The 55,845-nt window shown below is 66.0% G+C and carries 55 protein-coding genes and 1 pseudogene (1 of these 56 only partly in view); 35 read left to right on the forward strand and 21 right to left on the reverse strand.

Features of this window, described 5'->3' with window-relative positions:
- Positions 1 to 770 (forward strand): annotated as a pseudogene (locus FG95_RS00005) (mannitol dehydrogenase family protein); the annotation flags it as partial.
- A gap of 115 nt (positions 771 to 885) precedes the next feature.
- On the opposite strand, the gene FG95_RS00010 reads toward FG95_RS00005, so the two are convergent.
- On the reverse strand, positions 886 to 1,773 hold the full coding sequence (locus tag FG95_RS00010) for a LysR family transcriptional regulator (RefSeq protein WP_052181937.1): 888 nt from the start codon (positions 1,771 to 1,773) through the stop codon (positions 886 to 888).
- A gap of 224 nt (positions 1,774 to 1,997) precedes the next feature.
- Here FG95_RS00010 and FG95_RS00015 point away from each other — a divergent pair, with 224 nt between their 5' ends.
- From FG95_RS00015 to mmsB, 8 genes are all read left to right on the forward strand, one after another.
- Positions 1,998 to 3,503, forward strand: coding sequence for a CoA-acylating methylmalonate-semialdehyde dehydrogenase (locus FG95_RS00015; protein WP_037553094.1), 1,506 nt, complete (start codon positions 1,998 to 2,000; stop codon positions 3,501 to 3,503).
- Between the two features lie 70 nt (positions 3,504 to 3,573).
- A complete protein-coding gene (locus FG95_RS00020; RefSeq protein WP_037553368.1) occupies positions 3,574 to 4,092 on the forward strand; it encodes a hypothetical protein in 519 nt (172 codons plus the stop codon).
- A 25-nt stretch (positions 4,093 to 4,117) separates the two neighbouring features.
- Entirely contained in the window at positions 4,118 to 4,423 is a 306-nt protein-coding gene (locus FG95_RS00025) for an I78 family peptidase inhibitor (protein WP_037553095.1), read from the forward strand.
- A complete protein-coding gene (locus tag FG95_RS00030; protein WP_037553096.1) occupies positions 4,416 to 4,811 on the forward strand; it encodes a RidA family protein in 396 nt (131 codons plus the stop codon). The genes FG95_RS00025 and FG95_RS00030 overlap by 8 nt, the downstream gene beginning before the upstream one ends.
- A gap of 2 nt (positions 4,812 to 4,813) precedes the next feature.
- The gene (locus tag FG95_RS00035) at positions 4,814 to 5,959 is read left to right on the forward strand and encodes an acyl-CoA dehydrogenase family protein (RefSeq protein ID WP_037553097.1); all 1,146 of its coding nucleotides are present in this window, start codon (positions 4,814 to 4,816) and stop codon (positions 5,957 to 5,959) included.
- A complete protein-coding gene (locus FG95_RS00040; protein WP_037553099.1) occupies positions 5,956 to 7,002 on the forward strand; it encodes an enoyl-CoA hydratase/isomerase family protein in 1,047 nt (348 codons plus the stop codon). Before FG95_RS00035 ends, FG95_RS00040 begins: the two co-directional genes overlap by 4 nt.
- A gap of 80 nt (positions 7,003 to 7,082) precedes the next feature.
- Positions 7,083 to 7,865, forward strand: a complete 783-nt coding sequence (locus FG95_RS00045) for an enoyl-CoA hydratase-related protein (protein WP_037553100.1) — start codon at positions 7,083 to 7,085, stop codon at positions 7,863 to 7,865.
- A gap of 118 nt (positions 7,866 to 7,983) precedes the next feature.
- A complete protein-coding gene (gene mmsB, locus FG95_RS00050; protein WP_200880123.1) occupies positions 7,984 to 8,859 on the forward strand; it encodes a 3-hydroxyisobutyrate dehydrogenase in 876 nt (291 codons plus the stop codon).
- An 83-nt stretch (positions 8,860 to 8,942) separates the two neighbouring features.
- On the opposite strand, the gene FG95_RS00055 is transcribed toward mmsB, so the two are convergent.
- The 10 genes from FG95_RS00055 to FG95_RS00100 form a co-directional block, all read right to left on the reverse strand.
- Positions 8,943 to 9,170 carry a hypothetical protein gene (locus FG95_RS00055; RefSeq protein ID WP_235211406.1) on the reverse strand — a complete coding sequence of 76 codons (228 nt, stop codon included), beginning with the start codon at positions 9,168 to 9,170 and terminating at the stop codon, positions 8,943 to 8,945.
- Between the two features lie 153 nt (positions 9,171 to 9,323).
- The gene (locus FG95_RS00060; protein ID WP_037553105.1) at positions 9,324 to 11,357 is read right to left on the reverse strand and encodes a 3-hydroxyacyl-CoA dehydrogenase NAD-binding domain-containing protein; all 2,034 of its coding nucleotides are present in this window, start codon (positions 11,355 to 11,357) and stop codon (positions 9,324 to 9,326) included.
- Between the two features lie 121 nt (positions 11,358 to 11,478).
- Positions 11,479 to 12,681 carry a serine hydrolase domain-containing protein gene (locus FG95_RS00065; RefSeq protein ID WP_037553106.1) on the reverse strand — a complete coding sequence of 401 codons (1,203 nt, stop codon included), beginning with the start codon at positions 12,679 to 12,681 and terminating at the stop codon, positions 11,479 to 11,481.
- A gap of 13 nt (positions 12,682 to 12,694) precedes the next feature.
- Positions 12,695 to 13,498: an SDR family NAD(P)-dependent oxidoreductase gene (locus FG95_RS00070; protein WP_037553108.1), complete on the reverse strand. Its 804-nt coding sequence runs from the start codon at positions 13,496 to 13,498 to the stop codon at positions 12,695 to 12,697.
- On the reverse strand, positions 13,498 to 14,274 hold the full coding sequence (locus FG95_RS00075; RefSeq protein WP_037553111.1) for an SDR family NAD(P)-dependent oxidoreductase: 777 nt from the start codon (positions 14,272 to 14,274) through the stop codon (positions 13,498 to 13,500). The genes FG95_RS00070 and FG95_RS00075 overlap by 1 nt, the downstream gene beginning before the upstream one ends.
- A complete protein-coding gene (locus tag FG95_RS00080; RefSeq protein ID WP_037553114.1) occupies positions 14,271 to 15,338 on the reverse strand; it encodes a phosphotransferase family protein in 1,068 nt (355 codons plus the stop codon). The genes FG95_RS00075 and FG95_RS00080 overlap by 4 nt, the downstream gene beginning before the upstream one ends.
- 157 nt (positions 15,339 to 15,495) lie before the next feature.
- The gene (locus FG95_RS00085) at positions 15,496 to 16,587 is read right to left on the reverse strand and encodes a Zn-dependent alcohol dehydrogenase (RefSeq protein WP_037553118.1); all 1,092 of its coding nucleotides are present in this window, start codon (positions 16,585 to 16,587) and stop codon (positions 15,496 to 15,498) included.
- A gap of 110 nt (positions 16,588 to 16,697) precedes the next feature.
- Complete coding sequence (locus tag FG95_RS00090) at positions 16,698 to 17,987, reverse strand: acyl-CoA dehydrogenase family protein (protein WP_037553119.1); 1,290 nt, start codon at positions 17,985 to 17,987, stop codon at positions 16,698 to 16,700.
- Positions 17,988 to 18,097: 110 nt separating this feature from the next.
- Entirely contained in the window at positions 18,098 to 19,558 is a 1,461-nt protein-coding gene (locus tag FG95_RS00095) for an MFS transporter (RefSeq protein ID WP_052181939.1), read from the reverse strand.
- Positions 19,555 to 20,412, reverse strand: coding sequence for an SDR family NAD(P)-dependent oxidoreductase (locus tag FG95_RS00100; protein WP_037553121.1), 858 nt, complete (start codon positions 20,410 to 20,412; stop codon positions 19,555 to 19,557). Before FG95_RS00100 ends, FG95_RS00095 begins: the two co-directional genes overlap by 4 nt.
- Positions 20,413 to 20,585: 173 nt before the next feature.
- Here FG95_RS00100 and FG95_RS00105 point away from each other — a divergent pair, with 173 nt between their 5' ends.
- The 4 genes from FG95_RS00105 to FG95_RS00120 all read left to right on the forward strand — a co-directional run bounded on the left by FG95_RS00105 (position 20,586) and on the right by FG95_RS00120 (position 24,697).
- Positions 20,586 to 21,767: an acyl-CoA dehydrogenase family protein gene (locus FG95_RS00105; RefSeq protein ID WP_037553123.1), complete on the forward strand. Its 1,182-nt coding sequence runs from the start codon at positions 20,586 to 20,588 to the stop codon at positions 21,765 to 21,767.
- A gap of 148 nt (positions 21,768 to 21,915) precedes the next feature.
- Positions 21,916 to 23,034 carry an acyl-CoA dehydrogenase family protein gene (locus tag FG95_RS00110; protein ID WP_037553125.1) on the forward strand — a complete coding sequence of 373 codons (1,119 nt, stop codon included), beginning with the start codon at positions 21,916 to 21,918 and terminating at the stop codon, positions 23,032 to 23,034.
- Positions 23,035 to 23,197: 163 nt separating this feature from the next.
- Complete coding sequence (locus FG95_RS00115; RefSeq protein WP_037553127.1) at positions 23,198 to 24,001, forward strand: SDR family oxidoreductase; 804 nt, start codon at positions 23,198 to 23,200, stop codon at positions 23,999 to 24,001.
- A gap of 177 nt (positions 24,002 to 24,178) precedes the next feature.
- Positions 24,179 to 24,697, forward strand: a complete 519-nt coding sequence (locus FG95_RS00120) for a hypothetical protein (RefSeq protein WP_037553134.1) — start codon at positions 24,179 to 24,181, stop codon at positions 24,695 to 24,697.
- A 118-nt stretch (positions 24,698 to 24,815) separates the two neighbouring features.
- Here the strand turns inward: FG95_RS00120 and ppc are convergent, their stop codons facing one another.
- The 3 genes from ppc to FG95_RS00135 all read right to left on the reverse strand — a co-directional run bounded on the left by ppc (position 24,816) and on the right by FG95_RS00135 (position 28,632).
- Positions 24,816 to 27,494 (reverse strand): phosphoenolpyruvate carboxylase, encoded by a 2,679-nt coding sequence (gene ppc / locus FG95_RS00125; protein ID WP_037553136.1) that lies wholly within the window; start codon positions 27,492 to 27,494, stop codon positions 24,816 to 24,818.
- A gap of 63 nt (positions 27,495 to 27,557) precedes the next feature.
- Positions 27,558 to 27,983: a YbaY family lipoprotein gene (locus tag FG95_RS00130; protein ID WP_037553137.1), complete on the reverse strand. Its 426-nt coding sequence runs from the start codon at positions 27,981 to 27,983 to the stop codon at positions 27,558 to 27,560.
- A gap of 82 nt (positions 27,984 to 28,065) precedes the next feature.
- Positions 28,066 to 28,632, reverse strand: coding sequence for an HNH endonuclease (locus FG95_RS00135; RefSeq protein ID WP_037553138.1), 567 nt, complete (start codon positions 28,630 to 28,632; stop codon positions 28,066 to 28,068).
- A gap of 170 nt (positions 28,633 to 28,802) precedes the next feature.
- On the opposite strand from FG95_RS00135, the gene gluQRS reads away from it, so the two are divergent.
- The 8 genes from gluQRS to FG95_RS00175 all read left to right on the forward strand — a co-directional run bounded on the left by gluQRS (position 28,803) and on the right by FG95_RS00175 (position 35,333).
- Positions 28,803 to 29,666: a tRNA glutamyl-Q(34) synthetase GluQRS gene (gene gluQRS, locus FG95_RS00140; protein WP_037553139.1), complete on the forward strand. Its 864-nt coding sequence runs from the start codon at positions 28,803 to 28,805 to the stop codon at positions 29,664 to 29,666.
- Between the two features lie 9 nt (positions 29,667 to 29,675).
- Positions 29,676 to 29,900 carry an HIG1 domain-containing protein gene (locus FG95_RS00145; RefSeq protein ID WP_037553140.1) on the forward strand — a complete coding sequence of 75 codons (225 nt, stop codon included), beginning with the start codon at positions 29,676 to 29,678 and terminating at the stop codon, positions 29,898 to 29,900.
- 9 nt (positions 29,901 to 29,909) lie between these two features.
- The gene (locus FG95_RS00150; protein ID WP_037553141.1) at positions 29,910 to 30,491 is read left to right on the forward strand and encodes a cob(I)yrinic acid a,c-diamide adenosyltransferase; all 582 of its coding nucleotides are present in this window, start codon (positions 29,910 to 29,912) and stop codon (positions 30,489 to 30,491) included.
- A 232-nt stretch (positions 30,492 to 30,723) separates the two neighbouring features.
- Positions 30,724 to 31,989 carry an ergothioneine biosynthesis protein EgtB gene (gene egtB / locus FG95_RS00155; RefSeq protein WP_052181940.1) on the forward strand — a complete coding sequence of 422 codons (1,266 nt, stop codon included), beginning with the start codon at positions 30,724 to 30,726 and terminating at the stop codon, positions 31,987 to 31,989.
- A gap of 268 nt (positions 31,990 to 32,257) precedes the next feature.
- On the forward strand, positions 32,258 to 33,244 hold the full coding sequence (egtD, locus tag FG95_RS00160) for an L-histidine N(alpha)-methyltransferase (protein WP_037553142.1): 987 nt from the start codon (positions 32,258 to 32,260) through the stop codon (positions 33,242 to 33,244).
- 69 nt (positions 33,245 to 33,313) lie between these two features.
- Positions 33,314 to 34,180, forward strand: coding sequence for a 3-hydroxyacyl-CoA dehydrogenase NAD-binding domain-containing protein (locus FG95_RS00165; protein ID WP_037553143.1), 867 nt, complete (start codon positions 33,314 to 33,316; stop codon positions 34,178 to 34,180).
- On the forward strand, positions 34,177 to 34,779 hold the full coding sequence (locus FG95_RS00170) for a class I SAM-dependent methyltransferase (RefSeq protein ID WP_037553144.1): 603 nt from the start codon (positions 34,177 to 34,179) through the stop codon (positions 34,777 to 34,779). Before FG95_RS00165 ends, FG95_RS00170 begins: the two co-directional genes overlap by 4 nt.
- 101 nt (positions 34,780 to 34,880) lie before the next feature.
- The gene (locus tag FG95_RS00175) at positions 34,881 to 35,333 is read left to right on the forward strand and encodes a hypothetical protein (protein WP_235211407.1); all 453 of its coding nucleotides are present in this window, start codon (positions 34,881 to 34,883) and stop codon (positions 35,331 to 35,333) included.
- A gap of 9 nt (positions 35,334 to 35,342) precedes the next feature.
- On the opposite strand, the gene FG95_RS00180 is transcribed toward FG95_RS00175, so the two are convergent.
- From FG95_RS00180 to FG95_RS00190, 3 genes are all read right to left on the reverse strand, one after another.
- Positions 35,343 to 35,660, reverse strand: a complete 318-nt coding sequence (locus tag FG95_RS00180) for an MliC family protein (RefSeq protein WP_081932939.1) — start codon at positions 35,658 to 35,660, stop codon at positions 35,343 to 35,345.
- 13 nt (positions 35,661 to 35,673) lie between these two features.
- On the reverse strand, positions 35,674 to 36,288 hold the full coding sequence (locus FG95_RS00185) for a beta/gamma crystallin-related protein (protein ID WP_037553147.1): 615 nt from the start codon (positions 36,286 to 36,288) through the stop codon (positions 35,674 to 35,676).
- Between the two features lie 122 nt (positions 36,289 to 36,410).
- Positions 36,411 to 37,748: a NupC/NupG family nucleoside CNT transporter gene (locus FG95_RS00190; protein WP_052181941.1), complete on the reverse strand. Its 1,338-nt coding sequence runs from the start codon at positions 37,746 to 37,748 to the stop codon at positions 36,411 to 36,413.
- A gap of 125 nt (positions 37,749 to 37,873) precedes the next feature.
- Here FG95_RS00190 and FG95_RS00195 point away from each other — a divergent pair, with 125 nt between their 5' ends.
- Genes FG95_RS00195 through FG95_RS00220 form a run of 6 tightly spaced genes read left to right on the forward strand, consistent with a single transcriptional unit; the run spans position 37,874 to position 42,007 of the window.
- A complete protein-coding gene (locus FG95_RS00195) occupies positions 37,874 to 38,551 on the forward strand; it encodes a queuosine precursor transporter (RefSeq protein ID WP_037553148.1) in 678 nt (225 codons plus the stop codon).
- On the forward strand, positions 38,548 to 39,456 hold the full coding sequence (argB, locus tag FG95_RS00200; protein WP_409581469.1) for an acetylglutamate kinase: 909 nt from the start codon (positions 38,548 to 38,550) through the stop codon (positions 39,454 to 39,456). Before FG95_RS00195 ends, argB begins: the two co-directional genes overlap by 4 nt.
- Before the next feature lie 36 nt (positions 39,457 to 39,492).
- Positions 39,493 to 39,801, forward strand: coding sequence for a YggT family protein (locus FG95_RS00205; protein ID WP_081932940.1), 309 nt, complete (start codon positions 39,493 to 39,495; stop codon positions 39,799 to 39,801).
- A gap of 3 nt (positions 39,802 to 39,804) precedes the next feature.
- The gene (folD, locus tag FG95_RS00210) at positions 39,805 to 40,713 is read left to right on the forward strand and encodes a bifunctional methylenetetrahydrofolate dehydrogenase/methenyltetrahydrofolate cyclohydrolase FolD (RefSeq protein WP_037553150.1); all 909 of its coding nucleotides are present in this window, start codon (positions 39,805 to 39,807) and stop codon (positions 40,711 to 40,713) included.
- Entirely contained in the window at positions 40,713 to 41,381 is a 669-nt protein-coding gene (locus tag FG95_RS00215) for a hypothetical protein (protein ID WP_037553152.1), read from the forward strand. Before folD ends, FG95_RS00215 begins: the two co-directional genes overlap by 1 nt.
- Positions 41,378 to 42,007 (forward strand): MarC family protein, encoded by a 630-nt coding sequence (locus FG95_RS00220; protein ID WP_037553153.1) that lies wholly within the window; start codon positions 41,378 to 41,380, stop codon positions 42,005 to 42,007. The genes FG95_RS00215 and FG95_RS00220 overlap by 4 nt, the downstream gene beginning before the upstream one ends.
- Positions 42,008 to 42,059: 52 nt before the next feature.
- Here the strand turns inward: FG95_RS00220 and FG95_RS00225 are convergent, their stop codons facing one another.
- Positions 42,060 to 42,749 (reverse strand): OmpA family protein, encoded by a 690-nt coding sequence (locus FG95_RS00225; protein WP_037553154.1) that lies wholly within the window; start codon positions 42,747 to 42,749, stop codon positions 42,060 to 42,062.
- A gap of 219 nt (positions 42,750 to 42,968) precedes the next feature.
- Here FG95_RS00225 and FG95_RS00230 point away from each other — a divergent pair, with 219 nt between their 5' ends.
- Complete coding sequence (locus FG95_RS00230; protein ID WP_037553155.1) at positions 42,969 to 44,291, forward strand: hemolysin family protein; 1,323 nt, start codon at positions 42,969 to 42,971, stop codon at positions 44,289 to 44,291.
- Positions 44,292 to 44,329: 38 nt separating this feature from the next.
- Here FG95_RS00230 and FG95_RS20670 read toward each other — a convergent pair whose 3' ends face one another.
- Positions 44,330 to 44,758, reverse strand: a complete 429-nt coding sequence (locus tag FG95_RS20670) for a hypothetical protein (RefSeq protein ID WP_052181942.1) — start codon at positions 44,756 to 44,758, stop codon at positions 44,330 to 44,332.
- 182 nt (positions 44,759 to 44,940) lie between these two features.
- Here FG95_RS20670 and FG95_RS20675 point away from each other — a divergent pair, with 182 nt between their 5' ends.
- Positions 44,941 to 45,606: a hypothetical protein gene (locus FG95_RS20675; protein ID WP_052181943.1), complete on the forward strand. Its 666-nt coding sequence runs from the start codon at positions 44,941 to 44,943 to the stop codon at positions 45,604 to 45,606.
- A gap of 73 nt (positions 45,607 to 45,679) precedes the next feature.
- Here the strand turns inward: FG95_RS20675 and purD are convergent, their stop codons facing one another.
- A complete protein-coding gene (gene purD, locus FG95_RS00245; protein ID WP_037553156.1) occupies positions 45,680 to 46,957 on the reverse strand; it encodes a phosphoribosylamine--glycine ligase in 1,278 nt (425 codons plus the stop codon).
- On the opposite strand from purD, the gene xseA reads away from it, so the two are divergent.
- The 4 genes from xseA to FG95_RS00265 all read left to right on the forward strand — a co-directional run bounded on the left by xseA (position 46,956) and on the right by FG95_RS00265 (position 52,970).
- Positions 46,956 to 48,380, forward strand: coding sequence for an exodeoxyribonuclease VII large subunit (gene xseA / locus FG95_RS00250; RefSeq protein ID WP_037553158.1), 1,425 nt, complete (start codon positions 46,956 to 46,958; stop codon positions 48,378 to 48,380). The two genes, purD and xseA, sit on opposite strands and share 2 nt — an antisense overlap.
- A 92-nt stretch (positions 48,381 to 48,472) precedes the next feature.
- Positions 48,473 to 48,685: a DUF2093 domain-containing protein gene (locus FG95_RS00255; RefSeq protein WP_037553160.1), complete on the forward strand. Its 213-nt coding sequence runs from the start codon at positions 48,473 to 48,475 to the stop codon at positions 48,683 to 48,685.
- Positions 48,682 to 49,608 carry a M23 family metallopeptidase gene (locus tag FG95_RS00260; protein WP_200880124.1) on the forward strand — a complete coding sequence of 309 codons (927 nt, stop codon included), beginning with the start codon at positions 48,682 to 48,684 and terminating at the stop codon, positions 49,606 to 49,608. The genes FG95_RS00255 and FG95_RS00260 overlap by 4 nt, the downstream gene beginning before the upstream one ends.
- Before the next feature lie 266 nt (positions 49,609 to 49,874).
- Complete coding sequence (locus FG95_RS00265; RefSeq protein ID WP_037553162.1) at positions 49,875 to 52,970, forward strand: TonB-dependent receptor domain-containing protein; 3,096 nt, start codon at positions 49,875 to 49,877, stop codon at positions 52,968 to 52,970.
- Positions 52,971 to 53,261: 291 nt separating this feature from the next.
- Here FG95_RS00265 and FG95_RS00270 read toward each other — a convergent pair whose 3' ends face one another.
- Positions 53,262 to 54,287, reverse strand: a complete 1,026-nt coding sequence (locus FG95_RS00270) for a hypothetical protein (RefSeq protein WP_037553163.1) — start codon at positions 54,285 to 54,287, stop codon at positions 53,262 to 53,264.
- 43 nt (positions 54,288 to 54,330) lie between these two features.
- Between FG95_RS00270 and FG95_RS00275 the strand changes: the two genes are divergently transcribed.
- Positions 54,331 to 55,515: an aspartyl/asparaginyl beta-hydroxylase domain-containing protein gene (locus FG95_RS00275; RefSeq protein ID WP_235211408.1), complete on the forward strand. Its 1,185-nt coding sequence runs from the start codon at positions 54,331 to 54,333 to the stop codon at positions 55,513 to 55,515.
- 107 nt (positions 55,516 to 55,622) lie between these two features.
- Positions 55,623 to 55,845: the 5' portion of a hypothetical protein gene (locus tag FG95_RS00280; RefSeq protein ID WP_037553165.1), read on the forward strand. Its footprint extends 107 nt past the window's final position; only the first 223 of its 330 coding nucleotides appear in the window; it begins with the start codon at positions 55,623 to 55,625; its stop codon lies off the right edge, out of view.

Genomic DNA, 55,845 nt, shown 5'->3' on the forward strand with positions numbered 1-55,845 from the left:
TGCGCCGTTTGATGCGCGAATATCTCGCCGCCTATCACCCCGACCTGTCGGCGTGGTTCGATGGCGAATGCACCTGTCCCGCGACGATGATCGACCGCATCGTCCCCGCCACGACCGACGCCGACCGCGCCGCGGTCGAAGCCGCGCTCGGCGCACGCGACGAGGGGGCGGTGGTCACCGAAGCTTTCAGCCAGTGGGTGATCGAGGATGATTTCGCCGGCCCGCGCCCGCACTGGGAAGCTGGGCGCGCGGAATTGGTGGCCGACGTCGCGCCCTATGAGACCGCGAAGCTGCGCATGCTCAACGGCGCGCATTCGGCGCTCGCCTATATCGGACTGGGGCGCGGACACGAATTTGTCCATCAGGCGATCGCCGATCCTGAAATCCGCCCGGTCATCGAACGGCTGATGCTGGGCGAAGCCGCGCCGACGATTGCCGCCGCGCCGGGGCAGGACCTCGCTGCCTATGCCGATGCGCTGCTGGGCCGCTTCGCCAACGCCGCGCTCGACCACCGGCTGATCCAGATCGCGATGGACGGCAGCCAGAAGATCCCGCAGCGCTGGCTCGAAACCATGGCCTGGCATCAGGCGCGCGGGGCACGCTGCCCGTCGCTCAAGGCCGCGATCGCGGCATGGATTGCCTTTCTGCGGAGCGATCGTCCGATCGACGACCCGCTTGCAGACAAGTTGCGCGAAGCGGCGGCAGGCCCTTACGCGATCGAACGGATATTCGGCGACGGCGGGCTGGTCGCTTCGGACTGGCGGCCATAAATCCCATATGATCCGTTCGCCCTGAGCTTGTCGAAGGGCCGTTCTTTCTTGCGACGCCGGAAGAAAGAAGGACGGTGCTTCGACAAGCTCAGCACGAACGGATTCGAGGTAGGCGCTAATCCGGCACCAACAACCCCCGGCTCTCCCTTACCTCCGCATCGAGCCAGTCGATAAAGGCGCGGATGCGCGGCTGCGGCGCAACGTCGCGGTGGAGCGCGAGCCAGAAGGCGCGCGCGATGACTTGATCGCCCCGCACGCGCACCAGCGCCGGGTCACCCGCCGCGAGGAAGCAGGGGAGCACACCGACCCCCGCGCCGCCCGCGATCATCCGTCGCTGCGCGAGGATCGACGAGGAGCGCACATTGGCGCGTAGTCCGGGCTCGATCTCGCCGAGATAATCGAGTTCGGGCGCATAAAGGATGTCGGGCATATATCCGATCACCGGAATCCCCGCGCGCGACAGAGGCGCCGCGGCGACCGCGTCCTGCCAGTCGGGCCGGTCGGCGGGGGCATAGAGGCCGAGACTGTAGTCGGAGAGCTTGCGCGTGATCAGCGGGCCCTTGCGCGGCCGCGCGAGCAGCACCGCCATATCGGCCTCGCGCCGCGACGGATTGAGGAAGCCTGACGAGGCGACAAGGTCGATCTCGAGCTCGGGATGCGCCGCGACGAAACGCCCGAGCCGCGGCGCGATGAAGCTGTTGCCGAACCCTTCGGAGACGCTTACGCGGAGTTGCCCCGACAGGTCCGATCCGCCTTCGGAAGCCTTGTGGATGCGCGCCGCCGCCGCCGCCATCGCTTCGGCGTGCGGAACGAGCGCGCGGCCCGCCGCGGTCAGAACGAAACCCGTCGTCGCGCGTTCGAAGAGCGTCTGCTGGAGCGCGGTTTCGAGCGCGCTGATCTGGCGGCTCACCGTCGTTGCGTCGACATGCAGCGCCGCCCCGGCGCGCGCAAGTGAGCCGTGGCGTGCGACGAACAGGAAATATTGCAGCTTGTCCCAGTCCATCAACTGCAAATATGCAGTATTGGACTGCAAGTCTATCCCTTGCCATCGGCCCGTAACTCGTATGAGAGAGCCTCCGACAATCTCCGCATCCCCGAGCGAAGACGAGGGGCTAAGCCGAGCGAAGTCGAGGCGGCAGCGTAGACGGTTCTCGCTACGCTCGAACGAGCCCCTCGTCTTCGCTCGGGGATGCGGGAATTTGGTTAAGCGTCAGGGAAGGATCCTCCATGCGACAGATCGACCATCACATCGTCGGCGGAGCCGGCGGCAGCGCCCGCCAAGGCGACGTCTTTGACCCGAACAATGGCGGCGTGCAGGCGCGGGTCGCGCTCGGCGACCGCGCCATCCTCGACCGCGCCGTCGCCGCCGCCAAGGCCGCGCAGCCCGCATGGGCCGCAACGAACCCACAGCGCCGCGCGCGCGTGATGTTCGAATTCAAGCGGCTCGTCGAAGCCAATATGAACCAGCTCGCCGAAATGCTGTCGAGCGAGCATGGCAAGGTGATCGCCGATTCGAAGGGCGACATCCAGCGCGGCCTCGAAGTCATCGAATTCTGCTGCGGCATCCCGCATGTGCTGAAGGGCGAATATACGCAGGGCGCCGGCCCCGGCATCGACGTCTATTCGATGCGCCAGCCGATCGGCATCGGCGCGGGCATCACCCCGTTCAACTTCCCCGCGATGATCCCGTTATGGATGGGCGGCGTCGCGACCGCGACCGGCAACGCCTTCATCTTGAAGCCCAGCGAGCGCGACCCCTCGGTCCCTGTTCGCCTGTCCGAACTCTTCCTCGAAGCCGGCATGCCCGAAGGCATTTTCCAGACCGTCCACGGCGACAAGGAAATGGTCGATGCGATCCTCGACCATCCCGACATCGGCGCGGTCAGCTTCGTCGGCTCGTCGGACATCGCGCATTATGTCTACAACCGCGGCGTCGCCAACGGCAAGCGCGTGCAGGCGATGGGCGGCGCGAAGAACCATGGCATCGTCATGCCCGACGCCGATCTCGACCAGGTGGTGAACGACCTCACCGGCGCCGCCTTCGGTTCGGCGGGCGAACGCTGCATGGCGCTGCCCGTCGTCGTGCCCGTGGGCGAGGACACCGCCAACCGCCTGCGCGAAAAACTGATCCCCGCGATCGAGGCGCTGCGCGTCGGCGTATCGACCGATGCCGAGGCGCATTATGGCCCCGTGGTGACGCAGGCGCACAAGGAAAAGGTCGAAGGCTGGATCGCCAAATGCGCCGACGAAGGCGCCGAACTCGTCGTCGATGGCCGCGGCTTCACCTTGCAGGGCCACGAAAAGGGCTTCTTCGTCGGCCCGACCCTGTTCGACCATGTCACCCCCGACATGGAATCGTACAAGGAAGAAATCTTCGGTCCCGTGCTCCAGATCGTCCGCGCGCCCGATTTCGAAACCGCGCTCGAGCTGCCGTCGAAGCACCAATATGGCAACGGCGTCGCGATCTTCACGCGCAACGGCCACGCCGCGCGCGAATTCGCCGCGCGCGTGCAAGTCGGCATGGTCGGTATCAACGTGCCGATCCCGGTGCCGGTGGCCTATCACAGCTTCGGCGGCTGGAAGCGCTCGGCGTTCGGCGACACCAACCAGCACGGCATGGAAGGCGTGAAATTCTGGACCAAGGTCAAGACAATCACCCAGCGCTGGCCCGACGGCGCGGCGGGTGGGGTCGGCGACGCCGGCAACGCCTTCGTGATTCCGACGATGGGCTGATGTGCGGATCGGGCGCACCGGTGAAACCTCTGCGCCCGGTCGAACATTTCTCCCGCGAAGGAGAATGACGATGATGCGATGGACGATGCCGGCCGCGCTGTTAATGCTCACGGCGTGCAGCGGCGGACAGGATGAGGAAACGGGACCCGAAGCCAGCTCGGATATCGGCCCGCTGCAAAAGGCCGAGCGCCCGGCGCCCGCCGAAACGCCTGCGCCGGACGCAGAACCCGAAGCGCCGGCAAAGACCGAGCCCGGCGACAAAGTCGACGGCAAGACGATCCCCTCCGCGATCCGCGGCCGCTGGGCGCTGAAGGCCGCCGATTGCGCCGCAAAAAAGGGCGCCGACCTCACCGCGTTGACCATCGACGCAACAAATTTGCGTTTCTTCGAGTCGCACGGCGAGCTTGCCGGCGTGCAGAAGAGCGACGCGAACAGCATCGTCGCCGACTATAAATTCAGCGGCGAGGGCGAGGAATGGGATCGCCGGATGCAGCTCGATCTCGCCGATGGCGGCAAGACGCTCGTTCGCCGCGATTCGGGTGAGGGTGCCGCAGCGGGCGCGATGCGCTATACGCGCTGCGCCGGATGACGGTTTTTTGAAAGGGAGATTATCGATGGACATTCGCTTGCTCGCACTTGTCGCCGCCCTGCCGCTTGCCGCCTGCTCGAGCAGCGATGCGCCTGTCGAATCGACCCCGCCGCCGCCCGAGGCCGAAATGACGTGCAAGGCGGACGCGGTGCAGTCCTATGTCGGCCAGACCGTCACCCCCGATCTCGGCGCCGCGATCCTCAAGGCATCGGGCGCGCGCACATTGCGCTGGGGCCCGCCGCGCTCGGCGATGACGATGGACTATCGCGTCGACCGCGTGAACGTCATGTACGACGATGCGTCGAAGATCACACAGGTCACCTGTGGCTGACGCGTCGCGGCGTCATCACTCCTCGGCGTCCCCGTTCGAACCGGTCTACGGCTACAGCCGCGCGGTTCGGGTGGGGGACCGCATCGACGTGGGGGGCTGTGCGCCGATCGAGGCCGACGGCAGTTCGACCGTCGGCGATGCGGGGGTTCAGGCGGCGCGCTGCCTGACGATCATCGCCGAGGCGCTCGCGGCGCTCGGCGGATCGCCCGCCGACGTCGTGCGCACGCGCATGTATATCACCGACCCCGCCGACGCCGACCTCGTCGGCCGCGCGCACGGCGCGATGTTCGGCGACATCCGTCCCGCCTCGACGATGCTCGTCATCCCCGCGCTGATCCGCCCCGAGTGGAAAGTCGAAATCGAAGCCGAAGCGATTCTAGAGAAATGACCATGACCGACCAGTTCCAGCTTACCGATGACCAGCTCGCCATCCAGGACATGGCGCGCAAATTCACCGCCGATCGCATCACGCCCTTCGCGGCCGAGTGGGACGAGAAAAGCCACTATCCCGTCGACGTGTGGAAGGCGGCGGGCGAGCTCGGCTTCGGCGCGATCTACGTCGCCGAGGAGTCCGGCGGCATCGGGCTCGGCCGGCTCGAGGCGGCGCTGATTATGGAGGCGATGGCCTATGGCTGCCCCGCTACATCCGCTTATGTCTCGATCCACAATATGGCGACGTGGATGATCGACCGCTTCGGCGGAGCGGAGGTCAAGGCGCGCTTCCTGCCCGACCTCGTCAGCATGGAAAAGATCGCGAGTTATTGCCTGACCGAGCCGGGCTCGGGGTCGGACGCCGCGGCGCTCAAGACGACGGCGAAAAGGGACGGCGACCATTATGTCCTGAACGGCACCAAGCAGTTCATCTCGGGCGCGGGCCATAACGACATCTATGTCTGCATGGTCCGCACCGGCGACGAGAAGTCGAAAGGCATCTCCTGCCTCGTCGTCGAAAAGGACACGCCGGGCCTCAGCTTCGGTGCGCCCGAGAAGAAGCTCGGGTGGAACGCCTCCCCCACCGCGCAGGTGATCTTCGAGGATTGCCGCGTGCCCGCCGAGAATCTGGTCGGCGCCGAAGGCGACGGCTTCCGCTTCGCGATGGCGGGGCTCGACGGCGGGCGGCTCAATATCGGCGCCTGTTCGCTCGGCGGCGCGCAGCGCTGTCTCGACGAAGCGATCGCCTACACCAAGGATCGCCAGCAGTTTGGGTCCCCGATCGCCGATTTCCAGAACACTCAGTTCATGCTCGCCGACATGGCGACCGACCTCGAAGCGTCGCGCGCGCTGCTTTACATGGCGGCGGCGAAGGTCACCGCGAACGCGCCCGACAAGTCGCGCTTCTCGGCGATGGCGAAAAGACTCGCGACCGACAATGGCAGCAAGATCGTCAACGACGCGCTCCAGTTGTTCGGCGGCTATGGCTATCTCAGGGATTATCCGATCGAGCGTTTCTGGCGCGACCTTCGCGTTCATTCGATCCTCGAAGGCACCAATCAGGTGATGCGGATGATCGTCGGAAGGGACCTGCTGCGCCAATGACCGAAGATGTATTGATTGCAACCGACGTCCGCGTCGGCCGCATCTCGCTCAACCGCCCCAAGGCGATCCATGCGCTCAATCTCGCCATGTGCGAAGCGATGATCGACGCGCTTTTAAAGTGGCGCGATGATGATGCAGTCGAGGCGGTGATCATCGATCATAGCGAGGGACGCGGTTTCTGCGCGGGCGGCGACATCCGCATGCTCGCGGAGAGCGGGGCGAAGGACGGCAAAGAGGCGCGCGCCTTCTTCCACACCGAATATCGCCTCAACCACCTGCTCTTCACCTACCCCAAACCCGTCGTCGCCTTCATGGACGGCATCACCATGGGCGGCGGGGTCGGCATTTCGCAGCCGGCGAAATATCGCGTCGCGACCGAGCATACGCGCTTCGCGATGCCCGAAACGGGAATCGGCCTTTTCCCCGACGTCGGCGGCGGCTGGTATCTGCCGCGGCTCGAAGGGCGCGTTGGTGCTTATCTCGCGCTCACCGGCGCGCGGCTCGACGGCGCCGAATGTCTCGCGCTCGGCCTCGCGACGCATTATCTGCCGTCGGAGAAACTTGCCGAGGCCAAGGAACGCATCGCGGTCGCCCCCGACCGCATCGGCGGCATCTTGGGCGAGCTGTCGGTCACCGCGCCGCCCGCCAGCATCACCCAGAATCTCGAACGGATCAACCGCCTGTTCGCGAGCGACACCTATGAGGACATTCTCGCCGCGCTCGAAGCCGACGGCGGCGAATGGGCGGCCAAGGAGCTGGCAACGCTCCACGGCAAGAGCCCGCAGACCTGCAAGGTCGCGCTCCGCCAGCTCAAGGAAGGCGGCGAGATGCACGACTTCGCCGCGCAGATGACGCAGGAATATGCGATCGGAAGCCGCGTCGTTTCGATGCACGACTTCATCGAAGGCGTCCGCGCGCTGATCATCGACAAGGACAACAGCCCGAAATGGGATCCGCCGACCCCCGAAGCGGTCACCGACGACTGGATCGACGCGATCTTCGCGCCTTTGCCCGAGAGCGAGAAATGGACCCCGCTGACTTGATCGTCGCCCCCGTGAAGACGGGGGCCGCCAGACTTTAACGCCAACGGCCCCCGCCTTCGCGGGGGCGACGGAGAAAAAAGATGACCTACGAAACCCTCCTCGTCGAAACGCGCGGGGCCGTCACGCTGGTGACGCTCAACCGCCCGCAGGCGCTGAACGCGCTGAATTCGAGCGTACTCGACGATCTGATCGCCGCCTTCACCGCCTTCGAGGCCGATGCCAGCCAGCGCTGTGCGGTGCTCACCGGATCGGGCGACAAGGCCTTCGCTGCGGGCGCCGACATCAAGGAAATGGCCGACAAGCCGGCGGCCGATTTCTACCTTCAGGATTTCTTCTCGAAATGGACAAGCGACTTCGTGAAGAAGGTGCGCAAGCCGTGGATCGCGGCGGTGAATGGCTTTGCCTTGGGCGGCGGCTGCGAACTTGCGATGATGGCCGACTTCATCATCGCGTCGGACAAGGCGAAGTTCGGTCAGCCCGAAATCAAGCTCGGTGTCGCCCCCGGCATGGGCGGGTCGCAGCGGCTGACGCGCGCGATCGGCAAGGCGAAGGCGATGGAAATGTGCCTCACCGGCCGGATGATGGACGCCGCCGAAGCCGAGCGCTCGGGCCTCGTCGCGCGCGTCGTCGCGCATGAAACGCTGGTCGAGGAAGCGGTGAAGACCGCGACCACGATCGCCGCGATGCCGCCGATGGCCGCGATGGTGAACAAGGACATGGTCAACGCCGCGTTCGAAACCACGCTCGACCAGGGCCTCATCTACGAACGCCGCCTGTTCCAGATCCTCGCCGCGACCGAGGACAAGGCCGAAGGCATGGCCGCCTTCATCGAAAAGCGCGAAGGCGTGTGGAAGGGGCGGTGAGCCCAGTTCCCCTCCCGCTTGCGGGAGGGGTTAGGGGAGGGTCTGTTTCCTCTCCACCAGTTCAATATTCGGGACAGGCCCTCCCCCGGCCCCTCCCGCAAGCGGGAGGGGAGAGATAATGAAAATCGCATTCATCGGACTCGGAAACATGGGCGGCGGCATGGCCGCCAACCTTGCGAAAGCGGGCCACGACGTCCGCGCCTTCGACCTCAGCGAGGAAGCATTGGCGCGCGCCGTCGAAGCCGGCTGCACCCGCGCCGCATCGGCGGCCGAAGCCGTCACCGGCGCCGAAGCCGTCGTCACCATGCTCCCCGCGGGCAAGCATGTCGCGGGTGTCTACGAAAGCGACGTCTTTCCCAACGCCGCGCCGGGCACGCTGCTGCTCGACTGCTCGACGATCGACGTCGCGACCGCGCGCGCCAATATCGAAGCCGCGACCGCCAAGGGCCTCGTCGCGGTCGACGCGCCCGTCTCGGGCGGTATCGCCGCCGCCAATGCGGGAACCTTGACCTTCATGGTCGGCGGCACGGACGAAGGTTTCGCGCGCGCCGAACCGATCCTCGCCAAGATGGGCAAGGCGGTGATCCATGCGGGCGGCGCCGGCGCGGGGCAGGCCGCGAAAATCTGCAACAACATGCTGCTCGGCGCGTCGATGATCGCGACGTGCGAAACGCTCGCGCTCGCGCAGAAGCTCGGGCTCGATCCGCAGAAATTCTTCGACATCGCCAGCGTGTCGTCGGGGCAATGCTGGTCGCTCACCAGCTACGCGCCGCTCCCCGGCGTCGGGCCGACGACGCCCGCCGACAATGATTACAAGGGCGGCTTCGCCGCCGCGCTGATGCTCAAGGATTTGCGCCTTGCCATGGAGGCGGCCGCCAGCGTCGATGCCGACGTCCCGATGGGGTCGAAGGCGCGCGAATTGTACGAGGCATTCGTCGAGGCCGACAAGGACGGCCGCGACTTTTCGGCGATCATCAAGACGCTTCAATCCTAGTCGTCGCCCCCGCGAAGGCGGGGGCCGCTGGAAAGGTAGCGTAAGGCTGATAGCGGCCCCCGCCTTCGCGGGGGCGACGGGCCTCAGTAAAAATCCGCCGTCTCGCCGCCGTCGCGGCGCTCGGTGCGATGCACCTGCGTCGGGGCCTTGTGCTCGCCGGTGCGTACCTCGATCCGGCCATCGATGCGGCGCACTTCGGCCGGCGCCAATATTCGCGCGCGCGCGACGCCGATCGCGCTAACCTGCGGCGTCGCTACGAGAGCGGTTACCGGCACGCTGCCGGTGAGCAACAGGAGGGCAAGGGCGGACATGGCGTTCATGCTCTGCCGTAACGGCGGGTCTTGCCAGCGCTTTAACCCTGAATCGCAAGTTTTCGCTCACGCCTGCGGCCGCCTCCGGGCAAAAGAAAGGCCGCCTGCCCCGCAGCGGGACAGACGGCCTGCTTTTCGTGAGCGTGCGCGGGCTCAGAAGCCCGATTTCGCCTCCGCTTTCTCCTTGAGCAGCGGCGCGATTTCGAAACCATGTTTCTCGAGCGCCGCGACGATCTTGTCGGTGCCTTCCAGCCCCGCCCAGAACATCGGGCCGCCGCGATAGACCGGCCAGCCATAGCCATAGATCCACACGACATCGATGTCGCTCGCCCGCTGCGCCTTGCCTTCGGACAGGATCAGCGCGCCTTCGTTGACCATCGGATAGAGGGTGCGCTCGATGATCTCCTGATCGGTGATCTCGCGCTTCTCGACTCCCGCCTTTTGGCGGAATTCCTCGATGATCTCGGCAACGCGCGGGCTTTCGCTCGGCGTGCGCTTTTCGTCATAGTCGTAGAAACCTGCTTGCTTCTTCTGGCCCCATCGGCCTTCGGCGGCGAGCGCGTCGCGGATGCTTTCGATGCGGTTGGGGTCGCGGTGCCAGCCGATGTCGACGCCGGCAAGGTCGCTCATCTGGAACGGCCCCATCGGCATCCCGAACTCGACATGCACCTTGTCGACCTGCGCCGGCGTCGCGCCTTCGAGCAGCAGCTTCATCGCCTCCATCTGGCGCGGCTTCAGCATCCGGTTGCCGATAAAGCCGTCGCACACGCCCGCGACCACGGCGACCTTCCCGATCTTTTTGCCGATCGCCATCGCCGTCGCCAGCGCGTCGGGCGCGGTCTTGTCGCCGCGCACGACCTCGAGCAGCTTCATGACGTTGGCGGGCGAGAAGAAGTGCATGCCCAGCACGTCGCCGGGGCGGCTCGTCGCGGTCGCGATTTCGTCGATGTCGAGATAGGAGGTGTTCGACGCGAGGATCGCGCCGGGCTTCGCGATCTTGTCGAGCTTGCCGAAAATGTCCTTCTTGACGTCCATATTCTCATAGACCGCCTCGATGATGAGGTCGCAGTCGGCCAGGTCGTCGAGGCTGAGCGAGGGGGTGATCAGCCCCATCATAGCCTCGACCTGTTCGGGCTTGAAGCGGCCCTTGGCGGCCGACGCGTCGTAGTTCTTGCGCACGACGCCCAGCCCGCGGTCGAGCGCGTCCTGTTGCATTTCGACTATCGTGCACGGAATGCCCTTCTGCAGGAAGTTCATCATGATCCCGCCGCCCATCGTGCCGGCGCCGATGATGCCGACCTTTTTGATCTCGCGCAGCTGCGTGTCCTTGGGCAGGCCGTCGATCTTGGCCGCCTGACGCTCGGCGAAGAAGATGTGCCGCTGTGCCGCCGACTGGCTGCCGAACATCAGCTTCATGAACTGCTCGCGCTCGAAGGCGAGGCCTTCGTCGAAGGGCAGGCGCGTCGCCGCCTCGACGCAGGCGAGGTTGGCATAGGGCGCCTCGAACCCGCGCCAGCGCTTGGCATTCTTGGCCTTGAGCTGTTCGATCACCGCAACGTCGCCGAATACCGGACGTTCGCGCGTCGGGCGCGGGCCGTCGGCGATCTTGGCGCGGGCGAAGGCGATCGCATCGGCGGCAAGGCTGTCCTCGCCCGCCAGTTCGTCAACGAGGCCTAGCTCTTTGGCCTTCGATGCGGGCAGCGGATCGCCGGTCGAGGTCATCGTCGCGGCGGCTTCGACGCCGACGACGCGCGGCAGGCGCTGCGTGCCGCCCGCGCCGGGGAGCAGGCCGAGCTTCACCTCGGGCACGCCGAGCTTCGCCGAGGGCACCGCAACACGGTAATGACAGACGAGCGCGGTTTCGAGACCGCCGCCGAGCGCCGTCCCGTGGATCGCCGCGACGACGGGCTTCGATGCCGCTTCGATGCTGTTGAGCACCGCGTTGAAATCGGGGCCGCGCGGCGGCTTGCCGAATTCGCTGATGTCGGCGCCCGCGATGAAGGTCGCGCCGGCGCAGCGCAGCACGATCGCCTTGACGCCATCGTCGGCGAGCGCGGCGGTGAAATTATCCTCGAGCCCCTGCCGGACGTGCCAGGAGAGCGCGTTGACCGGCGGGTTGTTGACGATGATGACGGCGATTTCGCCATCCTTTTCCATCGTGACGGATACGGGGGTTTCTTCGGTCATGGGAGAACTCCTTCAAATAGGCCGCTCGCATCGAGCGAAGTCGAGATGCCCCTCGGGCTAGGCGCCCGTTCGACGGGTGTCTCGACTTCGCTCGACACGAACGGAGAGGTGGTGTTGCATTTCAGTCATCGATCGCGGCGTGGACAAGCGTCTTGACCTCGCGCCGCACGGGATAGGTGGAGGAAGGCATGAGCTGGGTCATGAAGACCATGCAAATCTCCTCGACCGGATCGACGAAGAAGCCGGTCGAGAACATGCCGCCCCAGTAAAAGTCGCCCGCCGAGCCGGGAATGCCCGCGCGCGCCGGATCGAGCGTGACCGCGAAGCCGAGCCCGAAGCCGACCCCGGCATTCTCGTCCTCGCTGAAAATGCCGACGCTGTGCTGCGTCAAATCGCCGCCGCCGACGAGGTGGTTCGATGTCATCAGATCGAGCGTCTTGCGGCTGACGATCCGTGTGTTGCCCAATTTACCACCGCCAAGCAGCATCAGGCAGAAGCGGTGATAATCGCCCAGCGTCGAGGCAAGCCCGCCGCCACCCGAGTGGAAACTGCGCTCCTTCGCCCAGCGGCTGCGCGCGCCTTCGTCGAAGCCCTGCATCTTGTTCTTGGGGTGAAAGGCATAGGCGTCGGTCAGGCGGTGCTGCTGGTCGGCGGGCACCCGGAACCCGGTGTCGACCATGCCGAGCGGGCCAAAGATGCGCTCCTGCAACACCTCTGCGAACGGCTTACCCTCGATCCGCTCGATCACCGCGCCGAGCACGTCGGTCGCCATCGAATAATTCCAGTGCGCGCCGGGGTCGAATTGCAGCGGGATTTTCGCGAGGTCGGCGATAAAGCTGTCCATCGTGTAATCGGCATCGAAATCGTCGATCCGCGCCTTGCGATAAGCCGCGTCGACCGGGGTGCGCTCCTGAAAGCCATAGGTCAGTCCCGACGTATGGCGCAGCAAATCGACCATGCGGATCGGCGACGCGGGCGGTCGCGTCAGGAAGGGGACATTGCCGCCGCCCGCGACGAAGACGCCGGTGTCCTTGAACTCGGGGCAGAACTTCACCAACGGATCGGACAGCGCGACCTTGCCCTCCTCGACCAGCATCATGAAGGCGATGCTGGTGATCGGCTTGGTCATGCTCGCGATGCGAAAGATCGCGTCGTCCTTCAGCGCCTCGCCGGGCCGCGCGTCGCCGATGCACGAGCGATGCGCGATCTCGCCGCGCCGCGATACGAGCGTCGCGGCGTGCGGCAGGCGGCCGGTGTCGACATATTTGGCGGCGAGAAAGGCGGGGATGCGGTCGAGCCGCGTCGTGTCGAATCCGTGGGTCATGCAGCGCTGCCTATCAGTGCGAGGTCTGGCCAAGCAACTGGCGCGTCACCGGGTGCGAACTGGTGAGGCCGCCATCGACCGCGATCGCTTGTCCGTTGACATAGCTCGCCTGATCGCTCGCGAGGAACAGCGCGACATTGGCGAGCTCCTCGGGCTGCGCCGCGCGGCGTAAAGGGTTCAATTGGCCGAGTTTGTGCGTGACTTCCTTGGCCTTGGCATAATCGAAGGTCGGCTTGGTCATCCCCGTTTCGGTCAGGCCGGGGCAGACGGCATTGACCCGCACGCCGCTCGTCGACAGCTGCTGCGCCGCGACCTTGGCAAGGTTGATCACCCCCGCTTTCGACGCGGAGTAAGCACCCGGGCCCGCGCCCGAATTGATCCCGGCAACGCTCGCGGTCAGCACGATCGCGCCGCCGCGGCCCTGGTCGACCATCGCCTTGCCCGCATGTTTCACCATCAGCGCGGGGCCGATCAGGTTGACGCGCAGCGTTTCGGTCCATTGGGCGGGATCGAAATCGAAGATGCCGCCCATGTCGCCGATGATCCCGGCATTGGCGAAGGCGACGTCGAGGCCACCGAAATTCTCTTTCGCGGCCGCGACGAGCGAGGCGACATCGGCTTCTACGCCCGCGTCGATTTCGAGCGCGACGACTTCGCCGCCCGCATCCTTCACCAGCTTTGCCGTGTCGTGCACCGCCGCACTCTTGTCGCCGATGACGAGCTTCGCGCCCTCGGCGGCGAAGCGCAGCGCGCTCGCGCGGCCGATGCCGCTGCCCGCGCCCGTGATGATCGCAACCTTGCCGTCCAATGCGCCCATCATGCGCCTCCCGAAATCGTGGCTCCGCCATCGCACACGATGGTCTGGCCGGTGGTGAATGCCCCCGCCTTGCTGGCGAGGAAGACCGCGGCGCCCGCGATCTCGTGCGGCTCGCCGATCCGCTTCAGGGTCGAGGCGGCGGTCGAGCGCCCCAGATTTTCTTCATTTTCCCACAAGGCGCGTGCCATGTCGGTGCGGATCAGGCCCGGCGCGATGCAGTTGACGCGCACGCCGCTGGGTCCGAACTCGACCGAAAAATTGCGCGCGACCTGCATGTCGGCGGCTTTCGAAATCCCATAGGCGCCGATGATCGGCGATCCTTTCAGCCCGCCGATCGAGCTGATGATCGTGATCGACCCTTCGCCGCGTTCGAGCATTTCGGGCGCGACCATCGTGATCAGCCAGTGATTGGACAGGATATTATTGTCCATGATCTTGCGGAACTGATCGTCGCTGATCCCGAGGCCGGGACCATAATAGGGGTTTGACGCCGCGTTGCAGACGAGCGCGGTGATCTTGCCGAAGGCGGCGCGCGTTTCGTTGACGAGGTTCTGCAAATCGTCCTTCGACGAGATGTTGGCGGCAACCGAAATCGCCGTGCCGTCGCCGAACTTCGCGTTGATCTCCGCTGCGGTCGCGTCGCACGCATCCTGCTTGCGGCTCGAAATCACCACCTTCGCGCCCTGCTCGGCCATCGCTTCGGCCGTGGCCTTGCCAATGCCGCGCGACGATCCGGTGATCAGCGCGACCTGCCCGGTCATGTCGAACAGGCTCATGCGCCGGCCTTTCGTGCAAAGTCCCACGCCTTTTCGGCGAGCGGACGGACGCGTTCGGACATCGCTTTCGCATGGGCGGAGGAAGCGGTGCCGTCGATGACGCGCTTCTTGATCCCCTGCATGATGCCGGCGAGGCGGAAGAAATTATAGGCGAAATACCAGTTCATGTCGGGCACGCCGTCGCGGCCGGTGGCTTGGCAATAGCGTTCGACCATCTCGTCGAGTTCGGGAATGCCGAGCGCCTTGCGGTCGAGGTCCATCACCCCCGACCGCCCGCCATTTTCGGTCACCCACGCCATCGCGACATAGGTGAAATCGGCGAGCGGATCGCCCAGCGTCGACAGCTCCCAGTCGAGCACCGCGAGTACCTCGGGCCGATCCTTGGCGAAGATCATATTGTCGATGCGGTAATCGCCATGGACGACGCTGGTACGCGTCTGCTCGGGCAAGGTTGCGGGCAGCCACGCGATCAGCTGCTCCATCTCGTCCATCGTCTCGGTTTCGGAGAGGCGGTACTGCTTGGTCCAGCGGTCAACCTGGCGGCCGAAATAATTGCCGGGCTTGCCGAAGTCACTGAGCCCCGCCGCCTCGATATCGACGCTGTGCAGCGCCGCAAGCGTGTCGATCATCGCCTCATAGGTCGCGCGGCGGTTCTCGGGGGTCGATCCCGGCATAGCGCCGTCCCAGATCGTGTGGCCGTCGACCATGCCCATCACATAGAACCAGCTGCCGACCACCGAATCATCGGTGCAGAGGCCATATTGGCGCGCGACGGGGAAGCCCATTTTATGCAGGCCTGCCTGCACCTTATACTCGCGATCGACCGCATGCGCCGAGGGCAGCAGTGGGCCGAAGGGCTTGCGGCGCAGCACATAATTGCCCGACGGGGCCGAAATCTTGTACGTCGGGTTCGACTGGCCGCCGGCGAACTTGCCCTGCGTCAGCGGACCTTCGAAGCCCTCGACATTGGCTTCCATCCACGCGGTCAGCTTCGCCTCGTCGAGCACATCGGCGCCCTCGGGCGCAACGGTGCCGCTGAAGGCTTTCTGGGCGTCCAAGGTCATATGTTCCTCCCTGCGCGAAGCGTGGGGAGGGGGACCATGGGAAGCATGGTGGAGGGGCCGACGAAGGAGGCGAGCGGCGCTCGCTGCCCCTCCACCAGCCTGCGGCCGGTCCCCCTCCCCATCTTCGACGGGGAGGATTGGGGGACGTGCCCCACGCTCATTGGTCGAACACGATCACCGACCGTGCGGCGTCGCCTTTCCTCATCTTGTCGAAGCCTTCGTTGACTTGTCCCAGCGGGATCGTCTCGGCGACGATCGAGTCGAGGTCGAGCAGCCCGCGCAGGTAGAAGTCGACGAGCCGCGGGATGTCGACCGGGAAGCGGTTGCCGCCCATGATCGCGCCCTGCAATTTCTTGCCCGACAGCAGGTCCATTGCGCTGAGGCCGACCTTCTCGGCGAGCGGCATCATGCCGAGGATTGTCGCGGTGCCGCCGCGCCGCAGCGACGCGACGGCGAGGCTCGCCGAGGCGGGACGCCCCACGGCCTCGATCGCATGGTCGACGCCGCCCTTACTGATTTCAACGATCTGCTTCGCGGCGTCGTCCGATAGCGCATCGACGACGTCGGTCGCCCCCAGCTTCTTCGCGAGTTCGCGCTTTTCGGGCACGGGGTCGGCGGCGATGATGCGCCCCGCACCCGCGATCTTCGCGGCGTTGATCGTCGCGAGGCCCACGCCGCCGCAGCCGACGACCGCGACGGTCTCGCCCGGCGTCACCTTGCACGCGTTGAAGATCGTTCCCGCACCCGTCGTCACCGCGCAGCCGATCACCGCGGCGCGGTCGAGCGGCATGTCGGGGTCGATCGCGACGCACGCATGTTCGTGGACCAGCATGACTTCCGAAAAGGCCGAGAGGTTGAGCATCTGGTTCACCGGCGACCCGTCGGGGCGCGTAATGCGCGGGGCCGATCCCGCCGGCCGCCGCGTGTCGCCGCCCATGCACAGCGACATGCGCCCGGTGACGCAGAACTCGCAATGGCCGCAGAAAGCGGAGAGGCAGGTGACGACCGCATCGCCGACCTTCACCGTGCGCACTTCGCTGCCGACCGCCTCGACGATGCCCGCGGCTTCGTGGCCGGGGATCGCGGGCAGCGGATGCGGATAAGCGCCGTCGATGAAATGCAGGTCCGAATGGCACAGCCCGCACGCGGCGGTGCGGATGCGCACCTCGTGCGGGCCGCAATCGGCAACGACGACGTCCTCGATGGACAGCGGCTTGCCCGGCTCGATCAGGATCGCGGCTTTGGTCATTTAGACTACCCTCTCTTGCCGTTTGCCCTGAGCCTGTCGAAGGGCCGTTCTTTCTGTATGCGAGAAAGAAGGACGGTGCTTCGACTAGCTCAGCACGAACGGATTATCCTTTAGCGTGATACCCCGATGTCGCCCGACGAAAAGCCCGGATCGCTCGCCTCGCTATGTTTGGCGAATTCGATGCGCGCGATCGCGCGTTCGTGGACTTCGTCGGGACCGTCGGCCAGACGCAACGTGCGTTGATGCGCATAGGCCTTGGCGAGCCCGAAATCCTCCGACACGCCGGCGCCGCCATGCGCCTGGATCGCATCGTCGATGATCTTGAGCGCCATGTTCGGCGCCTGCACCTTGATCATCGCGATCTCGGCCGCCGCGGTCTTGTTGCCGACCTTGTCCATCATGTCGGCGGCTTTCAGACACAGCAGGCGCGTCATCTCGATATCGATGCGCGCGCGCGCGAGGCGATGTTCCCAGATGCTGTATTCGGCGACCTTCTTGCCGAACGCCACGCGCGACTGGAGGCGCTTCGCCATCTTCGCGATCGCTTCTTCCGCCACGCCGATCGTGCGCATGCAATGGTGGATGCGGCCGGGCCCGAGGCGCCCTTGCGCGATCTCGAACCCGCGCCCCTCGCCGAGCAGCATCGCTTCCTCGGCATTGACGCGCACGTCCTTCAGTTCGATTTCCATATGGCCGTGCGGCGCATCGTCATAACCGAAGACGGGGAGGTGGCGCAGGATGTTCACCCCGGGGGCGTTCAGCGGCATCAGCACCATCGACTGTTGCGCGTGGCGCTTGGCGGCAAAGTCGGTTTTGCCCATCACGATCGCGACCTCGCAGCGCGGATCGCCCGCGCCCGACGACCACCATTTGCGGCCGTTGATCACATAATCGTCGCCGTCGCGCTCGATGCGCGTTTCGATATTCGTCGCGTCGGACGAGGCGACGCGCGGTTCGGTCATCAGAAAGGCCGAACGAATCTCGCCGTTCATCAGCCGGCCGAGATATTTGTCCTTCTGCGCGCGCGTCCCGTAACGGTGGAACACCTCCATATTGCCGGTGTCGGGCGCCGAGCAGTTGAACACCTCGCTCGCAAAGCCGACGCGGCCCATTTCCTCGGCGCACAGCGCATATTCGAGGTTGGTGAGGCCGGGCCCCTCGAACTCGAACGTCTCGTCGACATGGTGATGCGCGGCGCTGCGCGGGGGCATGAACAGGTTCCAGATGCCGGCTTCCTTCGCCTCGGCCTTCAGGTCCTCGACGACCTGGATGACCTTCCAGCGGTCGCCCGCCTTGTCCTGTTCGTTATAGGTGGGGACGGCGGGGCGGACCTTGCGTTCGATGAAATCGCGCACCCGGTCGCGCCAATAGACCTGCCGGTCGGTGAGATCGAAATCCATCTCCACATCCTTCCCTTTACGTTCACGTAAACCCTTGGACCGATTCGCGGGCCTTGCCAAGTCCTGCGGTCCGAAAATTACCTCATTTGGTCATGGCGCGCATTTTTCGCTTACGGGTGCGCCCCGCTCGCGTCGGGTTCGGCGCGCGCCGCGTCGCCCAGCAGCGCCAGCCGCGCCTCGTGATCGGCGCGCGAAATCGGAAAGCGCCGCATCACGATCAGCCCGACGATCCCGATGACGAGCACCGAAAGCATGTAACCGAGCGCCAGATCGCCGAGCACCGCGTTGCTGACCTGTCCCGGCTTGGCCCCGGCCGGAAAGGCGGCGAAGGACAGGATCATCCCCGCAGCGAAGATGCCGATGCCCGTCGCGCATTTCTGCATGAAGAAATAGCCCGCGAAGAACAGCCCTTCCGACCGGCGCCCCGTCTCGCTCTGCGACGCCTCGACGACGTCGGCCATCATCGACGAGGAGAGGATCATCAGGATGATCGAGAAGCTGTTGCTGACGAAAACGAGCGCGAACATCGTGGCGACACTCGGCTTGCCGGGCAGGCCCGGAAAAAAGCCTTGAATCCACGCGAAATAAATGCCGCTGTTGACGATCAGCGAGATCGCACCGGCGACGATCGCGGCGTCGCGCTTGCCGAGCTTGGTCGACAGCGGCGCGACGAGCAGAAAGGCCGCGATCATCGTCCCGAACAGCAGGAAGACATAGGCGACCATCTCCCCCCGCGTGAACTGCCAGAAGAAACTCAGCAGATAATTGTTCATCGCAAAGGTGATGCCCTGATTGACGAAGCCGAACAGCGCGGCGAACACCAGCCACAGGAAGGCGCGGTTCGACAGCGTATCGCGCATGTCGCGCAGGATATGCGACAGGCTCATTGCGGGCTGGTGGTCGGCGAGATTCGACACCGCGATCCGCTTGTGCTGGCCCGCCGCCGAGATGACGACGGCGCCGAGCATGACGAGCGCCCCGGTCAGCGCATAGGGGAAATAGCCCGCCGGATCGACCAGCCCCTTGGCGCCGCCGAAAAAGACGCCATAGGCGAGGACGAGGATCACCAGCCCGCCGCCCCAGCCGAACAGGAAGCGGTAGCGCATCACCGCGGTGCGCTCGTCATAATCGGCGGTGAGTTCGGGGACGATCGCTACCGACGGCACTTCGCACATCGACACGAGTGCGCGCACGATGATCGCGAAGCCGATCAGCCAGGCGACGGTCGCCGCGTCGCTCATTTCTGGCGGGCTCCACAGCGCCATCCACGCGAACGCGAGCGGGAAGGGCGCGATATAGAGCCATGGCAGGCGGCGGCCCCAGCGGCTGCGGGTGCGGTCGGTCAGTTCGCCGATCACCGGGTCGACGAACGCATCGAAGATCAGCGCAACCATGATAGCGATGCCGACGACGCCGGCGTCGAGCCCGATGACCTGATTGTAGAAGAGCAGCAGGAAGGTCGAAAAGCCGTTTTCCTTGACGCCGTAAGCGATGCTGCCGAGCCCGTGCACGAGCTTCAGCCAGACGGGCAGGCGTTTGGGCGGCGGAACCGTCGCGGCGGCCGCGCTCACGCGTCGGCTCCGGCCTTGGCGGCCTCCTCCATCGCGACGAGGGCGTCGAACAGGCCGGGGGCTTCGGGGTCCCACGCGTGGCGCTGGCCGATGGTCAGCCCGCCGTCGACCAGCATATGCGTGCCGGTCATGAAGGAGGATTCCTCGCTCGCGAGATAGGCGACCGCGTTGGCGATATCCTCGGGCTGGCCGCCGCGCGCGACGGGTTGCGCGGCCGCGCTCATCCCCGCGATGATCGCCTTCGCCTCATCCTTATTCGCCTCGGGCACATCGAGCGACGAGGTGAAGATATTGGTGTTGATGAAGCCGGGGCAGATCGCGTTGACGCGAATGCCGTAACGCGCAAGGTCGGTCGCGGCGACCTTGGAGAGATGCAGCACGCCCGCCTTCGCCACCGCATAGGCGATCGGCGAATAGCCCGCGCCGAGCGCCGCGACGCTCGCGGTGTTGACGATGCTCGCGCCCTTGCGGCCCTTCATATGCGGCGCGGCATAGCGGATGCCCATCGCGACCGACTTCAGCACGAGATCCATCGTCCGGTCCCAGCCCTCGGGGCTGATCTCGTCGATCGGCGCGCGGTCGCCCGCGGCGGCGGCATTATTGAACACGATGTCGATGCCGCCGGCTTTCGCCGCGGCTTCATTCATCAGTGCCTCGATGTCCGATGGCTTGGTGACGTCGCAGCGCACGAAGTCGATCTTGCCGTTCGACTGCTCGGCGAGTGCCTGTCCGCCCGCCTCGTCGATGTCGGCGGCGAAGACATGCGCGCCTTCGCCCGCGAGTTTCAAAACCGCTGCCTTGCCTATGCCCGACGCCGCTCCGGTGACGACGGCAATCTTGCCTGCGAATCGCATTGACCCATTCTCCCGTTTTCTTTTGCCACTTAGCTTAGGCGCCAAAGGTGACGCGTCAACGGCGGTCGAATCGACGCTACGGCGCCGTAACGGCAGGCCCGATTCTCCAAGTTGACGCTTGCGTAAAGTGGCGAAGCGGACGTAGATTTGGGCGCAGAAGAGGAGCCAAAAGGATGAGCGAACTGGACGCTTTCCGTACCGAGGTGCGGGAATGGCTGGAGGCGAACTGCCCCGCCGAAATGCGCGAACCGATCCGCGACGAGGGTGACGTCTGCTGGGGCGGGCGCAATTTCAAATTCAAGAATGAAGCGCAGAAAGCGTGGCTCGAAGCGTGCGTGGCAAAGGGCTATACCGTGCCCGACTGGCCGAAGCCCTATGGCGGTGCCGGGCTGACCCCCGAGCAGACCAAGATCCTCAAACAGGAAATGAAGCGCATCAAGGCGCGCTCGCCGCTCGACAGCTTCGGTATCTGGATGCTCGGCCCCGCGCTGCTGCAATTCGGGACCGAGGAGCAGAAGGTCCAATATCTGAACCCGATCGCACGCGGCGAAATCCGCTGGTGCCAGGGCTATTCGGAACCCGGCTCGGGCAGCGACCTTGTCAGCTTGCAGACCTTCGGCGAGGACAAGGGCGATCACTGGGTCGTCAACGGGTCGAAGATCTGGACCAGCTACGCCGACAAGGCCGACTGGATTTTCTGCCTCGTCCGCACCGACAAGACGAACAAATATCAGGGCATCACCTTCATGCTCTTTGACATGGAGAGCAAGGGCGTCACGACCAAGCCGATCCTGCTGATTTCGGGCAACTCGCCCTTCTGCGAAACCTTCTTCGACGATGTCGAAGTGCCGAAGACGCAATATGTCGGCGAGATCAACCGCGGCTGGGACGTCGCCAAATATCTGCTTGGCCACGAACGCGAGATGATCTCGGGCGGCGGTGCGGGCGGCGACATGGTCAGCATCGGCGGCGCCTTTGCCAAGGCGTTCGGCAAGAATGCGGCGGGCGAACTCGACGACCCGATCCTCCGCGCCGAAATGGCGGCGTTCGACGTCGATGTCTTTGCCTACAGGGCCATGGGCGAGCGTTTCATGGATATGTGGAAGACCGGCCGCGCGCATCCGGCCAGCTCGAACATGATGAAATATGTCGGGACCGAGCTCAACAAGCGGCGACACGAGCTGGTGATGTCGGGCGGCGGCAGCGAAGCGCTCGAATGGGACAGCGAGGAAAGCAAGGGCGGCGCGCGCGCGCGCGGGTGGCTGCGCACCAAGGCGAATTCGATCGAAGGCGGGACGAGCGAAGTCATGCTCAACGTCATCGCCAAGCGCATCCTGGATTTGCCGGGGGCGTAAACGAGACACGCCCTCCCCTTCAGGGGAGGGCAGCGAGACTTGGGAGCTTGCTCCCTAGTCGCAGCGGGTGGGGTCTATCGGCCTTACGCCACGCCGACAGACCCCACCCCAACCCCTCCCCTGAAGGGGAGGGGCTAAGGAGACAGATATGCCGCTCTATCACAATGACGATCAGGCGATGCTCAAGGACAGCGTCGCCCCCTTCGTGGCCGAACAGGCGCCGGTTTCGCACCTCCGCAAGCTACGCGACAGCGCCGACGCGACCGGCTTTTCGCGCGATCTCTGGGCGCAATTCACCGAAATGGGCCTGCCCGGCATGCTCGTTCCCGAGGCGCATGGCGGGCTCGGCATGGGGCATATGGAGGCGGGCATCGTGCTCGAGGAAATCGGCCGCAACCTGACCCCGTCGCCCTTCCTCTCGACCGGCGTCGGCGCGGTCGCCGCGCTGGCGAAGGCGGGCGGAACGCAGGCCGGCCGCTGGCTTCCCGCCATCGCGTCGGGCGAGGCGATCGTCGCGCTCGCGATCGACGAGGGCGCGAAGCACCGCCCCGACCGCATCGCGACGACCGCGACGCGCGCCGGAAACGGCTTTCGCCTCGACGGCAAGAAGAGCTTCGTGCTCCACGGCCATGTCGCCGATGTCAGCATCGTCGCGGCGAAGAGTGACGGCGGCATCACTTTGTTCGCGGTGCCGAAGGACGCGAAGGGCCTGACCGCCGATCCGCGCCGTCTCGTCGACTCCTCGCTCGCGAGCCACGTCACGCTCGACGGCGTCGAGGTCGATGCCGACGCGGTGATCGGCGAGGTCGATGCCGGCGGCGAGATCCTCGACGCGCTGCTCGCCGCGACCCGCACCGGCGCCGCCGCCGAGATGGTCGGCGTCGGCCAGGGCGCGATGGACATGACCGTCAATTACCTCAAGGAACGCAAGCAGTTCGGCAAGCTGATCGGCGAGTTCCAGAGCCTCCAGCACCGCGCCGCGCATCTCTACGGCGAGATGGAAGTCGCGCGCGCCACGGTAATGAAGGCGCAGCAATTGCTCGACGAGGGCAGCGAGGGCGCGAAGCTGATGGTCTCGGTCGCGAAAGCCAAGGCGGGCCGCGCCGCGAACCTCGCGGTGCGCGAAGGCGTGCAGATGCACGGCGGCATCGGCATGACCGACGAATATGACATCGGCCTCTATATGAAACGCGACCGCGCGCTCGCCGAATATATGGGCGACGTGCATTATCACATCGATCAGGTCGCGCGGATGAACGGCTACTAATCAGCCGAACCCCTCCCCTTCAGGGGAGGGGCAGAGAGACTTGGTCCGGCGTTAGCCGGGCCTTAGTCGAGCGGGGTGGGGGGCATCGGCCTTACGCTACCTCGCCGAACCCCACCCCAACCCCTCCCCTGAAGGGGAGGGGGCTTCAAGAGGAGCCCAACCAATGAACCTCAATGACATGTTCGGCCTCGACGGCCGTATCGCACTCGTCACCGGCGGCTCGCGCGGCATCGGCAAGATGATCGTCGAGGGCTATCTCGCCGCGGGCGCCGCGCGCGTCTATATTTCGGCGCGCAAGAGTGCGCAGATCGAGGAAGCCGTCGCCGATTTCGAAACGCGCTATCCGGGCAAGGTCATCGGCCTTCCCGTCGATCTCTCGACCGTCGAGGGTTGCCGCGCGCTCGCCAAGGAACTCGAAGCGCGCGAGGAGCGGCTCGACATCCTCGTCAACAACGCCGGCGCGGCGTGGGGCGAACCCTTCGAAGGCTTCCCCGAGGCGGGCTGGGACAAGGTGATGGACATCAACGTCAAGTCGCCCTTCTTCCTGACGCAGGCGCTGCACGGGCTGCTAAAGGCCGGCGGCACCGCCGACCGCCCGGCAAAGGTCATCAACATCGGCTCGATCGACGGCATGCGGCTCAACCCGTGGGAAACATACAGCTACCACGCGTCGAAAGCGGCGATCCTCTACCTCACCAAGCGCATGGCCGCGCGGCTGGTCACCGACCATATCCTCGTCACCGCGATCGCGCCGGGCGCCTTCCAGTCGGACATGAACAAGGCCGCGCGCGACCATGGCGACGCGGTGGCGAAGAGCATCCCGGTCAAGCGCATCGGCGTGCCCGAGGACATGGCCGGCGCCGCGATCTTCCTCGCATCGAAGGCGGGCGACTATGTCGTCGGCGACACGATCACCGTCGACGGCGGGCTGGTGCACGGCGATCTGAAAACCAGCATCGACGCCTGACGCCTCCTCTCCTGCATCGTCACCCTCGAACGAGACACGTGGCTCGTTCGACTTGATCCGGGGTCCACGACTGCGGCCGTTGCATGGATCCGGGTCAAGCCCGGCATGACGAAAGGGGGAGATTGACTCAATTACTCCAAGGTGTATTATATAACTAATGCACCAAGGAGATTGACCATGCGTCTGGCGTTCCTGATTCCCCCGATGATGCTCCTCGCCGCCTGCGGGTCGAACGAGAAGGCGGCCGGCGACGCGACCGAGGTCTCGATCAATGCCGAAGGCGACGGCGGCGGCGTCAAGATCCGCACCGGCAAGGACGGCGGCAAGATCAGCATCGGCGGTGAAGGGGCCGCGATCAACATCGACGTCCCCGACTTCGTCGATCTCGACATCGAGGGCGATTTCGACATCGACGGGGTCAAGCTCTACCCCGGCAGTAACGTGACGACGGTCAACGTCGACGCGAGCGACAAGGGGGGCGCCGACAAGGCGCGGGTCGAACTCGGCTTTACCTCGCCCGCCGCGCCCGCGAAGGCGGCCGACTGGATGGCGGGCGAATTCGCCAAAAACGGCGTCAAGGTCACGCGAAGCGGCGACACGCTCGCGGGCAAGACGAAGGACGGCGAGGATTTCACGATCAACTTCGGCCCCGACGGCGCGAACGCCAAGGGCAAGGTGCTGATCACCAAGAGCTGAGCTTCGCTCCTGTGATCGTCATCCCGGCGAAGGCCGGGATCTCTCCGTTGCGTACTGGCGAGAGGTCGAGACCCCGGCCTTCACCGGGGTGACGGTTTTGGTGGCGCGACTTGGCTTCCTATCCGCTGTTCCGAAGCGCCGTCGCGATCGCGTTGATCGTCAGCTGGATACCCTCGGCGATGCGCGGGTCGGTTTCGCCCGCGCGGTGGCGCTTCATCAGCTCGATCTGCAGCAGGTTGAGCGGCTCGATATAGGGCAGCCGCAGCCGGATCGACGCCTCGAGCGCCGGGTTCCTCTCGAGCAACCGCGTCTGGCCGGTGATCTCCAGCAGCCCGTCGTGCGCGCGGTTCCAGCCATCCTTGATGCGGCCGAAGATCGCGTCATGCCCGTCGACTTCGCTTGCCAGCCCGGCATAGCGCGCCGCGATTCCCATGTCGGACTTCGCGAGCACCATCTCCATATTGCCGAGCAGCGCGGCGAAGAAGGGCGAGCTTTGCGCCATGTCGGCGAGCAGCGCTCGATCACCGAACGCCGCGAACGCCTCGCCGGTGCCGTACCAGCCGGGCAGCATCGTGCGCGCCTGCGCCCAGCTGAACACCCAGGGGATCGCGCGCAGATCCTCGATCGCCGTGCTCTTCTTGCGGCTCGACGGACGCGATCCGATCTTGAGCGTCGCGATCTCGGCGATCGGCGTCATCGCGCGGAAGAAATCCTTGAACGCCGGCGTGCCATAGACAAGATCGCGATAGGCGGCGAAGGCGGTATCGGACAAGGCGTCCATCGCGGTGGTGAAGGACTCGCTCGCATCCCCGCCAAGGCTCTCGGGCTCGAGGCTCGCGAGCAGGCTCGCCGACACCATCGCTTCGAGGTTCGTCGCCGCACTGTCGATCGTGCCATATTTGGCGGCGATCACCTCGCCCTGTTCGGTGATGCGGATGCGGCCCTGCACGGTGCCCGCGGGCTGCGCGCGGATCGCCGCAAAGGCGCTGCCGCCGCCGCGGCCGACCGCACCGCCGCGGCCGTGGAACAGCTGCATCGCGGTGTCGACCTCGTCGAACACCGGAGTCAGTGCCTGCGATGCCTGATGCAATCCCCAGGTCGAGGTGAAATAGCCGCCGTCCTTGTTCGAATCCGAATAGCCGATCATCACTTCCTGATGCCCGCGCACCCCGACCTGCGGGCCGATTTCGGGCATCGCGAAATAGCGGCGCATGATGTCGGGCGCGCGGCTCAGGTCGTCGATCGTCTCGAACAGCGGCACGACCATCAGATTGCTGGCGCCCGCCTCGGTGCCGCTCCGCCACAGCCCGCCTTCGCGCGCGAGGACATGGACCTCGAGCAGGTCGGACAGGTCCTGCGCCATGCTGATGATCCACTGGCAGATCGCATCCTTGCCGAGCCGGGCCCGCACGTCGGCTGCGGCATGGACGATCGCCAGTTCGCCCGCGGTCTCCTCGCTCCACTGATGCCAGGGCGCGGCGAGCGGCCGGTCGCTCGCGAGTTCGGCGGTGAGCAGCGCGACGCGCGCCGCTTCGTCCAGCGCCAGATAGTCGGCGCACACGCCCGATACCGCCAGCAGCTCGGCGAGCACGCGTTCGTGCACCGCACTATTCTGCCGCATGTCGAGCGTCGCCAAGTGGAAACCGAACACCTCGACCGCGCGGATCAGCCGCCCGAGCGCGCCGATACCCGCAAGTTGTCCCTTGCCGCTCGCCGACAGGCCGTTCGCGATGGTGACGAGGTCGCGGCGGAAATCGGCGGGGGTGGCATAGGCCTCGCCCTTCAGCGCGGCGGGGCGCGGCGGCGCCTTGCCGGTGATCGCCAGATACGTGGCCGACAGCCGCGCATAAATGCCCGACAGCGCCCGGCGATAGGGTTCGTCGCCGCGGCTCGGCGCGGCGTCGCCGCTCGCTTCCGCCAGCGCTTCGACCGCCTCGGGCACCGGCGCGAGGCTCGACGACACCGACAGTTCGGCGCCCAATGCGTGGACCTGGTCGATATAATGGCCGATCACCGCCGCGGCGTTGCGCGACGTCGCCTGTCGCAACGTCTCGGCGGTAACGAAGGGATTGCCGTCGCGGTCGCCGCCGATCCAGCTCCCGACGCGCAGGAAGCTCGCGGGGCGGACGCCCAGCTCCTTCTCCCAGCGCGCATAGAGCTTGGGCACCACGGGCAGGAAAACGTCGCGCAAATAGGTCAGCGCATTGTCGATCTCGTCGGCGACGAACAATTTCTGCGTGCGCAGCGGCCGCGTCTGCCACAGGAGGACGACCTGCCGCCGGATCGCGTCCTCGATCACATCGCCTTCGGGCGTCTCGTCGAGCCCGGCATCGCGCATCCGCATCAGTTCGGCGACGCGGTTCTTGTGGTCGAGCACCGACTTGCGGCGCACTTCGGTCGGATGCGCGGTGAGCACCGGCGCGACGAGTGAGGCGCCGAGCAGCGCGGCGACCGCGTCATCGTCGATCCCGTCGGCCTTCAGCTTTTCGAGCGCCGCCGCGACCGTCGCCTCGGGTTCGGCCGCGACCCCCTGCCGGTCCTCGGCCAGGTTCGCGAGCATCGAAAACAGCATGAAGCCGCGCACGAAGGAAATCGTGTCGTCGAGGCTCAGCGCATCGAGCCCCGGGTCGATCGCCTCGGCCCCCGCGATGCCGCGGTGCCGGTCGACGCTCGACGAGCGGATATATTCGGTCTGGCGGAACAATTTGTCGCCGCCATAGGCGCGGATGACGTCGCCGAGGATCCGCCCCAAATAGCGGATGTCGGGATTTTGCGAGATCTGGATAGGCGGGCCCATGCGCCGCTTGCTGCACCTGCGAAGATGCAGGGTCAAGCGGCGCATAGCTATGCGCCTATAAGATCAGTTCGTCTTGACGAGTGTCAGCATGCCCAGATCGATTGCGCGGCGGCCGTCGAACGTAACAGAGTTGCGCGTATCGGTGATGAACATCAACCTGCCCGACGCATCCGTGATCCGCGCCGACACCGCATAGCTGTGGCGCGGATCGAGCTGGCGCTGATCGACGGTTAGCGAAAAGGCGAAGGGCACCTGCCGGCCGTCGGCGGTGAAGCTTTGCTGTGCGATCGTCTTCGACGGTGCGTCCATCAAACTGACGTCGGCTAGCGTCACTTCGACCTGCGCCGTCGGCGGCAATGCCATGCGCTCGCGATAGGTGATGCTGCCGGTGACCGAGACCGGCTCTTCGGCGGGCGGGATCGTCGCGCAGGCGGCGAGCAGCGGCCCGGCGATCGCACTGACGGCGAGCATGCGGCTGATGCGAACCATGATGTTTCCCTTTTTTCGATGGTTGGCGCGCGCCTAATTCCATCGAGGTGAACCCATGCTGTCGCGCCCGCCCATGCGCCGTTCAGCCTTCGAGTTCAACATCCCAGTAAAGCCAGTCGATCCAGCTCGTATGGAGATAATTCGGCGGAAACGCCCGCCCATTGTCCTGCAACTGCCAGCTCGTCGGACGCCACGGCTGGCGATAGAGCGGCATATGCGCCTGCTGCGGGGTGCGGCCGCCCTTCTTGAGGTTGCAAGGGGCGCAGGCGGTCGCGACATTTTCCCATGTCGTCCGCCCGCCCAGCCGGCGCGGCACGACATGATCGAAGGTCAGGTCCTTGCCCGACCCGCAATATTGGCAGGCGAAGCGGTCGCGCAGGAACAGGTTGAAGCGCGTGAAGGCGGGATGCTCCGACGGCTTCACATATTGGCGGAGAGCGATCACGCTCGGGATCGGCATCGTCCGCGTCGGCGAATGAATCTCGCGCTCGTAATTTTCGACGATGGTGACCCTGTCGAGGAACACCGCCTTCACCGCGGTCTGCCAGGGCCAGAGGCTCAAAGGATAATAGCTCAGCGGCGTATAGTCGGCGTTGAGAACGAGCGCCGGACAGCTGTCGGGATGCCGGGCAAGATCGGGATGGAACATGGCTAGGTAACGCTGCCCCCATTGCTTCACGGGATGGCGCGCCACTGCCTCCCGCGCGTGACACTGTCATTACATGCCCTATCAGATTCTGCCGTCAAGGGGCTTATTTCCGCAAGATATGGAATGATTCGCTTTGACTCGGCACAGCATATGGATTCATTGCAGAGGCAATGCTGACGCGTTTCGCCCCCAGCCCGACCGGCGACCTGCACTTGGGTCATGCCTATAGCGCGGTTCTCGCGCACGCTGCCGCGCGCGCCGTGGGCGGGCAATTTCGTCTCCGCATCGACGATATCGACGGCGGCCGCTCGCGCGAGGATTATGTCACCGGCTCGCTCGCCGACCTCGCATGGCTCGGGATCGACCGGGACGGCGATCCGGTGCGCCAGTCCGACCGGCTCGGCAGCTATGCCGCCGCGCTCGACGACCTTCGCGCGCGTGGCCTCGTCTACCCCTGTTTCTGCACCCGCGCCGACATCGCCGCCAGCCTGTCGGCGCCGCACGGGCCCCCAGATGGACCGTCCGGCGCGATCTATCCCGGCACCTGCCGCGACCTGTCCGTGGGCGAGCGCGAACTGCGCATGGCGGACGAGCCGCATTGCTGGCGCCTCGACATGGCGCGCGCGGCGGCGGAGGCCGGCGATCTCGTCTGGGAAGAAGCGGGGCAGGGGCTGCGCCTCGCCGACCCCGCCGCGCACGGCGATATCGTCCTCGCGCGCAAGGACGCGCCCGCCTCCTATCATCTTGCGAGCACGCTCGACGACGCCGCCATGGGCGTGACGCACGTCATCCGCGGCGCCGACCTGATCGCCTCAACCGACGTTCACCGGCTGCTGCAGGCTTTGCTCGGCCTGGCCGTGCCGGTTTATCGCCACCATGCGCTCGTTTGCGGCGCGGACGGTAGAAGACTCGCCAAGCGCGACGCCGCGGCGTCGCTCAAATCGCTGCGCGACGCGGGTGCCGACGGCCGCACGCTTGCGGCCGATTTGGCGGTCGACAGGCTTCCCACTGGCTATTCGCTGCAAAATCCCTAGATAGGTTCTATGGAAATCCTGCTCATCCTTGGCGTCGTCATCGCCGCCGGCTTCGTCCTCTTCTCGCTCGCGCGGGGGCTCTTCTATTTCTCGCAGGGCCACCGCGCCCAGGTCGAGGGCACCGTCCAGGAAAATCAGGTGATGCAGAACAAGATGATGATGGCCCGCGTCAAATGGCAGGCGATCACCATCATCCTGCTCGTGCTGATCGGCGTTTTTGCTGCCGGAAGCTAAGGCCCGGCGATGGTCAAGCTTAACAAGATCTACACGCGCACCGGCGACGACGGCACCACCGGCCTCGTCGATGGCTCGCGCATCGCCAAGTCCGACGCGCTGATGGCGGCGATCGGCGAAGTCGACGAAGCGAACAGCGCGATCGGCATCGCTGCCGCGGCGATCGACGCCACAAGCTACGAAGCCGCGATGCTGTCGCGCATCCAGAACGAGCTCTTCGACCTCGGCGCCGATCTTGCGACCCCGCCCGACATCCAGTTCGGCTTCGGCCCGCACGACATGGCGCTGCGCATCGTGCCGAGCCAGATCGCGCGGCTTGAGGACGAGATCGACGCGATGAACGACAATCTCGACGCGCTCAAAAGCTTCATCCTGCCCGGCGGCACCGAAGCCGCGGCACGCCTCCACCTCGCGCGCGCGGTCACGCGCCGCGCCGAACGCGCTGCGGTCGCGGCGGGCGCGGCGCGCAAGCTCAACCCGCTCGCGCTCGCTTATCTCAACCGCCTGTCGGACCATCTCTTCGTGCTCACACGGCACCTCAACGCCGCCGCGGGCGGCGATATCCTCTGGAAACCCGGCGCGACGCGGTGAAAATCCTCCCTGCCGCGAAGCGGTGGGGAGGGGGACCGCCGTCGTAGGCGGCGGTGGAGGGGCGGAGACGTCGCGCTAACGGCCCCTTCGTCAGCCTACGGGCTGCCACCTCCCATCGCTCCGTGACGGGGAGGATTATTTTGTTCCCTAAATGTTCTAGACTTTGCCACATGCTGTAACCATAATCGGGTGAACCGCGAAACCGAATCGCTCCCCGGGGAATTGTCACAGCATGGCCAGCCGCACCGACGCTTCGAACCGCACCGACCCGATCGAGGCGCTGACCCGGCGCTTTGCCGCGACGCGGCGTCTGTCGCTCGAACTCGCGGAGACCCTCTCCGACGCCGACGCGAGCGCGCAGTCGATGCCCGACGCCTCGCCCGCCAAATGGCATCTCGCGCACACGACATGGTTCTTCGAAACCTTCATCCTGCGCGACCATGTGCCGGGCTATGGCCTCTTCGACGATCGCTATCCCTTTCTTTTCAACTCCTATTATGAGGCCGAGGGGCCGCGCCACGCCCGCCGGCATCGCGGGCTGCTGACGCGCCCCTCGCTCGACGACGTGTGCGTCTGGCGCGCGCATGTCGATGCCGCGGTGCAGAGCGCGCTGCCCGACCTTCCGGCGAGCACGCTGGCACTGGTCGAGCTCGGCATCCATCACGAGCAGCAGCATCAGGAATTGCTGCTCACCGACATCAAGCATCTTTTCGCGCAAAATCCGCTCGGCCCCGCGGTGTGGAACGCGCCGATCGCGAGCGAAGTTCGGAAATTTTCCGCCATGAAATGGGTGAAGGGCGCCGAAGGCGTCGCCGCGGTCGGCCACGGCGGCGAGGGCTTCGCCTTCGACTGCGAAGGTCCGCGCCACGACGCGCTGCTCACCCCGCACGCGCTCGCGAGCCGCCCGGTCAGCAATGGCGAATGGCAGGAATTCATCGCCGACGGCGGCTATCATACCGCCGCGCTCTGGCTCAGCGATGGCTGGGCATGGGTGCAGGCCGAAGACGTCGAGGCGCCCGCCTATTGGCGGGACGGCCAGCTTTTCACCCTGTCGGGCTGGCAAGATATCGACCCCGCCGCGCCGGTGACGCATATCAGCTTTTTCGAGGCCGACGCCTTTGCCAGCTGGGCCGGCGCGCGCTTGCCGACCGAGCAGGAATGGGAAGCGTCCGCCGCGGGGCTTGATCCCGACGGCGGTCAGCAACTCGACGGCGCTGGGCCGGTCCAGCCCACGCCCGCTGCAGACGACACCGATCTGCAACAGATGTTCGGCAGCGTGTGGGAATGGACCGGCAGCGCCTATCGCCCCTATCCCGGCTTCCGCGCCGCGCCCGGCGCGGTCGGCGAATATAATGGCAAGTTCATGAGCGGCCAGTTCGTGCTCCGCGGCGGCAGCTGCGCGACCCCGCGCGGTCATTGCCGCGCTTCCTACCGCAACTTCTTCTACCCCCACCAGCGCTGGCAATTCACCGGTCTGCGCCTCGCGAAGGATCTGTAGGACCTCCTCAGGGCAACAGGCCGGCTGAGGTTTGAAGCAAATTTGTTCGGTGCAAGGAGGAGCGACGAAGACATATGAATATATTTCGAGGCATTCCGACGCGGCAGCGGACAAATTTGATCAAATCCCGAAGGGACGACAAAATGGCTTCCATCTCGAACCAAATGCCCCTTGGGCATGGAACCACTATTCCCGGCGGGTCATTTGGCCCGATATGTTCGCCATTTTGGCGCCTCAGCCGGCCTGTTGCCCTGAAGAGGTCCTAACCATGGGTGTTGTGCGCAACCTTCGTCAGGTTTCGGCCGATGACGCCGGCGTCGACATCGCCTTTCGCGCCGACGTCCACGCCGGCCTTGCGCAGCGGCAAAAGGCGATTCCGGCGCGCTGGTTCTACGACGCGACCGGCTCGGCCTTGTTCGAGGATATCACCGCGCTCCCCGAATATTATCCGACGCGCAGCGAAACCGACCTGCTGACGCGCCACGCCGCCGACATCGCCGCTGCGACCGGCCCCGACCGCGCGGTCGTCGAACTCGGCTCGGGCAGCTCGACCAAGACGCCCCTGCTCCTCGACGCCATCGCGCCCGCCGCCTATGTCCCGGTCGATATTTCGGGCGATTTCCTGCGCGACAGCGCGCTGGCGCTCGCGGCGCGCTTCCCCGCGGTGCCGATCTATCCGGTCGAGGCCGATTTCACCCAGCGGGTCGAATTGCCGCGCGAAATCTGCCCGCTTCCGAAACTCGGCTTTTTTCCGGGCTCGACGATCGGCAACATGGTCGCGCGCACCGCGATCGACCTCTTGCGGGGCTGGCGCGCGACGCTCGGCGACGGGTCGCTGATGCTGATCGGCATCGACCGGATCAAGGACATCGGCATACTCGAAACCGCCTATGACGATCCGGCGGGGGTGACCGCCGCCTTCAACCTCAACCTGCTCGAACGCATCAACCGCGAACTCGGCGGCGATATAGCGGTCGAGAATTTCAGCCATCGCGCGGTCTGGGACGATGTCCACGCGCGCATCGAAATGCACCTCGTCGCCGCCTGCGACATGGATTTCACGATCGACGGCCGCGCCTATCATATGGCGAAGGGCGAAACGATCCACAGCGAGAACAGCCATAAATACGGGGCCCGCGACGCGAACCTGCTGCTCCGCGCCGGCGGCTGGACTCCGGTCGCGACATGGGACGATGCCAGCCCCGCCTTTGCCCTGATCCTCGCCGAAGCGACCGAGTTCCGCTCCGCCCCCTGACGGCTCGCTCTTGACGCCCCTGCCCGAAGCCGTAGGGCCACGGGCAGGTTTTCAGCGAAAGGGCAGGATATGATCGTCGGCGTTATCGGAGCGGGGCAGATGGGCGCGGGGATCGCGCAGGTGTCGGCGGGCGCCGGCCACGACGTGCTCCTCTCCGACATCGACATCGCCCGCGCCGAAGCGGGCAAGGCCGGCATCGCCAAGGCACTCGGCCGCCTGGTCGCGAAAGAGAAGATGAGCCAGAGCGACGCCGATGCGCTGCTCGAACGCATCACGCCCGTTGCCGACCATAGCGCCTTCGCCCCCGCCGACCTCGTCATCGAAGCGGCGACCGAGCGCGAGGAAATCAAGCGCGCGATTTTCGCCAGCGTCGGCGAACATCTCTCGGCAACCGCGATCCTCGCGAGCAACACCAGTTCGATCCCGATCACGCGGCTCGCCCAGGCGGCGCCCGATCCGGCGCGCTTCATCGGTGTCCATTTCTTCAACCCGGTGCCGGTGATGGGGCTGATCGAACTGATCCGCGGCCTCGCGACGAGCGACGATACGCTCGCCAGGGTCGAGACCTATGGCGGCGGGCTCGGCAAGGAGATCGTCCACGCCAACGACGCGCCGGGCTTCATCGTCAACCGCGTGCTGATGCCGCTCATCAACGAAGCGGTCTTCGCGCTTGGCGAGGGCGTCGCAACGATGCAGGACATCGATACGGGCTGCCGCCTTGGGCTCAATCATCCGATGGGACCGATCACGCTCGCCGACTTCATCGGCCTCGACACCTGCCTCGAAATCATCCGCGTGCTTTACAGCGGCACCGGCGATCCGAAATTCCGTCCCGCGCCCTTGCTCGTCCAATATGTCGATGCCGGCTGGGTCGGGAAAAAGGCCGGCCGCGGCTTTTACGACTGGACGGGGCCGGAGCCCGTCCCGACGCGGTGAGCGGTTCCGACGCCCGGACGCTTGCCTTCTACGCGGCCGAAGCGCCGGTCTATTCGGCGTCGGGCCCGTCGGGTGTATCGCGCCATCTCGATCACTTCCTCGACCGGTTGCCCGCGGGGGCGGAGATTCTCGAACTCGGCTGTGGCGGCGGGCGCGATGCCGCGCATATGATCGTGCGCGGTTTCGCGGTCGACCCAACCGACGGAGTGGCCGAGATCGCGGCCCAGGCCGAAGCGAGGATCGGCAGGCCGGTCCGCGTGATGCGCTTCGGCGAACTCGACGCCGTCGGCCGCTACGACGCCATCTGGGCGTCGGCCAGCCTGCTCCATGTGCCGCGCGGCGATCTTCCGGGCGTGCTGGCGCGTATCCATCGCGCGCTGAAACCCGGCGGACTGCATTTCGCGAGCTACAAGGGCGGCGGACGCGAAGGGCGAGACCGGTTCGGTCGCTATTTCAACTATTTTGCGCGCGAGGAACTCGAATCCGTTTATCGTGACGCCGCGTCTTGGGACTGGCTCGATCTTACCGAAGGTCTCGGCGGCGGCTACGATGGGGTGCAGGTACCATGGATTCAAATCACCGTGCGCCGCCCGCTATAGGGGGCGATGGAGCCGAAAGACATCGGGCGCGTTGGATCTGCGAGACTGTAGGGGATGGAATGATCATGCGTAACAAGGCGTTATTCGCTCTTGCGGCAATCTTGCTGGCCGGCGCCGCACCTGCCCACGCCCAACAGGGCGCGCCCGAAGAGTCGACGATCGAGGACACGGCCAATTCGGTGACCGAACCCTTCGACGGCAAGGAAGTGCCCCCCAAGCTGCTTGAGGTGCAAGGCGATCCCTATTCGCTGGCGGGCCTCGGCAAATGCGCCGCCATCATCCGCGAAGTGAACGAACTCGACGAAGTGCTCGGCCCGGATGTCAACGAACAAGTCGACAAGAGCCGCGCGAAGAAGCGCGAGGAAACCGCCGGCCGCGTCGCCGGCACGGTGGCGGGCGGCATCATCCCCTTCCGCGGACTGATCGGCGAGGTCACCGGCGCCAATGCCGAACGGCGGCGCTACGCGCTCGCCGTTTACGCCGGGACGGTGCGTCGCGGCTTCCTGAAGGGCGTCGGACTCGAGCGCGGCTGCAAGGCACCGGCCCGGCCCTGATCCCGGCTCTCAGAGCGGCGTGTAGACGGTGCGGCAGCTTTCGGGCGCCGAGCGCAGCGCGGTGTTCCACGTCACCTCGTTGCCATTCCGCTGGAGCCGCGCGCCCTTCTTGTTCTCATAGACCGCACCGCCCGTCGACGGGGTCTGCTTCAGCACCATCGAGCGCCGGCCGTTGACGCGTACGATCGCGGTGTTGCCGACATAGTCGACCTTCAGCTTGGTGCCGCGGTTGCAATCATAGCTGGTGCCGGTGTTGCGCGGCACCGACGAACAGGCCGCAAGGGCAAGAACCGCGGCGGCGACCACGACAACCGTCATCGACTTCATTATCGGTCTCCCCTCAATAACCCGAGCGAACGCAGAGCACGTCGGCGAGGTAAACCCTGCCGCTCACCGTCTCCATATGCTCGCGCGCCGACCCGTTCCAGCCGATCGAGCGGCACCAATTGTCCGCCGTCTGCGCAGCGCAATTGGCGGTCGCCGACCCGCGGGTACAGGCGAGGACACGGTAGTTGCTTGTCGCCGGCTGTGTGTGAAATTCGGCAAAATTGCCGCGCGCGACCTGATCATTGGCGGGCGGGTTGGGGTTCCAGCCGCCGCCACCCGAACCGGCGGGACGCATCGACTGGACGGTGATGCCGCGCAGGACATTGTTCAGCATCGGCGTGTCGCGATCGACCGTCCGGCAGTTCCCGCGATAGCGCGTCCGTTCGCAAAGCTCCCAGCGGCCGCGAGTGACGCGGATCGAATTGACGGGCCAAGCGAGCCCAAGGTTCGGCTTTTCCTCGCCGATGAAGACCGCGGGGCCGCGATAGCCAGCGTCGCGATAGATCGTCGCCTCGGGCGGACGGTATCGTTCTGTTTCAACGGTCTGGGCGTTCGACGTGGCGAGAAAACCCGCCCCTATCGACGCCGCGGCTGCGGCAAGGATCGACAAACGATAAGCGGATTTCATTACAGCCTCCCTGTTGACGAACATGACCCGGGATTCGTTATGTTCCCATAATTTACGTCATTGCATGATGGCTTGCAAACTCTCCCGATCGCCAATCCGCGCGTGCGTTTCGTGGGAATGAATCAGGGTACTGTCGTCGATGGCGCCGGCGCGGCGACGGCGGTATCGGGCGTGGCCGCCGGGATCGCGGCAGGCTCGGGTGCCGGGGTGGCCATCGGCGGCGCGATCCCGAGCATCAGCCCCGCAAGTGCAGCCGACATCAGGTTCGAGAGGCTGCCAGCGAGTAGCGCCTTCAGCCCGAGCTTGGCGATCATCGGACGCTGGTTCGGCGCGAGTCCGCCGGTCACTGCCATCTGGATCGCGATCGAGCTGAAATTGGCGAAGCCGCAAAGCGCGAAGGTGGCGATCGCGACCGCCGCCAGCGACATGTCGGCTTGCGCCCTGCCAAGGTCGATGAAGGCCACGAATTCGTTGAGCACGACCTTGCTGCCGAACAGGCCGCCGACCGTCGCGCTTTCCTCCCACGGCACGCCCATCAGCCACATCACGGGGCGGAAGATCGCGCCGATGACCGCTTGGAAAGACAGATCGGGATAGCCGAACCAGCCGCCGATTCCTGCAAGCAACCCGTTGGCGAGCGCGACGAGCGCGACGAAGGCGAGCACCATCGCGCCGACCGCGACCGCCAGCTTGACCCCCGTCTGCGCGCCCTGCGCTGCCGCCATGATGATGTTGGCGGGCTTTTCCTCGTCATGGCTCGCCTCGGGCATGATCACGGGTTCGATGCCGAGGTCCTTGGGATCGTCGGGCATCATGATCTTGGCCATCAATATGCCCCCCGGCGCGGACATGAAGCTCGCCGCGAGCAGATAGGGCAGGAGCTCTTCGCCGATCATGCTCGCATAAGCGCCGAGGATCGTACCCGCGACACCCGCCATGCCGACCGTCATCACGGTGAAGAGCTGCGAGGGGGTGAGCCCGGCGAGATAGGGCCGGATGACGAGCGGCGATTCGGACTGGCCGACGAAGATATTCGCGGCCGCACCCAGGCTTTCGACCTTGGTGATACCGGTGATCTTCTGGATCGCCCCGCCGACCCATTTGATCACCAGCTGCATGATGCCGAGATAATAGAGGATCGAGATGAGCGAGGCGAAGAAGATGATCACCGGCAGCGCCGCGATCGCGAAGCTGTTCGCGCCCATTTCGGGCGAGGCGAGCGGGCCGAAGATGAAATCGGTTCCGGCCTTGGCATAGCCGAGGAGGTTCGAGACGGCGTTCGACATCGCCTGGATCACCGCGCGACCCCACGGCGTCCCGATGACGAGGATCGCGAACCCGGCCTGGAGCAGGAAAGCGGGAATGACGACGCGCAGCCGAATCCACCGCCGGTTCGACGAAAAAAGCACGGCAATCGCAAGCAATGCGACGATCCCAAGCAGACCGATCAGGCGTTCCATGATGTAAATGCGTCCCCCGCAAGTTAATGGGCCTGAATAACGGGCTTTGGCGGCGGGGCAAGAGCTGCGCGTCGAGCCGCGCTTCTCGGACTTTCCACCCTGCGTAAAACCGACTATCGGGCGGCATGACCGAACCCACCTCGGCGGCGTTGCCGCGCACGCTTCCGCCATCGCTCTTTCTTTTCTCGATCGTCTATGGCGGCATGGTCGTGCTCGCGGGCGTACTCGGTAACAAGCAGGTCGCGCTGGGAAGCTGGCTGGCGGTCGAGGCGGGCATTTTCGCCTTTCTGCTGCTCGTCGCGCTGTCGAGCGCGGTGTCCGAACTCCACGGACAGTCGGTCGCGAACCGGCTGGTGCTCTGGGGTTTCGTCCCGCTCGTCCTGTCGATCATGCTGACCTCGCTCGTTCTCGCGCTCCCGGCATCGCCCGAAATGCAGCCCCAGCGGCTCGCGGCCTTCGACATGATCCTGGGTCAGAGCCCACGCCTGATGGCGGCGGGTATCGTCGCCTATGGCACATCGCAATTCCTGAATGTCACGATCTTCTCAAAGCTTCGCGGACGGGAAGGGGCGGGGAGCGGGACGACCTGGCTCGCGATCCGCGGCGCGATCGCCAGCGCGCTGAGCCAGATCGTCGACACATTGCTGTTCGTCACGATCGCTTTTTACGGCGTGTTCCCGATCGCCAACCTGATGGGCGGGCAGATGCTCGCCAAGGTCGCGCTGTCGGTGCTCGTCATTCCTTTCGTCATCACCGGGCTGGTCGCACTCGGCCGCAGCCTCGATGCGAAGAACGCCGGATGATATCGATGACTGACCCTTCGCAAATGCCCGACCTGCTCGCCAAGGCCGAAACGCTCGTCGAGGCGCTGCCCTATCTGCAGCGCTATGCCGGCGAGACGTTCGTGATCAAATATGGCGGCCACGCGATGGGCGACCCGGAGGCGCAGCGCGATTTCGCCGAGGATGTCGTGCTCTTGAAGGCCGTCGGGATCAATCCCGTCGTCGTCCATGGCGGCGGGCCGCAGATCGGCGCGATGCTGAAACAGCTCGGGATCGAATCGACCTTCGTCGGCGGGCTGCGCGTCACCGACGCCGCGACCGCCGAAGTCGCCGAGATGGTCCTTGCGGGCAAGATCAACAAGGAAATCGTCAGCTGGATCGCCGGGCTCGGCGGCCGCGCGGTCGGCATTTCGGGCAAGGACGCCAATCTCGTCCTTGCCGAAAAGGTCGCGCGCACCGAGCCCGATCCCAATTCGGGGATCGAGCGCCACGTCGACCTCGGCTTCGTCGGCGAGCCGGTCGCGGTCGACCCGACGATTCTCGTCAACCTGACCAACGACAATTTCATCCCCGTCGTCGCACCCGTCGCGCTTGGCGCCGACGGCGCGACCTATAATATCAACGCCGACACGATGGCGGGCGCGATCGCGGGCGCGCTCGGGGCGAAACGCTTCTTCCTGCTCACCGATGTTGCGGGGGTGCTCGACAAGTCGGGCGCGCTGCTCACCGATCTCGATCGCACCGCGATCGACGGGCTGAAGGGCGACGGTACGATCACCGGAGGCATGATCCCGAAGGTCGAAACCTGCGTCGCGGCGGTCGATGCGGGGGTCGAGGCGGCGGTCATCCTCGACGGGCGCATCCCGCATGCGATGCTGCTTGAAATTTTCACCGCGAGGGGTGCGGGGACGCTCATTCACCGCTAACATCGTCGCCATCGACCTTCCGGCCGGAGACCTTCCTTGTATTTCTTGCTTCTCGATATTCTGTCGATCCTGCTCAACATCCTTTGGTGGATCATCATCGTCCAGGCGGTGATGTCGTGGCTGATCGCGTTCAACGTCATCAACACGCACAATGATTTCGTCGGACAGCTCTGGCATGTACTCGACCGGATCACCGAGCCGCTCTACCGTCCGTTCCGGCGTATCATGCCCGATTTCGGAGGCATCGACCTGACGCCGATGGTGGTGCTGATCCTGCTCATCATCCTCCAGGGCCCGGTGATGTCCTATCTCTACCGGCTCGGCGTCCAGACCGGGATGGCCTGAGGCATGGCCGGTTCGGTTCCCGCGACCAAAGTAATCGACGGCAAGGCGTTCGCCGCGGGGCTTCGCGCGCGGATCGCCGACGCGGTTCCGGCCTTTCGCGCGGCGACGGGACGCGCGCCAGGGCTTGCCGTCGTCCTCGTCGGCGACGATCCGGCGAGCGCGGTCTATGTCGGATCGAAGGGCAAGGCGACGGTCGCCGCAGGCATGGAAAGCTTCGAGCACCGCCTGCCCGCGACGGCCCGCCAAGAAGAGGTCGAGGCGCTGCTCGCCAGGCTCAACGCCGACGAGGCGGTCGACGGCATCCTGCTCCAGCTCCCGCTGCCGGGCCATCTCGACGAGCAAGCGGCGATTGCGACGATCGATCCGGACAAGGACGTCGACGGGCTGACCCCGGTCAGCGCCGGGCGCCTCGCGCTCGGTATCCCCGGCATGGTGCCGTGTACACCCTATGGCTGCCTGCTGCTGCTGCAGGACCGGCTCGGCGACCTGTCGGGCAAGGATGCGATCGTCGTCGGACGCTCGATCCTCGTCGGTAAGCCGATGGGACAATTGCTGCTCGGCGCCAATTGCACCGTCACCATGGCGCATAGCCGCACCCGCAATCTGCCCGATCTCGTGCGCCACGCAGACATCGTCGTCGCCGCGGTCGGGCGGGCCGAAATGGTGAAGGGCGACTGGATCAAGCCCGGCGCGATCGTGATCGACGTCGGCATCAACCGCCTGCCGCCCGCCGAGGGTGAAGCCAAGGGGCGGCTGGTCGGCGATGTCGACTATGCCGAAGCCGCGGACGTTGCCGACGCGATCACGCCAGTGCCCGGCGGCGTCGGCCCGATGACCATCGCGTGCCTGCTGCGCAACACGCTCGTCGCGGCACATCGCCGCGCGGGGCTTTCCGATCCGGAGGGTTTTTGATGCGCCAGCTGATCGTCGCCGCGCTTGCCCTGATGCTCGCGGGCTGTGCGGGATCGCCCGACGATTTCCGCAACCGGCCGCTCGCCGCGAACCCCAGCGCCTTCATTGCCGCCGAGATCGGCTTCGCCCGGCTTGCGCAGGAAAAGGGCCAGTGGACCGCGTTCCGCGAAACGTCGCATCCCGATGCCATCATGTTCGTACCCGAACGCGTCAAGGCGCGCGACTGGCTGAAATCGCAGAAGGATCCTGCCGAGGTGGTGAGGTGGCAACCGCACGCCGTCTATGTCAGCTGTGACGGCAATAGCGGCGTCACCACCGGCGCGTGGCAAAAGGGGCCGGCAAATGGTTTCTTCACCACCGTCTGGGCGCGCGATGAAAAGGGCCGGCTGAGCTGGGTCCTCGACCATGGCGACGCGCTGGCGACGCCGCGCGAAGCGCCCGAATTCATCGCGTCGAAACGGGCGGTCTGCGGTTCGCGGCCCGCAGTTCCGATCGAGGCGGCGGGCGAAGGCGAAGATATGGCCGTCGGCCTCTCGGCGGATCAGACGCTGAGCTGGACCTCGACCGTTCGCGCCGACAAGTCGCGCCGCGTCACGATCCGCCTGTGGGACGGCAAGGAAATGGCGACCGTCATCGACGACCGGGTCGCGGCGCCGAAGCAGCCATGATCGATCTTTTCATCTCGGCCTTCGTTACGCTCTTCGTCGTGATCGACCCGCCGGGCTGCGCGCCGATCTATGCCAGCCTGACGACGGGCGCGAGCGCGGCGCAGCGTCGCTCGATGGCGGTCCGTGCGACGATCATCGCGGGCCTCATCCTCATCTTTTTCGCGATGTTCGGCGAAGCTTTGCTCAGCTTCCTCCACATCGACCTCGACAGTTTCCGCATCGCGGGCGGGATCATGCTGTTCATCATCGCGATCGACATGGTGTTCGAAAAGCGCACCGAACGCCGCGAACAGCGCGCCGAAAAGGTCATGGCAACCCCCGAGATCGAGGATGTCTCGGTCTTTCCGATGGCGATGCCGATGCTTGCCGGGCCGGGATCGATCGCCTCGGTGATGCTGCTGGTGTCGCAGAATAATGGGATCGAGCGCGCCTTCGTCATCTTCGGTGCACTGCTGCTCGTGCTGCTGCTCACGCTGGCCGCGCTGCTGTCCGCGGGGCCGCTGATGCGGCTGATCGGCAACAAGGGCGAGGCGGTGATCACGCGCCTGCTCGGCGTGCTGCTCGCGGCGCTCGCCGCGCAATTCGTGATCGACGGATTGAAAGCGAGTTTTCCGAGCCTGACGTAAAAGGGCGCCGCCTGCCGGCGACGCCCTCTCCTCTCCACGGGAATGGAAAGCTTTACTGCGCCGCGTTGACGTCGGCCTGAGTCACTGGCGCGATGCGAATCTCGACGCGGCGGTTGCACTGATAATCGGCCTCGCTCCGCTCGGGCGAGCATTTCAATTGCGATTCGCCATAGCCGAGCGTCGCCATGCGCGCGCGCTGGATGCCGCGGCCCGCTAGATAGTCGGCGACCGAGGCGGCACGGCGTTCGGACAGGCCCTGGTTATAACTGTCGCTGCCGGTCGAATCGGTGTGGCCATAGACGTCGATATAGGTGCTCGGATATTCGGCGAGCGTCGAGGCGACATTGTCGAGCGCGCTGCGGAACTGCGATTTCACCATCGCGCTGTTGAGGTCGAAGGTCACGTCGCCGGGCATGTTGAGCACGAGCTGGTCGCCCTGGCGTTCGACGTCGATTCCGGTGCCCGCGGTGCGTTCACGCAGCTTCTTTTCCTGCTGATCCATATAATAGCCGACCCCCGCACCCGCGACCGCGCCGATACCCGCGCCGACGATTTCCTCGGTGCGGCTGTTGCGCCCGCCGATCAGGTCGCCGAGCAGATAGCCGCCGAGCGCGCCGCCGACGCCGCCGATCGCGGCCTTCGATATCTTGCGTTCGCCGGTCACCGGATCGGTGACGCAGCCCGTCAGCGCGATCGCGCCGATGCTGGTGAGAATGGTGAGCTTGATCGTCCTGCTGTTCATTTTTCGCTCCCTTATCCAGCGGATGCCTTTGATCTTTTGCATGCCGCGCTTGTGTGCCGATAACATATGGCCAGCGATCTGGTTCCCGAATAGCGCTGAACGGCGGCTGAGCAGGGCATTCAGGTGAGCACCATTGTGCAACGCCGCGCCTTTCGCTTATAGGGTGGAAATGACCGACGATGACAGGGGCCAGGCGCCGACGCGCTGCACGACCGCCCAATGACCCCTTTCCCTTGGTCCGACGTCGCGATCATCGCGGTCCTCGTCCTCCTCAACGGCGTTTTCGCCATGTCCGAACTCGCGATCGTTTCGGCGCGCGACCCGCGCCTTCAGGCGGCCGAGAAGCGCGGCAGCCGCGGCGCGAAGATCGCGCGCCAGCTCGCTTCCGATCCCGGCCGCTTCCTGTCTACGGTGCAGGTTGGAATCACGCTGATCGGCGTGCTGACCGGCGCCTATTCGGGTGCCAGCCTCGGCCAGCCGGTAGCCGATCGGCTCGCGGCATGGCTTGGCCTCGATCCCGAAAACGCCCAAGCGGCGGGCTTTGCGACGGTCATTGCGCTAACCACCTATTTCTCGCTGATCGCGGGCGAGCTGGTGCCGAAGCAGTTCGCGCTGCGCTCGCCCGAGCGGATCGCGATTTTCATGGCGGTTCCGATGTACTGGCTGTCGCGTGTCGCGGCGCCGCTCGTCTGGCTGCTCGACAACAGTTCGGCGCTGGTGTTCCGCCTGCTCGGCCTCAACCGCGAATCGGAAGATCGCGTGACGGCCGAGGAACTCCACCTGATCGTCGCCGAGGCGTCGAAATCGGGGGTGATCGAGGAAAGCGAGCGCGCGATCATTTCGGGCGTCGTGCGCCTTGCCGACCGTCCGGTGCGCGAGGTGATGACGCCGCGCAAGGACGTGGACTGGATCGATGCCGGACTCGACGCGCGCGGGGTGCGCGACAAATTGCTCGAAACCCCGCACAGCCGCCTGCCCGTCGCGCGCGGGTCGGTCGACGACATCGTGGGGGTGGTGCAGGCGCGCGATATCGCCGCGGCGCTGTTTCAGGGCGAGACGCTCGACCTCGAACAGCTGATGCGCCCCACCAAAGTCATCCACGACCAGATCGACGCGATGGACGCGCTCGAGGCGCTGCGCGTCGCCGAAGTGCCGATGCTGCTCGTCCACGACGAATATGGCCATTTCGACGGGCTGGTCACGCCCGCCGACCTTTTGTCGGCGATCGCCGGCGAATTCGCGTCGGACCAGGATATCGGCAGCGAACCCTTCGTCGTCGAGCGCGACGACGGCAGCCTGCTCATCGCGGGATCGATGCCCGCCGACCAGATGGCCGAGCGGCTCGGCATCGAACTCGGCGAAGACCGCGACTATGCGACCGCGGCGGGCCACGTCCTTGCGATCCTGAAGCATCTGCCGACCGAGGGTGAAAAGTTCACCGACAGGGGCTGGCGCTTTGAGATCATCGACATGGACGGGCGCAAGATCGACAAATTGCTCGTCACCGAAATCCGCAAGCCGAAGGATGCCGAGGCGGAGTAGGCGTGGCTTAAGGCCACAAAAGCCCCGCATGAACGCCTTCAAAATGAGTCCTTTGTGGCTTTAAGCGGCGCCGCATCTTCGCGCAGCGCTGAATGGACGATGTCCATATCGGGGCCACCGGTCACGTCGACCGCACCGCCACGCAGCACCCGGACGGTGGTGATGCCGTTGATCGCGCGATCCATCGCATAATCGAACTGCCGCATCCGGCCCATCGAGATCGCGCGGTCCCATGCCTGCGCAAAGCTCTCCGCGCCGGGGCGGTCGCGCAAGCGATAGGCGGAGCGGCGCCCCATGCCGACGGCGCGCGCGGCCTGTCCGACCGAACCCATCGCTTCGAGTGCGCGGATGAAGCATTGCTGCATTATGGGTGTCCAGCCGTCGGCGCGGCGGCGCTGCTGCGGCACGGGATGGAAGGCGAGGCAGGTGCCGGCGAGCAGCTGGGCGGGTGGGGGTGTCGGTTCCATCGACCAGTCTGGAGCATGGCGCAATAAAGTAGGAAAGCGAAATTTGCCGGCCTGTTTCCGCTTTGGGGTGGGGAGCGGACATTCCACAACCGTCGCCCCCGATCGCGCCATATTTCGCTTCGAACCCTGCTTTGTCGCCGCGTGCGAGATAGGCGGCCTGGTCGACGATATTGTCGCGCGCGATGCGGCCCTGGAAGGCGCCGAGCTGTGCGTCGACCCTAGCGATGTCGGCGTCGGTCCAGTCGGCGATCTGCTGGAAGCTGGTGACGCCGAGGCCGTTCAGCAGCACGACGAGCTTGGGGCCGACGCCCTTCAGCAATTGCAGATCGTCGGTCTTCGCCGCCGACGGGGCGGGGGCGGGTTTGGCCGCGGGCGGCGGGGGAACGGCCGGCTCTTGCGGAATCGCGGCGGCGTCGGTCGTCGCCGGTTTGGCCGCCGCCTTTTTTGCGGCGGGTTTTGCTGCCGTCTTTGCCGCCGGCTTCGCAGCGGGTTTCGCTGCCGATTCCTTGGCGGCAGCCTTCTTCGTGGCAGGCTTTGCCGCGGCTTTGGGTTTCGCCGCGGGCTTGGACGCCGGGGGTAGGGCTTCCACAGCCGCTTCGGACGCGGGAGCGGGAGCCGGCTCGGGTGCCGGCGGCGGGGCAGCGGGCTGCGGCTTGGGTTCGATCGGCTTGAAGCGCGCGGGCTCGGCAGCGACGATTTCGGGCTTCGCCGGTTCGAGCGGCTTGGCGGGCTTCGCCGGCTCCACGGTCGGCGGCGCAATCTCTGCGGGCTTGGCGCGTCCGAACAGCCACCACAGCAGCACGACGGCAACGACGAGGCCGACGACCGCGATAATCCAGTTTTCCTGAAGCCAGATCATGATCTTCTCCGCTTGTGAGTTTTATCCAGCCTATTCCGCGTTTTCGCGCGCGTCCACCATTGTCACCCGGCTTCGCGTGCAACCTCGCGCCAGCCGATATCGCGGCGGCAGAAACCGCTCGGGAAGTCGAGCTTGTCGACCGCGGCATAGGCGTGCGCCTGCGCTTCGGTGACGCTCTTGCCCGTCGCGGTCACGTTGAGCACGCGCCCGCCGGCGGCGACGATCACGCGATCCTCTCGCGCCGTTCCGGCGTGAAAGACGCGCACTCCGCCGGCCTCGGCGTCGGCGATGCCGCGGATCGCGCCGCCCTTTTCGGGCGTCCCCGGATAGCCCTTTGCCGCCATCACGACGGTCAGCGCATAGTCGTGCGAAAAGGCAGGGGTCTCGGCCGCGGCGATGGTCCCGGTCGCGGCGGCGTTGAGCAATGCGGCGAAATCGCCCTTGAAGCGCATCATCAGCACCTGGCATTCGGGGTCGCCGAAGCGGCAATTATATTCGATCAGCTTCGGGCCTTCGCCCGTGAGCATCAGCCCGGCGAACAATACGCCCACATAGGGTGTGCCCTCGGCGGCGAGCGTCGCGACCGTCGGGCGGATGATGCGGTCCATCACCTGCGCTTCGAGATCGGGTGTAAGGACGGGTGCGGGGCTGTAGGCGCCCATGCCGCCGGTGTTCGGTCCCATGTCGCCGTCGCCGACGCGCTTGTGATCCTGCGCGCTGCCGAAGGCGATGACGTCGGTGCCGTCGGAGAGCGCGAAGAAACTCGCCTCCTCGCCGGCCATAAATTCCTCGATCACCACCTCGGCGCCCGCGCTGCCGAAGGCGCCGTCGAACATATCCTCGATCGCCGCCTCGGCGCCTTCGCGGCTTTCGGCGATGATCACGCCCTTGCCCGCAGCGAGGCCGTCGGCCTTGATCACGACGGGGATGGCAAAGCCTTCGAGGACGGCGCGCGCCTCTTCGGCACTCGTGCAGCGGACATAGGCGGCGGTCGGGATCGACGCACGCGCGCAGAGATCCTTGGTGAAGCCCTTCGAGCCTTCGAGCCGTGCGGCGGCCGCCGACGGTCCGAACGCTGGGATGCCGATCTCGCCGAGGCGGTCGGCGAGGCCCGCGACGAGCGGCGCTTCGGGGCCGACGACGACGAAGTCGATCGCATGCGCCTTGACGAAGGCGATCAGTCCGTCGATGTCGTCGACCGAAATCGGCACGCATTCGGCGTAGAGTTCGATCCCCGGGTTGCCCGGTGCGGCATAGAGCTTGGCGCAGCTTGGCGATTGTGCCAACTGCCAGCTGAGCGCATGTTCGCGGCCCCCCGATCCGACCAGCAGGATATTCATGTCAGTCCCTTTTCCCGATACGGCGTCCGACGATGGCACCGAAGCGCGGCTGTTAGCCGAGGCGGCGCCGGGGGACAATGCGCCTGCCTTATCGGTCAGCCAATTGTCGGCGGCGATCAAGCGGACGGTCGAGGACGGCTTCGCGCGCGTGCGCGTGCGAGGTGAGTTGTCGGGGGCGAAGCGTGCGGCGTCGGGGCATTTCTATGCGGCGCTGAAGGACGACAATGCGCTGATCGACATGGTGATGTGGAAGGGGCAGGCGGGGCGGCTCGCCTTCCGGCCCGAGGACGGGATCGAGGTGATCGCGACCGGCAAGCTCACCACCTATCCGGGGCGCTCCAAATATCAGCTCGTCGTCGATACGCTCGAGGTCGCGGGCGAGGGCGCCTTGATGCTGCTCTTCGAAAAATTGAAGGCGCGGCTCGGCGCCGAAGGGCTGTTCGACCGCGAGCGCAAATATGACCGGCTGCCCTATCTGCCGCGCACGATCGGGGTCGTGACCTCGCCGACGGGGGCGGTGATCCGCGACATCCTGCATCGCCTCGCCGACCGCTGCCCGACGCATGTGATCGTCTGGCCGGTGCTGGTGCAGGGCGACGGCGCCGCGGCGCAGGTCGCGAGCGCGATTCGCGGCTTTGACGCCATCGCGCCGGGCGGACCGGTGCCGCGTCCCGATCTGGTCATCGTCGCGCGCGGCGGCGGGTCGATCGAGGATCTGTGGGCGTTCAACGAGGAAGTGGTCGTGCGCGCGATCGCCGACTGCCGCATCCCGACGATCAGCGCGGTGGGGCACGAGACCGACGTGACGCTCGCCGACTACGCCGCCGACGTGCGCGCGCCGACGCCGACCGCTGCTGCCGAGATGGCGGTGCCGGTGCGCGCCGAGCTTATGTCGCAGCTGGCGACGTGGAACGGCCGCGTCATCGGGGCGGCAAACCGGCATCAGCGGCTGGCGGGCGGGCGGCTGACCGCGCTCGCGCGTCACCTGCCGAAGCGCGAGGCGCTCTACGCGCCGCAGCGCCAGCGTCTCGACGATGCCGGCGAGCGGCTCGACCGCAGCCAGCGCCACCGGCTGACGATGATTTCGGAACGGCTCGCGGCGCGCGGCGCGGCGCTGCGGCCGGCGCTGCTCGCGCGGCGCTGGGACCGCGACCGGGCACAGCTCGACGGGCTGGGGCGACTGCTGACGTCGCTAGATCCGCGCGCGTTGCTCTCGCGCGGTTATGCGATGGTGCGCGACGGCGGCGGCGCGATCGTCACGTCGGCGGGCAAGGCGAAGGACGCCGGGCATCTGCGGCTGCAGTTCGCCGACGGCGAGGTGCCGGTGCATGTGTCGGGCAGCGATGCGCCGCCGCCCGCGCCCAAGCCACAGCGCAAGCCGCCGCTCGCCGAGCCGAAGCGCGGGCAGGGCGAGCTCTTCTGAAGCTCGCCCCAGGACCCCCGGGGGGGGGTGGCCGCATCGCGCGATGCTGTTATAACCGTACCCATGACCTGCCGCCTTATGGATAGAGAATCATGCTGATCGCGAGCCGCAACCGCCTTGCCCGCCTGCAATATGGGCCGAACGGCTTTCGCGTCCTCGCGCCCGGCGACCATGTGCTGTGCGCGGTGACCGGCGCGCCGATCGGGCTCGACGAGCTGCGCTATTGGTCGGTCGCGCGGCAGGAAGCCTATGCGAGCGCCGAACTGTCGGTGCAAGCCGCACTGGATACCGCGCGCAAGGCATGAGGTCGGCGGCGGATCGGCTTCAATGCGGCGGGGCGCTGGCGCTGGTCGCCGTGCTTGCCGGCTGCGTGCCGCCGGTCGATGCGGGACAGCAGCCCGCGCCGCGGCCGCCGGTTCAGCCCGATCCGGCGCCGCCGCCCACTCCCCCGCGCCCGCCGGTGCGCGCCGACTTCGCGCTGCAGGGCATCCCCGAACAGGGCGCGGTGATGGTCGGGCAGGTACCCGAGGGCACGCGCACGCTGACTTTCGACGGCGAGGCGATTCCGGTCGCGGCCGACGGGCGCTTCCTGATCGCCTTCGATCGCGACGCGGAGCCCGAGGCGCGGCTCGTCGCGACGCTCGCCGACGGGCGCGCGGTCGTGCGGCCGATCGCGGTCGCGCCGGGCCGCTGGCGACTCGAGCATATCAACGCGCCGTATCGCGGCAGCGCGCGGAGCGACGCCGATTTCGAGCGCCGCCGCCCCGCCGAACTCGCCCGGATCGCCGCGGCGCGGAGCAGTCAGGTCGAATCGGGCGGCTGGCGGCAGGCGTTCCGCTGGCCGGTGACGGGGCGGCTATCGGGCTTCTTCGGCTCGCAGCGCGTCTATCAGGGTAAGCCCGGCAGCTATCATAGCGGCACCGACGTCGCGGTTCCCGCGGGAACGCCCTTCGTCGCGCCCGCCGACGGGGTGGTCGTGCTGGCGGCGGACGCGCCCTTCACGCTCGAGGGCAATCTGCTCATCGTCGACCACGGCATGGGATTGTCGAGCGCCTTTCTCCATTGCCAGCGCCTCGACGTAAAGCCCGGCGACCGCGTCGTGCAGGGCCAGCGGCTCGGCACGGTAGGCCAAACCGGACGCGCGACGGGGCCGCATATGCACTGGGGACTCAAGTGGCGCGACGCGCGCCTCGATCCGGCCAAGCTCGCGGGCCCGATCGGCGGCTGAACCCTCGCCCCGTCGCGGGATTTCGTATCCGTTGAAACAAAATGTCGCGAATGGCGCGATGCAGCATATTGTATTTCGCGGCTTTCCGAGTTTGTTGCAAATACGTCACAATGCGCCGCGAAACGGCCCTTTGCGCCGGGAATTCCCTTTACTCCACATGAACGAAGTTTCATCCCGCACCCTATCGGGGCATCTGCGCGTCGGCTTTCTGTCGCCGCGCCGGGGGTCCGGGTAATTTCAATCCACCAGTAGCAAGGGACTGCACTGTGAAGAAAACCCACTATTCCAAGCTGAAGCTGGGTGCTGCGCCGCTCGTGATGAGCGTCGCCCTGGTTTCGGCTCCTGCCTATGCGCAGGACGCAGCCGTTGAGGGCGCGGCACCGGGCGAGGAAATCGTCGTCACCGGTACGCTGATCCGCAACCCCAACCTCGAACAGTCGACGCCGGTCAACGTCACGACCGCCGACACGATCGAGCTGAAGCAGTCGAACGTCGCCGAAGAAGTTCTGCGCGAACTGCCCGGCGTGGTCGCCAACATCGGTTCGGCGGTCAACAACGGCAACGGCGGCGCTTCGTACGTCGACCTTCGCGGCCTCGGCTCGACCCGCAACATCGTCCTCCTGAACGGCAACCGCGTCGCTCCGTCGGACGTCAACGGCCGCGTCGACCTCAACAATATCCCGCTCGCGCTGATCGAGCGCGTCGACGCGCTGACCGGCGCGGCGGTGACCACCTATGGCGCCGACGCCATCACCGGCGTCGTCAACTTCATCACCAGGCGCGATTTCGCCGGCCTTGAAGTCACCGCTTCGGAGCAGATCACCGAACAGGGCGACGGCAACATCTTCCGCGTCGACGCCACGATCGGCGCCAACTTCGACGACGGCCGCGGCAACGCGGTGCTGAGCGTCGGTTACCAGCAGGCCGATGCCGTCTATCAGGGCGCGCGTCCCTTCTCGGAAAACACGCTCGACAGCTATTCGAACACCTTCATCGGTTCGGGCACGAGCGTTCCGTCGCGCTTCTCGGGCACGCGTCCGCTCGGCCCCGACGGCCTGCCGATCACCGATCCCGATGTCGCCAACAATGGCGTGTTCCAGGTCGATCCGGCGACGGGCACGGCGGTTCCGACCTTCGCGACCTATAACTTCAACCCGTTCAACATCTTCCAGACGCCGTTCGAACGCTTCAACATCTATGGCCAGGCCAATTACGAGGTCTCGGACGCGATCGAAGTCTATACGCGCGGCATGTTCTCGAAGCAGACCGTGTCGACGATCATCGCGCCGTCGGGTTCGTTCGGCGGCACCGTGACGATCAACCTGAACAACCCGTTCCTGCCCGCCAACCTGCGCAACCAGTTCTGCGGCTTCAACACGACGCAGGCGGATGGTATCTACACGCCGCGCTTCACGCAGGCCGAGTGTGATGCTGCTGCTACGGCGGTGGACGCGGATGATCCGAACTATCGCGAAGTCACCGCCACGCTGAACCGCCGCACGCCCGAAGTCGGGCCGCGTGTCAGCGACTATCAGACGACCTTCTTCGATTATCGCGTCGGCGCCCGCGGCGGCATCACCGACACGATCGACTGGAGCGTCGAGGGCGCTTACGGCGAATCGGAAAACATCCAGACGATTCAGGGCTACACGCTGCAGTCGCGCTGGCGCGAAGCTTCGCTGGTCAACCTGGTGGATGGCGTCCCGACCTGTGCAAGCGGCAACCCGGATTGCGTCCCCGTCGACCTGTTCGGCCCCGAAGGTTCGATCACGCCTGAAATGGCCGATTATCTTCAGGAAAACAGCACCTCGGTGAACCGCACCTCGCTGGCGCAGGTTCGTGCCATCGTTTCCGGCGATCTCGGTTTCTCGTCGCCCATGGCGGTGCAGCCGATCGGCTTCGCGCTTGGCGGCGAATATCGCAGCTACAAGGCACAGCAGCAGTCGGATCTCCTCGCGAAGACGGCGGGCGAACTCGGCGGTGCCGGCGGTGCGGCTCCGGACATCGACGGTGCCTATGACGTGTATGAGGCCTATGCCGAAATCGTCGCGCCGCTGATCGAGGACAAGCCCTTCTTCGAAAGCCTGACTCTCGAAGCCGGTGTCCGCTATTCGGATTACAGCATCCGCGGTGCGGGCGGCTACGACACCTGGACCTGGAAGGCCGGCGGCAGCTGGGAACCGGGCGCGGGCGTCAAGTTCCGCGGCAACTACAGCCGCGCGGTTCGCGCGCCGAACATCGGCGAACTGTTCACGCCGACCTCGACGGTGCTGACCAACCTCGGCATCGACCCCTGCGCGGGCAGTGCGCCGACGAACAACGCCAACCTGGCGGCCATCTGTATCGCGCAGGGCGCGCCGGCAGGGACGATCGGTATCATCACCAATCCGACCGCGGCTCAGGCGAACATCACCGCTGGTGGTAACCTGAACCTGCAGCCTGAAAAGGCCGATACCTGGACGCTCGGCGTGGTGTTCCAGCCGGACTTCCTGCCGCGTTTCAACCTGTCGCTTGATTATTACAACATCAAGATCAACGACGTGTTGGGCACGCCGCTTCCGGATGACATCATCAGTGCCTGCTTCGACAACATCACGGCGGCGAGCGCGAGCGACCCGGCCTGTACGTCGATCCGCCGCAACCCGATCACCGGCGGTCTCGACGGCGATCCGGCGACCACCCCGGGCCTGTTCGGTCTGACCAACAACCTCGGCCGCCTGTACACGGATGGTTTCGACCTTCTGATGAACTACAACACCGATGTTGGTTTCGCGAACCTCGCCTGGTCGTTCGTCGGCAACTGGACGCGTCATTCGAAGTTCAACGCCAACGTTGCCAGCCCGGATTCGCTGAACCGCGAATGCGTCGGCTACTACAGCGTGAACTGCTCGTTCACGGGCTCGATCCAGCCGGAGTTCCAGTTCTCGAACCGCTTCACGCTGGGCTTCGACACCGTCGACCTCTCGCTGCTGTGGCGCTGGCAGGACTCCGTGTCGTTCGAACCGGCGCAGCTCGCGGCTGACCGTGCGGCGGCCGATGCGGCGAACCGTGACGGCGACGGCGTTCTGCTCCCGATCGACGATCAGGGCTGCCCCGACTTCGATGGTGCCGATCCGGGCGCCTGCGTCGTCGATCCGCAGTTCCGCAAGATCAAGGCGCAGCACTATTTCGACCTGACGGCACGTTTCAATGTCAGCGAGAATCTGGTGTTCACCGCGACCGTGCAGAACCTGCTCGACAACAAGCCGCCGATCGTCGGCAACTCGATCGGTTCGACCACCTACAACAGCGGCAACACCTTCCCGTCGACCTACGACGCGCTGGGCCGCCGTTACGCGGTGTCGGCGAAGCTGAAGTTCTAGTCGCTTCACGCTTCGACCAAGAATTGGGGGCGGACAGCAATGTCCGCCCCTTTTTCTATGGGGGTGGCGAGGTTGGCTTAAACGACCGTTATGGGGCGGGGAGCGGACGTCAAAATCCTCCCTGTCGCGAAGCGATGGGGAGGGGGACGCCGCCGCAGGCGGTGGTGGAGGGGCTGCGACGTAGCTTCATCAGCCCCTCCGTCAGCGCTTCGCGCTGCCACCTCCCCATGGCTTCGCCACAGGGAGGATCATCCGTCCGCTTCCGGCCGTAACCGGTCTTTCCGGAGGGTGTCAGCGCACCGGCAACGGCCCCGGCAGGATCAGCGGAATATTCGCCTGCTCCGCAACGGCCTCCGCCCAGCCGATGACTTGCGAGATTTCTTCGCCATAGGCGGCCTCGGCCTCGGCAAGGTCGCGCTGCCGTTCGCCTTCGGCGAAGGCGGCGCCCGATTTGCTGTTGCGCGCCAGTGCGGGATGATCGGCAACCATCGAACGATCGCCCGCGAGGTGCAGATGATCCATCGCCGCCGCGACCGCCGCGGCAGGATCGCGCGTCAACGTCTCGCTGTCGAGCGATGCGATCCGCTCGGGGGCCCAGTCGAGCAGCGCGGCGAAGGCCTGTTGTTGCGCGAGCCAGCCGACCGCCGCGATCTGCAGGTCCGACTGACGAAAATAATCGCGCGGTTCGAAACCGAGCCCGACGAAGCCGTCGGCGAGATAGGATTCGAGCAATTCACGGCACCACAGGCGGCACCACATGCCCTTGCGTGCGACCGACAGCAAAAAAACACGGAGCGGTGCGTAAAGCAGGATCGCGCGCGCCTGCGGCCGCAGCATCAGCGCCCCGCGCGCGAGCGGATTGAAGATGTTCGACGGTTTGACGATCACCGACTCGCCCGGCGCGAAGCCGCGCCCGAGCATCGTGAGCGCGCCGTCCATCACCCGGCCATGCTCGCGCGGCGCCGCGCCGCGACGGCGCCAGCCGACCATGTCGTTGAGCAGTACCGGTTCGGACAGGCTGGCTGCGACGCTCGGCTGATCGAGCGCGTGGGTCAGCATTGTCGAGGCGCAATAGGCCGAATGAAAGACGAAATGGAGCGGGGCCGATGCCGCCCCCATCGCGCCGAGGCAGTCGCTCCGGCGCAATATCGCCGGCGCCGTCTCTTCGCCCAGATGCGCGTCGGTGAGGAAGGGAACCGCGCTGCGCTTGTGGCGCGCGACCCGGCGAAAATGGAAGGTGTCGTGCCCCGGATCGTATCGATGCGCGAGCCATTCGGCGTCGTCGATAATGGCGGACACGGGGGGCGTTGCGGTCATCAATCGACCTTGCCGATTGGTCCCGCCGATGGCAAGCATGGGCATGACCAGCACACCTCCACCCGCCTCCGCAGTCGAGGCCAACCGGCTTGGCATCGCGGCCTTGCAGGCCGGCGACAATGAAGCCGCCGCGAACCATTTCGGCGCGGCGATCGCGGCCGATCCGCATTCGGGCGCCTTGCAGCGCAACCTCGCCTCGGCATGGCGCGCGCTCGGCGACGATGTCCGGGAGCTCGAGGCGCTCGATGCCGCGCTCGCGATCGATCGCCGCGACTTGATGGCGTGGATCCGCAAGGGCGAACGCCACGAGGCGCGCGGCGAAATGGGCTTGGCGCTCGCCGCGTGGAGCGCCGCGATCGCGCTCGGCGCGCAACTCGACCCCGTGCCGCCGCCGCTCGCCCCGCTGCTCGCGCATGGCCGGGATTTCGTCGCGGGGGCGACCGATACGATGTTTACCGCGGCGTCGGGCGCGTTCGATGACATGCGCCGCGACCTGTCGGAAACCGAAGCGCGGCGCGGCCAAGCTTTCATCGCGAGCGCGCTCGGCCGTCGCCGCATCTATCGGAACGAATGCGCAGGGGTTTATTATCCCTTCCTGCCCGCCGACGAGTTCTTCGACCGCGGCCATTTTTCCTGGCTTCCTGAAATCGAGGCACAGACCGCCGCGATCCGTGCGGAATTGCAGGCGCTGCTCGACGACCCGGGCGAGGCGCTTCGTCCCTATGTGCGGATGGAGGCGGGCTCGCCCGAAACCATCTGGTCGGGTCTCGACAACCGGCTCGACTGGGGCGCCTGTTTCCTGTGGGAATATGGCGAGCCGAACCAGCCGGTGCTCGACCGCTGCCCCGCGACCGCCGCCGCGCTCGCCGCCATACCGGGCGCGCGCATTCCGGGCCGCGCGCCCAGCGCCTTCTTCTCGATGCTGAAACCGCACACGCGCATTCCGCCGCATACCGGCGTCACCAACACGCGCGCGATCGTGCATTTGCCGCTGATCGTCCCGCCCGGTTGCGGCTTTCGCGTCGGGGGCGAAATACGCGAGTGGAAGGAAGGCACCGCCTTCGCCTTCGACGACACGATCGAGCATGAAGCATGGAACGACAGCGACGAACTGCGCGCGGTGCTGATCTTCGACGTCTGGAACCCGCATATGACCGCCGGCGAACGTGAGCTTCTGCTGCGCTATTTCGCGTCGGCCGATGCGTCGGGCTACGCCGTGCCGCGCTAGGCCCGGCACGGCCCGTCGCGCCGGAGATTCAGCTTTGCGAAAGCCGCGAGGGCACATAAGATGCAGAGCATGAGGCTGTGGGTTATGCCCGCGGCAGGAGGACTAGCATGAACCGGATTTTACCTGCTTTCATGGCCGCGACGCTGCTCGCTGCGCCGGCGTTCGCCACCGAGAGCGCGGCGCCCGCCGATCACGCGCCGCCGCCCAAGGCGCCGTCGGCGATGACCCCGACCGAGATCAAGGCGCATAATGAGGGACTGGCGCAGACCCACCCCTATTATATCAAATGCCGCAAGACGCTTGAGATCGGGTCGCTCGTGAAGAAGAATC

Source organism: Sphingopyxis sp. LC363 (genome assembly GCF_000756385.1).
Taxonomy (GTDB): Bacteria; Pseudomonadota; Alphaproteobacteria; order Sphingomonadales; family Sphingomonadaceae; genus Sphingopyxis.

Excerpts from the sequence above, each read along its gene's own strand:
- FG95_RS00010 (WP_052181937.1), bottom strand. The coding sequence starts at position 1,773 with ATGGACTGGGACAAGCTGCAATATTTCCTGTTCGTCGCACGCCACGGC.
- FG95_RS00015 (WP_037553094.1), top strand. The coding sequence starts at position 1,998 with ATGCGACAGATCGACCATCACATCGTCGGCGGAGCCGGCGGCAGCGCC.
- FG95_RS00020 (WP_037553368.1), top strand. The coding sequence starts at position 3,574 with ATGATGCGATGGACGATGCCGGCCGCGCTGTTAATGCTCACGGCGTGC.
- FG95_RS00025 (WP_037553095.1), top strand. The coding sequence starts at position 4,118 with ATGGACATTCGCTTGCTCGCACTTGTCGCCGCCCTGCCGCTTGCCGCC.
- FG95_RS00035 (WP_037553097.1), top strand. The coding sequence starts at position 4,814 with ATGACCGACCAGTTCCAGCTTACCGATGACCAGCTCGCCATCCAGGAC.
- FG95_RS00040 (WP_037553099.1), top strand. The coding sequence starts at position 5,956 with ATGACCGAAGATGTATTGATTGCAACCGACGTCCGCGTCGGCCGCATC.
- FG95_RS00045 (WP_037553100.1), top strand. The coding sequence starts at position 7,083 with ATGACCTACGAAACCCTCCTCGTCGAAACGCGCGGGGCCGTCACGCTG.
- mmsB (WP_200880123.1), top strand. The coding sequence starts at position 7,984 with ATGAAAATCGCATTCATCGGACTCGGAAACATGGGCGGCGGCATGGCC.
- FG95_RS00055 (WP_235211406.1), bottom strand. The coding sequence starts at position 9,170 with ATGTCCGCCCTTGCCCTCCTGTTGCTCACCGGCAGCGTGCCGGTAACC.
- FG95_RS00060 (WP_037553105.1), bottom strand. The coding sequence starts at position 11,357 with ATGACCGAAGAAACCCCCGTATCCGTCACGATGGAAAAGGATGGCGAA.
- FG95_RS00065 (WP_037553106.1), bottom strand. The coding sequence starts at position 12,681 with ATGACCCACGGATTCGACACGACGCGGCTCGACCGCATCCCCGCCTTT.
- FG95_RS00070 (WP_037553108.1), bottom strand. The coding sequence starts at position 13,498 with ATGGGCGCATTGGACGGCAAGGTTGCGATCATCACGGGCGCGGGCAGC.
- FG95_RS00075 (WP_037553111.1), bottom strand. The coding sequence starts at position 14,274 with ATGAGCCTGTTCGACATGACCGGGCAGGTCGCGCTGATCACCGGATCG.
- FG95_RS00080 (WP_037553114.1), bottom strand. The coding sequence starts at position 15,338 with ATGACCTTGGACGCCCAGAAAGCCTTCAGCGGCACCGTTGCGCCCGAG.
- FG95_RS00085 (WP_037553118.1), bottom strand. The coding sequence starts at position 16,587 with ATGACCAAAGCCGCGATCCTGATCGAGCCGGGCAAGCCGCTGTCCATC.
- FG95_RS00090 (WP_037553119.1), bottom strand. The coding sequence starts at position 17,987 with ATGGATTTCGATCTCACCGACCGGCAGGTCTATTGGCGCGACCGGGTG.
- FG95_RS00100 (WP_037553121.1), bottom strand. The coding sequence starts at position 20,412 with ATGCGATTCGCAGGCAAGATTGCCGTCGTCACCGGAGCGGCGTCGGGC.
- FG95_RS00105 (WP_037553123.1), top strand. The coding sequence starts at position 20,586 with ATGAGCGAACTGGACGCTTTCCGTACCGAGGTGCGGGAATGGCTGGAG.
- FG95_RS00110 (WP_037553125.1), top strand. The coding sequence starts at position 21,916 with ATGCCGCTCTATCACAATGACGATCAGGCGATGCTCAAGGACAGCGTC.
- FG95_RS00115 (WP_037553127.1), top strand. The coding sequence starts at position 23,198 with ATGAACCTCAATGACATGTTCGGCCTCGACGGCCGTATCGCACTCGTC.
- FG95_RS00120 (WP_037553134.1), top strand. The coding sequence starts at position 24,179 with ATGCGTCTGGCGTTCCTGATTCCCCCGATGATGCTCCTCGCCGCCTGC.
- ppc (WP_037553136.1), bottom strand. The coding sequence starts at position 27,494 with ATGGGCCCGCCTATCCAGATCTCGCAAAATCCCGACATCCGCTATTTG.
- FG95_RS00130 (WP_037553137.1), bottom strand. The coding sequence starts at position 27,983 with ATGGTTCGCATCAGCCGCATGCTCGCCGTCAGTGCGATCGCCGGGCCG.
- FG95_RS00135 (WP_037553138.1), bottom strand. The coding sequence starts at position 28,632 with ATGTTCCATCCCGATCTTGCCCGGCATCCCGACAGCTGTCCGGCGCTC.
- gluQRS (WP_037553139.1), top strand. The coding sequence starts at position 28,803 with ATGCTGACGCGTTTCGCCCCCAGCCCGACCGGCGACCTGCACTTGGGT.
- FG95_RS00145 (WP_037553140.1), top strand. The coding sequence starts at position 29,676 with ATGGAAATCCTGCTCATCCTTGGCGTCGTCATCGCCGCCGGCTTCGTC.
- FG95_RS00150 (WP_037553141.1), top strand. The coding sequence starts at position 29,910 with ATGGTCAAGCTTAACAAGATCTACACGCGCACCGGCGACGACGGCACC.
- egtB (WP_052181940.1), top strand. The coding sequence starts at position 30,724 with ATGGCCAGCCGCACCGACGCTTCGAACCGCACCGACCCGATCGAGGCG.
- egtD (WP_037553142.1), top strand. The coding sequence starts at position 32,258 with ATGGGTGTTGTGCGCAACCTTCGTCAGGTTTCGGCCGATGACGCCGGC.
- FG95_RS00165 (WP_037553143.1), top strand. The coding sequence starts at position 33,314 with ATGATCGTCGGCGTTATCGGAGCGGGGCAGATGGGCGCGGGGATCGCG.
- FG95_RS00180 (WP_081932939.1), bottom strand. The coding sequence starts at position 35,660 with ATGAAGTCGATGACGGTTGTCGTGGTCGCCGCCGCGGTTCTTGCCCTT.
- FG95_RS00185 (WP_037553147.1), bottom strand. The coding sequence starts at position 36,288 with ATGAAATCCGCTTATCGTTTGTCGATCCTTGCCGCAGCCGCGGCGTCG.
- FG95_RS00190 (WP_052181941.1), bottom strand. The coding sequence starts at position 37,748 with ATGGAACGCCTGATCGGTCTGCTTGGGATCGTCGCATTGCTTGCGATT.
- FG95_RS00195 (WP_037553148.1), top strand. The coding sequence starts at position 37,874 with ATGACCGAACCCACCTCGGCGGCGTTGCCGCGCACGCTTCCGCCATCG.
- argB (WP_409581469.1), top strand. The coding sequence starts at position 38,548 with ATGATATCGATGACTGACCCTTCGCAAATGCCCGACCTGCTCGCCAAG.
- folD (WP_037553150.1), top strand. The coding sequence starts at position 39,805 with ATGGCCGGTTCGGTTCCCGCGACCAAAGTAATCGACGGCAAGGCGTTC.
- FG95_RS00215 (WP_037553152.1), top strand. The coding sequence starts at position 40,713 with ATGCGCCAGCTGATCGTCGCCGCGCTTGCCCTGATGCTCGCGGGCTGT.
- FG95_RS00220 (WP_037553153.1), top strand. The coding sequence starts at position 41,378 with ATGATCGATCTTTTCATCTCGGCCTTCGTTACGCTCTTCGTCGTGATC.
- FG95_RS00225 (WP_037553154.1), bottom strand. The coding sequence starts at position 42,749 with ATGAACAGCAGGACGATCAAGCTCACCATTCTCACCAGCATCGGCGCG.
- FG95_RS00230 (WP_037553155.1), top strand. The coding sequence starts at position 42,969 with ATGACCCCTTTCCCTTGGTCCGACGTCGCGATCATCGCGGTCCTCGTC.
- FG95_RS20670 (WP_052181942.1), bottom strand. The coding sequence starts at position 44,758 with ATGGAACCGACACCCCCACCCGCCCAGCTGCTCGCCGGCACCTGCCTC.
- FG95_RS20675 (WP_052181943.1), top strand. The coding sequence starts at position 44,941 with ATGCGGCCCTGGAAGGCGCCGAGCTGTGCGTCGACCCTAGCGATGTCG.
- xseA (WP_037553158.1), top strand. The coding sequence starts at position 46,956 with ATGTCAGTCCCTTTTCCCGATACGGCGTCCGACGATGGCACCGAAGCG.
- purD (WP_037553156.1), bottom strand. The coding sequence starts at position 46,957 with ATGAATATCCTGCTGGTCGGATCGGGGGGCCGCGAACATGCGCTCAGC.
- FG95_RS00255 (WP_037553160.1), top strand. The coding sequence starts at position 48,473 with ATGCTGATCGCGAGCCGCAACCGCCTTGCCCGCCTGCAATATGGGCCG.
- FG95_RS00260 (WP_200880124.1), top strand. The coding sequence starts at position 48,682 with ATGAGGTCGGCGGCGGATCGGCTTCAATGCGGCGGGGCGCTGGCGCTG.
- FG95_RS00270 (WP_037553163.1), bottom strand. The coding sequence starts at position 54,287 with ATGACCGCAACGCCCCCCGTGTCCGCCATTATCGACGACGCCGAATGG.
- FG95_RS00275 (WP_235211408.1), top strand. The coding sequence starts at position 54,331 with ATGACCAGCACACCTCCACCCGCCTCCGCAGTCGAGGCCAACCGGCTT.